Origin of the sequence: Kitasatospora sp. NPDC085895, assembly GCF_040702125.1 — a bacterium.
In the GTDB taxonomy this organism is placed as follows: domain Bacteria; phylum Actinomycetota; class Actinomycetes; order Streptomycetales; family Streptomycetaceae; genus Kitasatospora; species Kitasatospora arboriphila.
The window spans coordinates 1-56,570 of sequence record NZ_JBFBJY010000009.1 but is presented as its reverse complement, the minus strand read 5'-3'; the positions used below and the strand labels follow the sequence as shown (position 1 = coordinate 56,570).

53 protein-coding genes and 3 pseudogenes (1 of these 56 running past the window's edge) are annotated in these 56,570 nt (G+C 73.3%); 35 read left to right on the top strand and 21 right to left on the bottom strand.

What is annotated here, in order from left to right:
- The 9 genes and pseudogenes from AB0442_RS08245 to AB0442_RS08205 form a co-directional block, all read left to right on the top strand.
- Positions 1–467: the 3' end of a molybdopterin-dependent oxidoreductase gene (locus AB0442_RS08245; RefSeq protein ID WP_366161547.1), read on the top strand. The gene continues 1,201 nt to the left of window position 1, outside the view; the window shows 467 of its 1,668 coding nt (coding positions 1,202–1,668); its start codon lies beyond the left edge, outside the window; it ends in the stop codon at positions 465–467.
- Positions 468–498: 31 nt separating this feature from the next.
- The gene (locus tag AB0442_RS08240) at positions 499–1,149 is read left to right on the top strand and encodes a fasciclin domain-containing protein (protein WP_366161545.1); all 651 of its coding nucleotides are present in this window, start codon (positions 499–501) and stop codon (positions 1,147–1,149) included.
- A gap of 199 nt (positions 1,150–1,348) precedes the next feature.
- Positions 1,349–1,480, top strand: coding sequence for a hypothetical protein (locus AB0442_RS08235; protein ID WP_366161543.1), 132 nt, complete (start codon positions 1,349–1,351; stop codon positions 1,478–1,480).
- 173 nt (positions 1,481–1,653) lie between these two features.
- Positions 1,654–2,025 (top strand): avidin/streptavidin family protein, encoded by a 372-nt coding sequence (locus tag AB0442_RS08230; protein ID WP_366161542.1) that lies wholly within the window; start codon positions 1,654–1,656, stop codon positions 2,023–2,025.
- 561 nt (positions 2,026–2,586) lie between these two features.
- Entirely contained in the window at positions 2,587–2,745 is a 159-nt protein-coding gene (locus AB0442_RS08225; RefSeq protein ID WP_366161673.1) for a hypothetical protein, read from the top strand.
- 209 nt (positions 2,746–2,954) lie between these two features.
- Positions 2,955–3,351 (top strand): annotated as a pseudogene (locus tag AB0442_RS08220) (PP2C family protein-serine/threonine phosphatase); the annotation flags it as partial.
- A gap of 181 nt (positions 3,352–3,532) precedes the next feature.
- Complete coding sequence (locus AB0442_RS08215; protein ID WP_366161540.1) at positions 3,533–3,982, top strand: ATP-binding protein; 450 nt, start codon at positions 3,533–3,535, stop codon at positions 3,980–3,982.
- 319 nt (positions 3,983–4,301) lie between these two features.
- Positions 4,302–4,883, top strand: a complete 582-nt coding sequence (locus AB0442_RS08210) for a GNAT family N-acetyltransferase (protein ID WP_366161538.1) — start codon at positions 4,302–4,304, stop codon at positions 4,881–4,883.
- Positions 4,884–4,901: 18 nt separating this feature from the next.
- A complete protein-coding gene (locus AB0442_RS08205; RefSeq protein ID WP_366161537.1) occupies positions 4,902–5,441 on the top strand; it encodes a carbon-nitrogen hydrolase family protein in 540 nt (179 codons plus the stop codon).
- A gap of 344 nt (positions 5,442–5,785) precedes the next feature.
- On the opposite strand, the gene AB0442_RS08200 is transcribed toward AB0442_RS08205, so the two are convergent.
- Complete coding sequence (locus tag AB0442_RS08200) at positions 5,786–7,390, bottom strand: M48 family metallopeptidase (protein WP_366161535.1); 1,605 nt, start codon at positions 7,388–7,390, stop codon at positions 5,786–5,788.
- A 562-nt stretch (positions 7,391–7,952) separates the two neighbouring features.
- Complete coding sequence (locus AB0442_RS08195) at positions 7,953–8,891, bottom strand: DNA-3-methyladenine glycosylase 2 family protein (protein WP_366161533.1); 939 nt, start codon at positions 8,889–8,891, stop codon at positions 7,953–7,955.
- A 220-nt stretch (positions 8,892–9,111) separates the two neighbouring features.
- Here AB0442_RS08195 and AB0442_RS08190 point away from each other — a divergent pair, with 220 nt between their 5' ends.
- The 6 genes from AB0442_RS08190 (at position 9,112) to AB0442_RS08165 (ending at position 16,601) form a co-directional block, all read left to right on the top strand.
- Positions 9,112–9,804, top strand: a complete 693-nt coding sequence (locus AB0442_RS08190; RefSeq protein ID WP_366161531.1) for a hypothetical protein — start codon at positions 9,112–9,114, stop codon at positions 9,802–9,804.
- A complete protein-coding gene (locus tag AB0442_RS08185) occupies positions 9,804–11,363 on the top strand; it encodes a DNA polymerase Y family protein (protein WP_366161530.1) in 1,560 nt (519 codons plus the stop codon). The genes AB0442_RS08190 and AB0442_RS08185 overlap by 1 nt, the downstream gene beginning before the upstream one ends.
- Before the next feature lie 49 nt (positions 11,364–11,412).
- Complete coding sequence (locus AB0442_RS08180) at positions 11,413–14,148, top strand: error-prone DNA polymerase (protein ID WP_366161529.1); 2,736 nt, start codon at positions 11,413–11,415, stop codon at positions 14,146–14,148.
- Between the two features lie 53 nt (positions 14,149–14,201).
- The gene (locus AB0442_RS08175) at positions 14,202–14,663 is read left to right on the top strand and encodes an OB-fold nucleic acid binding domain-containing protein (RefSeq protein ID WP_366161528.1); all 462 of its coding nucleotides are present in this window, start codon (positions 14,202–14,204) and stop codon (positions 14,661–14,663) included.
- 112 nt (positions 14,664–14,775) lie between these two features.
- Entirely contained in the window at positions 14,776–15,441 is a 666-nt protein-coding gene (gene lexA, locus AB0442_RS08170) for a transcriptional repressor LexA (RefSeq protein WP_366161527.1), read from the top strand.
- A 683-nt stretch (positions 15,442–16,124) separates the two neighbouring features.
- Complete coding sequence (locus tag AB0442_RS08165) at positions 16,125–16,601, top strand: hypothetical protein (protein WP_366161526.1); 477 nt, start codon at positions 16,125–16,127, stop codon at positions 16,599–16,601.
- Between the two features lie 61 nt (positions 16,602–16,662).
- Here AB0442_RS08165 and AB0442_RS08160 read toward each other — a convergent pair whose 3' ends face one another.
- The 4 genes from AB0442_RS08160 to AB0442_RS08145 form a co-directional block, all read right to left on the bottom strand.
- Positions 16,663–17,424 (bottom strand): SDR family NAD(P)-dependent oxidoreductase, encoded by a 762-nt coding sequence (locus AB0442_RS08160; RefSeq protein WP_344624931.1) that lies wholly within the window; start codon positions 17,422–17,424, stop codon positions 16,663–16,665.
- 262 nt (positions 17,425–17,686) lie between these two features.
- Positions 17,687–18,013: a hypothetical protein gene (locus AB0442_RS08155; RefSeq protein WP_366161525.1), complete on the bottom strand. Its 327-nt coding sequence runs from the start codon at positions 18,011–18,013 to the stop codon at positions 17,687–17,689.
- A gap of 322 nt (positions 18,014–18,335) precedes the next feature.
- Positions 18,336–18,578 (bottom strand): hypothetical protein, encoded by a 243-nt coding sequence (locus AB0442_RS08150; protein ID WP_366161523.1) that lies wholly within the window; start codon positions 18,576–18,578, stop codon positions 18,336–18,338.
- 324 nt (positions 18,579–18,902) lie between these two features.
- Positions 18,903–19,499, bottom strand: coding sequence for a hypothetical protein (locus tag AB0442_RS08145; RefSeq protein ID WP_366161521.1), 597 nt, complete (start codon positions 19,497–19,499; stop codon positions 18,903–18,905).
- A gap of 218 nt (positions 19,500–19,717) precedes the next feature.
- On the opposite strand from AB0442_RS08145, the gene AB0442_RS08140 reads away from it, so the two are divergent.
- Positions 19,718–19,879: a hypothetical protein gene (locus tag AB0442_RS08140; RefSeq protein WP_366161520.1), complete on the top strand. Its 162-nt coding sequence runs from the start codon at positions 19,718–19,720 to the stop codon at positions 19,877–19,879.
- A 1,319-nt stretch (positions 19,880–21,198) separates the two neighbouring features.
- Here the strand turns inward: AB0442_RS08140 and AB0442_RS08135 are convergent.
- Positions 21,199–21,810, bottom strand: coding sequence for a CGNR zinc finger domain-containing protein (locus tag AB0442_RS08135; protein ID WP_363539135.1), 612 nt, complete (start codon positions 21,808–21,810; stop codon positions 21,199–21,201).
- A gap of 103 nt (positions 21,811–21,913) precedes the next feature.
- Between AB0442_RS08135 and AB0442_RS08130 the strand changes: the two genes are divergently transcribed.
- Complete coding sequence (locus tag AB0442_RS08130) at positions 21,914–22,762, top strand: SDR family NAD(P)-dependent oxidoreductase (protein WP_366161518.1); 849 nt, start codon at positions 21,914–21,916, stop codon at positions 22,760–22,762.
- A 151-nt stretch (positions 22,763–22,913) separates the two neighbouring features.
- Here AB0442_RS08130 and AB0442_RS08125 read toward each other — a convergent pair whose 3' ends face one another.
- The 4 genes and pseudogenes from AB0442_RS08125 to AB0442_RS08110 form a co-directional block, all read right to left on the bottom strand.
- Complete coding sequence (locus AB0442_RS08125) at positions 22,914–24,968, bottom strand: hypothetical protein (RefSeq protein WP_366161516.1); 2,055 nt, start codon at positions 24,966–24,968, stop codon at positions 22,914–22,916.
- A gap of 25 nt (positions 24,969–24,993) precedes the next feature.
- Positions 24,994–25,452, bottom strand: a pseudogene (locus AB0442_RS08120) (DUF4190 domain-containing protein); the annotation flags it as partial.
- Between the two features lie 588 nt (positions 25,453–26,040).
- The gene (locus tag AB0442_RS08115; protein ID WP_366161515.1) at positions 26,041–26,505 is read right to left on the bottom strand and encodes a hypothetical protein; all 465 of its coding nucleotides are present in this window, start codon (positions 26,503–26,505) and stop codon (positions 26,041–26,043) included.
- A gap of 202 nt (positions 26,506–26,707) precedes the next feature.
- Positions 26,708–27,070, bottom strand: a complete 363-nt coding sequence (locus AB0442_RS08110) for a hypothetical protein (RefSeq protein WP_366161513.1) — start codon at positions 27,068–27,070, stop codon at positions 26,708–26,710.
- Between the two features lie 159 nt (positions 27,071–27,229).
- Between AB0442_RS08110 and AB0442_RS08105 the strand changes: the two genes are divergently transcribed.
- The 5 genes from AB0442_RS08105 to AB0442_RS08085 all read left to right on the top strand — a co-directional run bounded on the left by AB0442_RS08105 (position 27,230) and on the right by AB0442_RS08085 (position 31,712).
- Positions 27,230–28,768 carry a hypothetical protein gene (locus AB0442_RS08105; protein WP_366161512.1) on the top strand — a complete coding sequence of 513 codons (1,539 nt, stop codon included), beginning with the start codon at positions 27,230–27,232 and terminating at the stop codon, positions 28,766–28,768.
- A gap of 239 nt (positions 28,769–29,007) precedes the next feature.
- Positions 29,008–29,268 carry a hypothetical protein gene (locus tag AB0442_RS08100; RefSeq protein ID WP_366161510.1) on the top strand — a complete coding sequence of 87 codons (261 nt, stop codon included), beginning with the start codon at positions 29,008–29,010 and terminating at the stop codon, positions 29,266–29,268.
- Positions 29,269–29,573: 305 nt separating this feature from the next.
- Positions 29,574–30,245 (top strand): hypothetical protein, encoded by a 672-nt coding sequence (locus AB0442_RS08095; protein WP_366161509.1) that lies wholly within the window; start codon positions 29,574–29,576, stop codon positions 30,243–30,245.
- Positions 30,246–30,834: 589 nt separating this feature from the next.
- Positions 30,835–31,164, top strand: a complete 330-nt coding sequence (locus AB0442_RS08090) for a hypothetical protein (protein WP_366161508.1) — start codon at positions 30,835–30,837, stop codon at positions 31,162–31,164.
- Between the two features lie 410 nt (positions 31,165–31,574).
- The gene (locus tag AB0442_RS08085) at positions 31,575–31,712 is read left to right on the top strand and encodes a hypothetical protein (protein ID WP_366161506.1); all 138 of its coding nucleotides are present in this window, start codon (positions 31,575–31,577) and stop codon (positions 31,710–31,712) included.
- A gap of 156 nt (positions 31,713–31,868) precedes the next feature.
- Here AB0442_RS08085 and AB0442_RS08080 read toward each other — a convergent pair whose 3' ends face one another.
- The 3 genes from AB0442_RS08080 to AB0442_RS08070 all read right to left on the bottom strand — a co-directional run bounded on the left by AB0442_RS08080 (position 31,869) and on the right by AB0442_RS08070 (position 35,018).
- On the bottom strand, positions 31,869–32,462 hold the full coding sequence (locus AB0442_RS08080; RefSeq protein ID WP_366161505.1) for a helix-turn-helix domain-containing protein: 594 nt from the start codon (positions 32,460–32,462) through the stop codon (positions 31,869–31,871).
- A gap of 62 nt (positions 32,463–32,524) precedes the next feature.
- Positions 32,525–33,415 (bottom strand): SDR family NAD(P)-dependent oxidoreductase, encoded by an 891-nt coding sequence (locus AB0442_RS08075; protein WP_366161504.1) that lies wholly within the window; start codon positions 33,413–33,415, stop codon positions 32,525–32,527.
- Between the two features lie 370 nt (positions 33,416–33,785).
- Positions 33,786–35,018 (bottom strand): alpha/beta hydrolase, encoded by a 1,233-nt coding sequence (locus AB0442_RS08070; RefSeq protein WP_366161503.1) that lies wholly within the window; start codon positions 35,016–35,018, stop codon positions 33,786–33,788.
- A 104-nt stretch (positions 35,019–35,122) separates the two neighbouring features.
- Between AB0442_RS08070 and AB0442_RS08065 the strand changes: the two genes are divergently transcribed.
- A complete protein-coding gene (locus AB0442_RS08065) occupies positions 35,123–36,082 on the top strand; it encodes an ArsR family transcriptional regulator (RefSeq protein WP_366161501.1) in 960 nt (319 codons plus the stop codon).
- A gap of 115 nt (positions 36,083–36,197) precedes the next feature.
- Here the strand turns inward: AB0442_RS08065 and AB0442_RS08060 are convergent, their stop codons facing one another.
- A complete protein-coding gene (locus AB0442_RS08060) occupies positions 36,198–37,142 on the bottom strand; it encodes a LysR family transcriptional regulator (protein ID WP_366161500.1) in 945 nt (314 codons plus the stop codon).
- A 115-nt stretch (positions 37,143–37,257) separates the two neighbouring features.
- Here AB0442_RS08060 and AB0442_RS08055 point away from each other — a divergent pair, with 115 nt between their 5' ends.
- The 5 genes from AB0442_RS08055 to AB0442_RS08035 all read left to right on the top strand — a co-directional run bounded on the left by AB0442_RS08055 (position 37,258) and on the right by AB0442_RS08035 (position 42,464).
- Positions 37,258–38,070: an inositol monophosphatase gene (locus tag AB0442_RS08055; protein ID WP_366161498.1), complete on the top strand. Its 813-nt coding sequence runs from the start codon at positions 37,258–37,260 to the stop codon at positions 38,068–38,070.
- A gap of 47 nt (positions 38,071–38,117) precedes the next feature.
- Positions 38,118–38,762 (top strand): NAD(P)-binding domain-containing protein, encoded by a 645-nt coding sequence (locus AB0442_RS08050; RefSeq protein WP_366161497.1) that lies wholly within the window; start codon positions 38,118–38,120, stop codon positions 38,760–38,762.
- A 216-nt stretch (positions 38,763–38,978) separates the two neighbouring features.
- Positions 38,979–40,523, top strand: coding sequence for an FMN-binding glutamate synthase family protein (locus tag AB0442_RS08045; RefSeq protein ID WP_366161495.1), 1,545 nt, complete (start codon positions 38,979–38,981; stop codon positions 40,521–40,523).
- Between the two features lie 361 nt (positions 40,524–40,884).
- Complete coding sequence (locus AB0442_RS08040) at positions 40,885–41,862, top strand: helix-turn-helix domain-containing protein (protein ID WP_366161494.1); 978 nt, start codon at positions 40,885–40,887, stop codon at positions 41,860–41,862.
- A gap of 314 nt (positions 41,863–42,176) precedes the next feature.
- The gene (locus AB0442_RS08035; protein WP_366161660.1) at positions 42,177–42,464 is read left to right on the top strand and encodes an RNA polymerase-binding protein RbpA; all 288 of its coding nucleotides are present in this window, start codon (positions 42,177–42,179) and stop codon (positions 42,462–42,464) included.
- Here the strand turns inward: AB0442_RS08035 and AB0442_RS08030 are convergent.
- A complete protein-coding gene (locus AB0442_RS08030) occupies positions 42,427–42,885 on the bottom strand; it encodes a hypothetical protein (RefSeq protein WP_366161492.1) in 459 nt (152 codons plus the stop codon). The two genes, AB0442_RS08035 and AB0442_RS08030, sit on opposite strands and share 38 nt — an antisense overlap.
- A 448-nt stretch (positions 42,886–43,333) precedes the next feature.
- Between AB0442_RS08030 and gvpJ (AB0442_RS08025) the strand changes: the two genes are divergently transcribed.
- The 5 genes from gvpJ (AB0442_RS08025) to AB0442_RS08005 all read left to right on the top strand — a co-directional run bounded on the left by gvpJ (AB0442_RS08025) (position 43,334) and on the right by AB0442_RS08005 (position 46,983).
- Positions 43,334–43,786 (top strand): gas vesicle protein GvpJ, encoded by a 453-nt coding sequence (gene gvpJ, locus AB0442_RS08025; protein ID WP_366161491.1) that lies wholly within the window; start codon positions 43,334–43,336, stop codon positions 43,784–43,786.
- A 381-nt stretch (positions 43,787–44,167) separates the two neighbouring features.
- Positions 44,168–44,587 (top strand): gas vesicle protein GvpJ, encoded by a 420-nt coding sequence (gene gvpJ, locus AB0442_RS08020; RefSeq protein ID WP_366161490.1) that lies wholly within the window; start codon positions 44,168–44,170, stop codon positions 44,585–44,587.
- Between the two features lie 3 nt (positions 44,588–44,590).
- Positions 44,591–45,331 (top strand): GvpL/GvpF family gas vesicle protein, encoded by a 741-nt coding sequence (locus AB0442_RS08015; RefSeq protein ID WP_366161488.1) that lies wholly within the window; start codon positions 44,591–44,593, stop codon positions 45,329–45,331.
- A 252-nt stretch (positions 45,332–45,583) separates the two neighbouring features.
- Positions 45,584–46,018 carry a CBS domain-containing protein gene (locus tag AB0442_RS08010; RefSeq protein WP_366161486.1) on the top strand — a complete coding sequence of 145 codons (435 nt, stop codon included), beginning with the start codon at positions 45,584–45,586 and terminating at the stop codon, positions 46,016–46,018.
- A gap of 752 nt (positions 46,019–46,770) precedes the next feature.
- The gene (locus AB0442_RS08005) at positions 46,771–46,983 is read left to right on the top strand and encodes a hypothetical protein (protein WP_366161485.1); all 213 of its coding nucleotides are present in this window, start codon (positions 46,771–46,773) and stop codon (positions 46,981–46,983) included.
- A 334-nt stretch (positions 46,984–47,317) separates the two neighbouring features.
- On the opposite strand, the pseudogene AB0442_RS08000 reads toward AB0442_RS08005, so the two are convergent.
- Positions 47,318–47,581 (bottom strand): annotated as a pseudogene (locus tag AB0442_RS08000) (VOC family protein); the annotation flags it as partial.
- A 179-nt stretch (positions 47,582–47,760) separates the two neighbouring features.
- A complete protein-coding gene (locus AB0442_RS07995; protein ID WP_366161484.1) occupies positions 47,761–48,621 on the bottom strand; it encodes an SDR family oxidoreductase in 861 nt (286 codons plus the stop codon).
- 91 nt (positions 48,622–48,712) lie between these two features.
- Here AB0442_RS07995 and AB0442_RS07990 point away from each other — a divergent pair, with 91 nt between their 5' ends.
- Both AB0442_RS07990 and AB0442_RS07985 read left to right on the top strand, forming a co-directional pair.
- Positions 48,713–49,441 (top strand): TetR/AcrR family transcriptional regulator, encoded by a 729-nt coding sequence (locus AB0442_RS07990; RefSeq protein ID WP_366161482.1) that lies wholly within the window; start codon positions 48,713–48,715, stop codon positions 49,439–49,441.
- 426 nt (positions 49,442–49,867) lie between these two features.
- Positions 49,868–50,608, top strand: a complete 741-nt coding sequence (locus AB0442_RS07985; RefSeq protein ID WP_366161481.1) for an alpha/beta hydrolase — start codon at positions 49,868–49,870, stop codon at positions 50,606–50,608.
- Positions 50,609–51,438: 830 nt separating this feature from the next.
- On the opposite strand, the gene AB0442_RS07980 is transcribed toward AB0442_RS07985, so the two are convergent.
- From AB0442_RS07980 to AB0442_RS07970, 3 genes are all read right to left on the bottom strand, one after another.
- Positions 51,439–52,560, bottom strand: a complete 1,122-nt coding sequence (locus AB0442_RS07980; protein ID WP_366161479.1) for a hypothetical protein — start codon at positions 52,558–52,560, stop codon at positions 51,439–51,441.
- A 1,414-nt stretch (positions 52,561–53,974) separates the two neighbouring features.
- Positions 53,975–55,021: a Ku protein gene (locus AB0442_RS07975; RefSeq protein ID WP_366161478.1), complete on the bottom strand. Its 1,047-nt coding sequence runs from the start codon at positions 55,019–55,021 to the stop codon at positions 53,975–53,977.
- 1,007 nt (positions 55,022–56,028) lie between these two features.
- A complete protein-coding gene (locus AB0442_RS07970) occupies positions 56,029–56,424 on the bottom strand; it encodes a hypothetical protein (protein ID WP_366161477.1) in 396 nt (131 codons plus the stop codon).
- Positions 56,425–56,570: the final 146 nt, after the last annotated feature.

The window sequence follows — 56,570 nt, the reverse complement described above, 5'->3', positions numbered from 1 at the left end:
GCCGGTCCTTGGTGCCGGGCCTCTACGGCTACACCTCCGCCACCAAGTGGCTCGTCGAGCTGGAGGTCACCCGCTTCGCCGCCTTCGACCCGTACTGGGTGCGCCGCGGCTGGGACCGCACCGGCGAGGTCAAGACCGCCTCCCGGATCGAGGTTCCCGCGCCGTTCGCCCGGGTGCCGCGCGGCGACGTGCAGCTGGCCGGCACCGCGTGGGCGACCCACCGCGGCATCGCCGCCGTCGAGGTCCGCGTCGACGGCGGGCCGTGGCAGCAGGCCGGCCTCGCCGCCGACGCCGGGCCGGACCTGTGGCGCCAGTGGTCGCATAGCTGGCACACGGCCGCACCCGGCACCCACCGCATCGAGGTCCGCGCCACCGACACACTCGGCCGCACCCAGCCCGAAACCCGCACGCCCCCCTTTCCGTCCGGTTCGACGGGCTGGCACAGCACCGTCGTCACCGTCACCTGACACACCACCACGACCACCTCAGGAGCACACCATGTCCCGTCTCTCCCGACCCAAGTCGTTCGCCGTCCTGCTGGCCGCGGGCTCGCTCGCCCTCGGCGCGAGCGCGTGCAGCAGCGGCGGCGGATCCACCGCCGCCCCGGCCGCGTCGACGGCCGCCTCAGCCCCGTCCAGCTCCGCCTCCCCGGGCACGGGCGGAGCCTCGCCGACGTCCCAGCCGTTCGGCGCGGCCTGCTCCGCCGTCCCCGCCGACGGCGCCGGCAGCTTCGCCGGCATGGCCCAGGACCCGGTCGCCACCGCCGCCTCGAACAACCCGGTGCTGTCCACCCTCGTCACCGCCGTCACCCAGGCGGGCCTGGTCGACACGCTCAACTCGGCGAAGGACATCACGGTGTTCGCCCCCACCAACGACGCCTTCGCCAAGATCCCGAAAGCCGACCTGGACGCCCTCCTGGCCGACAAAGCCAAGCTCACCAAGGTCCTCACCTACCACGTCGTCCCCGAACGGCTCGCCCCCGCCACCCTGCCCGGCGACCACGAGACCCTCGAAGGCGGCACGGTGACCGTCACCGGCTCAGGCGAGGACTACACCGTCAACGGCAACTCCAAGGTGCTGTGCGGGAACGTGCAGACCGCCAACGCCACCGTCTACATCGTCGACACGGTCCTCATGCCCCCGTCCTGAGAACGCTCTGCGCGGCCCGGGGACCCACCCCGCCCCGTGCCCGGCCGGAACCGGCGCCGGGCCGGCCACCGGCACGGCAAGTCGCCGCCGGCGGACGCAGCCGTAGCCTCGGGAACGGAGACGCCGCTGCTGTTCCCTCTCCTCCGGCCCGGCCGCCCTGCCCCCTACGATGACGCGGCCGAGGAACGCGGTCAGCTCGTTGGCTGCGCGCGCCGGCGGCGACACGTTCGAGGACGGCTTCGGCGCCCGCCCCCTCATCGCCCTGCGCCGTATCCTGCCCGACCGGGCTTTCGACGCCCTCGTCTCCCGCGCGGTGGGCATGCCCCGCTGAGCACCCTCGGAAGGCTCCCCGTGCACGAAGTGCTGCTCGATCTCCTGAAGTGTTCGAATGGCCACGCCCCCGGGGTGCCTCCCAAACTCGCGAACATCTGCTGTCAGAACTCCCCCTCTTGAACGAAGCCAGGCGGGCGGGGGAGCAGTCCGGCGCGCGGTGCGCCGGCGCGGGTGAAGGGGCCGGATCGTGGGCGTTGCTGTCGAGGGGGAGTGGTTCAACGAGTTCGGGTCCCGGCTGCAGCTGGCCGCGGCTTCGGGCGGGGTGCTGACGGGTGTCTTCGAGCCGGGTGCCGGAGCGGTGGCCCGGCGGGAGCTGGTGGGGCGGTTCGACGTGTGCCCGACGGTGCCGGTCATCGCGTTGGGGGGGCGGTGGTTTGGCGGGACGAGCACGGCAGTGCCGCGTCGGTGACGAGTTGGAGCGGCCAGTACTTCCCCGGCGAGGAGCGGATCGTGGCCGGCTGGCTGTTCACCACGGTGACCGAGCCGGGGGATGCGTGGAAGGCCACGGCCGTCGGCCGGGACACCTTCCGGCGCGCACCGTAGGTATCACACTGCGGCCGCGCACCGGGCGGCCGCAGCGGCGGCCGGCGGGTCCGGTCGGCGTCCTCGTCCCACTCGCCCAGGGCGCGGCGCAGCGCGTCCGCCGCGTTCGCCTGCAGCAGTTGCTCCAGCGCCGCGCCCAGGTGCCGGGACAACTGGCGGGCCCGGCGGACGAGCCGGCGCGCGGCGCTGCGGGCGCGTCTTGCGGGGGAGTCGGGGCTCTGGCCGGATGAGATGGTCATACCAGGAAAAACCGTGCCACCGCGGTGGCGGACACGGCCGGGCTGGTGAGGCTTCCGTGGCGGGTTCCGGGCGTGTCGATGGCCGTCACCCGTGCGCCTGCAGGTCGGCGGCTGTGGTGCCGGGTCGGAAGCCGGGATGCACAGGGCCCGGGGGCAACCGGTCCGGGCCCGCGGCTCAGGCCGCGCGGGACAGCGATCCGCCCGCCCCCGGCTGGGGGTGGGCACCACACGGGGCAGCCGTCCCAAAGCCGGAGCGTCGGGCGGCTGCGACTGCGCCGTGTGAATCCGCGTCAGGACGTCACGGGTTCCGTCCGGGCGGCGCATGGCCGGCGGGGTTCTGGTTCTGGGTGTCCTGCGTCAGTCCGCCGCCGGTGCAGCTGGGCTGCTGGCCAGCCGGTTGCTGGCCGCCGGCACCGTCCAGTACGGCCCGATCAACCCGGCCGGCCCGGCCGAGCTGTTCGTCAACGGCAAGGCCCTCTGAACCACCCGCACCCCCGCGCTAGCCCCCGGCCCGACTCCGCGGCCGGAGCCGCCGCCCTCGCACGTGCAGCTACGCCGCGACGTCGGCCCGCTGCTGCCGCGCCCGGAGCCCACCGGCCGCGGGCACGCGGTCGGTGTTCATCCGGCACAGGGCTGGAAGGACGCACCGATGACCCGGGGGGCGGTACAGGTGCGCAAGCGGACCGGACCGGCAGCCGGTCCCAACTCGTCAACGCCGGCCACCCCGCCCGCTGCGGCTGCGCGACGGTGCGGTCGGCGAGGTGAGGCTGAACGCCGACATGCCCGTCGGCCTCGACATCCTGGGGCCGCCGTACCGGGTGCAGAAGCTGGACCTGCGCCCGGGCGACCGCCTGCTGCTGCACACCGACGGCGTGCAGGAACGCGCCGGAAAGCCGTCGACCTGCCCGCACTGATCCTGGAGACGGCCGGCGAGCACCGCCGGGAGGTCGTGCCCGCCCTGACCGCCGCCGTCACCGAAGCCGGCGACGGCCCCCGCCACCTGGCGGACGACGCGACCGTGCTGCGCCTGGACCGGTACGGCCCCCGCCCCGCCGGCCGCGCCGCCAGTGCCGGGGCGGACACCTGACCCGGCCGCTCCCGCCGACTCGGGCGCAGCCCGGAGACTCTTGGGGCCCGCCGAGCGACGCCGTCCGGGCACCGGTTCCACGGCGATTGCCGGATCGACTGTTCCACCTTCCCGTGCCGGGGTAAGCGCACGCCGGAAGCAGAACCGTGCGGACCCCGATCCGTGGACGGCGGTGATTCGGATGACGGCACCCACCTCCTCCCTCGGCCGCCGGCCGGGGGAGACCGCAGGCGGCGGCGAGCGGATGTTCGGTCTGCGTCTGGAACACGATCCGCGCGCGGCGGCGACCGCCCGCCACGCGGCCCGCCCGGTGCTCAGCGCATGGGGACTGGACGACGACCAGCTCTACGACACCCTGCTGGTCCTCTCCGAGCTCGTCACCAACGCCGTCACCCACGGTCGGCCCCCCGCGGTCCTGCACCTGCACGCCGCCCAGGACAGCCCGGGTCAGGTCCAGGTCCACGTCAGCGACGGAGGACCGCAGGGCGCCCCGGCCGGCTGGGCCGCCGACCGGCCCGCCGACGAACGCGGCCGCGGCGCCTCGATCGTCGCCGCGCTCGCCGACAGCACCGGAATCACCGACCGCACCGGAACGCTGATCGACCATTGGGCCGACATCCCCGCCGCCTGAACCACCGCCGCCTGAACCACCGTCGGCCGACCCGTCGGCGGACTGCCCCGGCGAGGTGCGGGGGCTGCAGGCCGATCCGTCGCCATCTCCCCAGTGGGCCGCCGTCCCCAGCGGGTTCTTCACGAGCCTCCCTCCTCGCGTGCGGGGCCGCAGCGCATCGCACACGTCGCGAAGCGGTCCGGCCGTTACCCGCTCTGCCCGGCATCCTGGCCACGCCGGCATCCTGGCCACGCCGGCATCCTGGCCACGCCGGCATCCTGGCCACGCCGGCACCGGGACCCATGGCGCTGCAGGCCGGTGATCTCGAATAATCCGGGGCATGCCCTCTCTCGTCCCGCCCACCGTTCCGATCGGCTTCCTCTCGGCGCGGCCCCAACCCGCCTTGGACGCCGGGGGCGGCGCGCACCTGCGGCCGTGGGTTCCCGGCGACGCCCGGGCGGTGATGGGTGCCTATCAGGATGCCGAGATCGAGCGCTGGCACGTGCGCCGGGCGGATTCGGTCGCCGAGGCAGAGGAGTGGATCGAGGGATGGCGCGGCGGATGGGCAGCCGAGACGGAGGCGAGCTGGGCAGTGGTCGACTCCGCGAGTGACGTCCTGCTGGGCCGCGCCGCCCTCAAGGCACTCGACCTCGCGGACGGCACCGCACAGGTCGCCTACTGGACCGTTCCGGCCGCACGGGGGCGCGGCGTCGCTCCACGCGCCGTCGAAGCCATGGCTGCCTGGGCGTTCGACACGGTCGGCTTCCAGCGACTCGACCTCGAACACGCGGTGGGCAACACGGCGTCGTGCCGGGTGGCCGACAAGGCCGGTTTCCCGCTGGAGAGCGTCCGCCGCAGCGCCTGGCTCCAGACGGACGGACGGCACGACGCGCACGTGCACGCACGCCTCCGGTCGAACTGATCCCCCAGGAGGAGAACCGTGAGGAACCCGCTGGCAGTAGCTGTGGTGCAGCCCGTCTGGGCGGGACCCGACGTCCTCGCCAACGCCGAGCGACACGCGCAGGCCATCGAGGAGTCCGAGGCGCGACTCCTGGTCTTTCCCGAACTCTCGCTCACGGGATACGACCTGGAGGCCCAGCCGCTCGCCGTGGACGACAGCCGCCTGCGGCCGATCACGGAGGCCTGCCGCTCGACCGGCGCCGTGGCACTGGTCGGTGCACCGGTGCGTGACCCGGACGGCCGGGAGTACATCGCCACCCCGGCCGTCACCGGCGAGGACACGACGCCGGCCTACCGGAAGATGCACCTGCACGGGCCCGAGTCCGACCGCTTCACCCCCGGCGCGGAACCGGTGGTGCTCACCGTCGACGGATGGAGGCTGGGGCTGGCCTCTGCTACGACGCCGCCGTTCCCCAGCACGCCGCGGACACGGCAGCGCTCGGCATCGACGCCTATGTCGCCGGCACCGTCTACGGCCCCGGGCCCGCCTCTTCGGCCGCCGCGACTCCCACATGCGTGAGCGCGCCCTCGCCCACGGCACCTGGGTCGTCCTCGCCACGGCCGCCGGTACCAGCGGTTCCTTCCCGCAGACCTCCGGCGGCTCGGGCATCTGGACCCCGGACCTCTGCGGCAGCCCCGCCGACACTGACGAGGATCGACCCGGCCGGCGCTGCCCACGCCGAAGCGGCGCTGCTCGCCGCCTTCGGCCTGGACGGGGGGCCGGGCGGTGAGACCGGCCCCGGCCGAGCGGGTCGTGCCGGGACGGGGTCTACGGGGTACGCCTGGCGGGGAGAGCCCGTCAGATCGGGGTGACCGGAGGTACGCCGCAGCGTGCGCCCGTTTCCGGACGGGTGGTCAGGACGGTCAGGCAGGCACGGCGCCGGCCTCGGTGAGCAGCGAGCGGAGGGCGGCGGTGTCCGGGGTGTCGGCGAGGACGGCGTCGAGGGCGTCGTCCATGTGCTCCTCCCAGATGTCGGGCAGCGCGAGTCCCGGTCGTCCCGACCAGGCGACGTCCGGGGTGGCCTGGCCCGCGGCGACGAGGTGCAGCATGACCATGCCGGCGAGGGCGTCGAAGAGCCTGGGCCGGACGAAGTTGCGGGCGGACGCCCCGGTCAGCCGACCCGCCTGCGCCGGCTTGGGCATCCGGTCTGCGATCGCCGTCCACAGCAGGCCCCGGTCGACGGCGTCCAGCACCTCGTACAGGTCCGGGAGTTCCTCGTGCATCGTACCGTCGGCGTCCCGCTGCCGGGGTACCGCGCCTTCCGCGCCGCTCTCCGCCGAGCGGAGCGCCCGCGCCACCGCGAGCCGCAGCGGCCGGGACCAGCCCAGGGCATCCGCGACGGCACGGGCCTTGACGAGATCGTCCCAGCTCAGCCGCCGGAGCCGGGCGGCCTCCGGCGGCAGCGTGCACCTCTCCAGCGCGGTGAACACCCCGTCCGGGTCGCGCAACAGAGAGAGCGCGGCCCGCTCGTCGGCCGGCCCGCCGGTCCGCTCGTCGGCCGGGAGTGCCACGATCAGCGCGAGACGTTCGGCGTTCAGAGGGTGGGAGTCGTATCGGTGGGGCCGGGGCGGGCGCTGTCCGGCGCCGAGCGCGGTGAGCTGATCCCCGGTCCGGGCGGCGAGCAAGCGCCGGAAGCCGCCGTGGAGCTCGCCTGCCGGCGGCAGTGCGCCCAGCGGCTCGCCCATGGCGGCGTAGGTCTTCTGGTAGTGGTTGTGCGCGGCGCCGAGCACCGGAACGGCGCGCAGGGCGCCGGCCATGGCGTCGCGACCGGCGTGCCGGGCAGCCACCTGATCGGCGGCCAGCTCCTGCCGTCGCGCCACGGACTGCGAGGCGTTGAGGAACATCTTGGCGTAGCCGACGTACAGGGACCCGACCGCGTGGTGCAGCCAGGTGCCGCCGTTGCCGAACACCTCCACAGTGTGCAACACCGCTGTCCGTCCGCGCATCGTCACGCCGCCGAGCCGGGTGTCCAGGTTGCCGTAGTGCCCGAACTCGTGGGCGAGGACGGCACGTAGTTGCGCGACGGTCAACCCGGCGAGCAGCGGAGCGCCCAGCAGCATGCGGCGCCGTCCGGGCAGCAGCCCCAGCAGACGGCTGTGCTCGGAGACCCCGGCCTCGACCTCGGCCGTCAGGTAGAGCTCGTCCGGCGGCCGTTCGCCCGTCGCCTCGGCGGCGGACCGGACCTGTTCCCACAGCTCGGGCTGGTCCTGCGGAGCGACAGCCACCGCGTCGAGCACCGGGCCCGGGCGCCCGGCCCGGACCGAGACGACCATGCCCCGCAGAATGCCCAGCGCGATCACAACGGTGGCGGTCAGGGCCATGCCCTCCATCCAGGCCGCCCGCTCGGTGAACAGCTTCGTCAGCAGCAGCCAGTCGAGGACGGCCATCGCCGCCAGAAGCGTCACACCTATCAGGTGGAAGCCCGCCAACAGGACGATCGCACGGACGGCACGCAGCCGAAACGACATCAGAAGATCCCCCGCACAGGGCCGGGCCGGTTCGGATCGGTCCCGGCGACAACGCTGCCGGAGCATATCCTTCCGGTTCGCCGCTCCCGCACAGGGCCACCCCTGTGACCATGCAGAGCCCCGCTCAGGTCAGTCGTTGGCGATGTCGAGGACTGCGGGTGACGCACAGCGCGGTCTGGCGCTCATCCGACGGCGTAGTTCCCCCACCGCTCGGGCGGGGTGTGCCGGCCGACAGGGGCGGCGGGGACGAAGGGCATACGGCAGGCCTGCCACGCAGGAAAGACAGAATCTGCGGGCGCGTCAACGCGTCGGATGCGGTGCCGCGTTGCCGCGCAGGGCGGGGGCTGTTTGCGGCCTGACAGTCAGCCCCGATCGAGGCAAGACCTCTCACTCCAAAGGGGCCGTTCGCTTCGCGGCAATGGACGCTCCCTCCGGTTCGAGGGCCACCAGCGAGAGCCTCGTCCTGAGCGAGCCGAGCCCGGCACCTTGGAATTCAGCGACCACAACGGGACGCCGCTGTTCACTGTTGCCGACAGCCGGGCGGCGAAGGTGCGCTGGTCGCCTACCGGCGGCGGTGGTCGTTGGGTGCCAGGCGCGGCCCGAACCGTGGTGCGCGGACGCCGAGGGTGCGGATGAGGCGGCAGACGCGGTGGCGGTGGCCGGCGTAGGGGGCGAGGAGTTCGAGCATCTCCTCGTCGGTGCCGCGGGCCTTCCCGGCGAGGGCCCAGACGACGGTGTCGGGCAGGTGGAGGTCGCCCACGGAGACCGCGTCCGGGTCGCCGTTGCAGCGCTGCAGGGTCTCGGCGGCGGTCCACGGCCCGATGCCGGGCACGTGCATCAGCCGGGCCGCCGCCTCGGTGCCGGGCATGGCGGAGGCCTCCTCCAGGCGGGGCGCGAGCCGTACCGCGCGGAGGATCGTCCCGGTGCGCTTCGCGTCGACCCCGGCGCGGTGCCAGGACCATGAGGGCACGAGTGCCCATTCCCGTGCCGACGGCGGGACCACGAGCCCGAGTTCGGCGCAGGGCCCGGGCGCCGGAGTTCCGTGACGGCGCAGCAGGTACCGCCAGGCGCGGTGCGCCTCGGTCACGGTGACCTTCTGCTCCAGGACGGACGGCACGAGCGAGTCCATCACCAGCCCGCTCGCGCCCAGGCGCAGCCCGGGGTTGCGGCGTTGGACGTCCCGCAGCTTCCCCGGCGGCAGCACCAGTCCGTCCGGTCGGTCGTTCGCGCCGAGCATCGCCGGGAGTTGCTCCAGCAGCCAGTCCGCGCCCGGCCCCCACGCGGTCGCGGCGACGGCGCCCTCGGCCGGTCGGGCCGCGATCCGCAGCGTCCCCGGGCCGGCCGGGGTGCGCGACGCCCGCCACACGGTGCCCGCCTGCACGAGGATCGTCGGATCGCCGGCTCCGCGGCGCAGCGGCACGACCACCGCGGGCAGGTCGAGCGGGTACGGCGGGCACCAGGTGCGCGATCGTGCTGCGCCGTCCACCGCTCTCACCGCCATGCCCGTGTCGTTCGACGCCGCCGTGGTCCGGCGGCACCGGGGCACCGTACGCGACCAGTCTGACAGTGTCCGCCGAGCCGTCGAGGTTCCGGTGCCGCCGGCGATCGGCCTGCCGGGCCGCGGTGGCCCGGGTCGGCTGTGTCCTGCTCGTCGCGCGACGATTCGGCGACACGCTGAATTCGAACTAGCGTTCTACGAAAATTTGTTCGATCCTATGCCTGTGGAGACGACGCTCAGCGCCCCGGCGGCCCGGCTCCAGCCGTCCCGGCCGGGACCGCTGGTGCCCGTCCTGCCCGCCCTCCACGACCTCCTGCCCGAACGGGGCCTGCGCCCCGGCACCGTCGTCTCCGTCGGCGGGGACACCTCGCTGATGCTCGCCCTCGCAGCCGCCGCCACCACCGCCGGCACCTGGTGCGCAGCCGTCGGCCTGCAGTGCCTCGGCCTGGTCGCCGCCGCCGAGCTCGGCGTCGCCCTCGACCGCCTCCTGCTCGCCGAGAACCCGGGGGAGCGCTGGCCCGAGGTCGCCGCCGCCCTCGCCGACGCGGTCGGCATCATGCTGCTGCGCCCGACCGGCACCGTCGCCGGCCCGCTCGCCGCACGGCTGCCGGCGGTGGCGCGGCGCACCGGCTGCGCGCTGGTGGTGGCCGGCCCGTGGCCGGGCGCCCAGGTGCGCCTGGACGTGGTCGACCGGTCGTGGGTCGGGGTGGGACAGGGCCGCGGCCGGCTCCGCGCGCGGCGGATCACCGTCGCCTCCGGTGGGCGGGGCGCCGCCGCCGTCGGACGGCAGGCGCAGCTGTGGCTGCCGGACGCGGACGGTGCGATCCGCCGCGCCGGACCCGCCCACCGCGCGGCCGGGGTACCGGCTCAGGCCCGGCACGCGGCGGCCGAGCGCGGCCCGCTGGCGGTGGTGTGATGGCCGCGGACCCCGAGAGCGCGGACGCGGCGCGGGCGCCGCGCGTGCTGGTGGTGTGGTGCCCGGACTGGCCGGTGACCACCGTCCTCGGCACCGACCTGGACCCGGACCGGGCGGCGGCCGTGGTCGAACACGGCCGGCTGCTGGCCGCCACCGACGCGGCCCGGGCGGCCGGCGCCCGCCGCGGCCAGAAGGTCCGCACCGCGCAGTCCACCGTCGCCGGCCTCGAACTCCACGACCGCGACCTCGACGCGGAGGCCCGCCTGTTCGAGCAGGTCGCCCACACCGTCGCCGGCCTCGCCCCGCACCTGGAAGTGCTGCGCCCCGGGATCTGCGCGATCCCCGCGCGCGGTCCGGCCCGCTTCCACGGCGGCGAGGACCGCCTGGTGGAGAAGGTCATCGACGCGGTGGAGGCGGCCGGCTTCGAGTGCCGGGTCGGCATCGCCGACGGCCTGCCCGCGGCCCGGCTCGCCGCCCGATCCCACCGGGTGGTGCCGCCGGGGGAGAGCGCCCGCTTCCTGGCGGGGTTCCCGGTCGGCGAGCTCGCGGACGGGAAGCTCGCCGACCTGCTGGTGCGGCTCGGCCTACCGACGATCGGTCAGTTCGCCGCCCTGCCCACCGGATCGGTCGCCGACCGGTTCGGCCCGGCCGGCGTCGCCGCGCACCGCGCCGCCCGCGGACTGGAGGCCCGCCCGGTCGTCGCCCGCCCACCGGGCCTCGACCTGACCGCCGAGGAACGCTTCGAGGAACCCCACCTGCTCGCGGAACCCCTGGTCTTCGCCGCCCGCGTCCTCGCCGAACGCCTCCACACCGGCCTCGCCGCCGCCGGCCTGGCCTGCCGGCGGTTCGAAGTGGAGGTCCGTTGCGCGGACGGCACCGTCGCCTCCCGCGCCTGGCGCCACGAAGGCGCCCTCTCGACCGGTGCGGTCGCCGAACGCGTCCGCTGGCAGCTCCAGGCCTGGCAGCACCGAGCCCTGTTCTCCGCGGTGGCCGGCGGCGCGGTCGCACTGCGCCTGGTGCCGGACGGCCTGGTCGCCGACCCGGGCCGGCAGCTGTCCCTGCTGGACGGCGACCGGGAGGCCACCGACCGCGTCGAACGGGCCGTCGCCCGCGTCCAGGCGATCCTCGGCCACACCGGCCTCGTCACCGTCGAGCTCGCCGGCGGCCGCGCCCCCGCCGATCGGGTGGTGCGCACCCCGTGGGGCGACGCGCACCAGGAGCGGCGCGCCGACGGGCCGTGGCCCGGGCGCCTGCCCGCCCCGTCGCCCGCCTACGTGCCGCCCGCTCCCGTGCCGGTGCGGCTGCTGGACGCCGACGGACAGGAAGTCCAGGTGACCGCCCGCGCGGAGGCCCTCGCGCCGCCCGCCCGCCTGGTCCTCGGCGGCCGGACGGCCGAGGTGACCGGCTGGGCCGGGCCGTGGCCGGCGACCGAACGCTGGTGGGACACCGCCGACGCCCGCCGCACCGCCCGCCTGCAGGTCACGCTCGCCGACGGCCGTGCCTTACTGCTCGCCGTCGAGGGCGGCCGCTGGCGCGTCGAAGGCGCCTACGACGGCTGAGCAACCGGCGGCCCCGGATCCGATGCCCCCGAGCACCACCTGGAAAGACATGGGATTCACCAACCACCCCACCACGCCGTGGCGCGAACCGGAGCGCCGCATGGCCGGCGGCCGCGCCGTCCCCGGCGGGGGAGGGGTCATCCCCTTCCCCGGCCCAGCCGCGTCCACGCCGCCCCGGACGGAGCCGAGGAGACCCGGCCCCGGCTGGGCCGAGCTCCACGTCCACACCTCCTACTCCTTCCTCGACGGCGCCTCCGACCCGGCCGACCTGGTCGCCGAGGCCGTCCGCCACGGCACCGAGGCCCTCGCCGTCACCGACCACGACGGCCTCTACGCCGCAGCCGTCCTCGCCGACGAGGCCCGCAAGGCCGGCATCGCCACCGTGTTCGGCGCCGAACTCACCCTCGGCGCCACCGGCGAACCCACCGGAACCCCCGACCAGGACGGCGAGCACCTCCTCGTCCTCGCCCGAGGCCCCGAGGGCTACCGACGGCTGTCCGGGACGATCGGCGACGCCCACCTCGCCGGCGCCGGAAAGCACCGACCCGTCTACGACACCGTCCGCCTCCCCGACGCCGCCGACGGACACTGGGCGATCCTCACCGGCTGCCGCAAGGGCGCCGTCCGCCGCGCCCTCGAGACCGAAGGACCCGCCGCCGCGGAGCGGGAACTGCGCGCACTCGCCGACCGGCACGGCCACGCCAACGTGTTCGTGGAACTGACGGACCACCGGGTGCCCGGCGACGACGACCGCAACGACGCCCTCGCCGACCTCGCCCACCGCACCGGCCTCACGCTGATCGCGTCCACCGCCGCCCACCACGCCGCCCCCGCCCAGACCCGCCTCGCCCAGACCCTCGCCGCCCTGCGCCAGCGCCGCACCCTCGCCGACGCCGAGCCCCACCTCGCCGCCGCCGGCACCGCCCACCTGCGCTCACCCGCCGAGATGGCCGCCCGCCTCACCCCCTGGCCCGGCGTCCAGCAGAACACCGTCGACCTCGCCCACGCCTGCGCCTTCGACTTCCGCGCCCTCGACCCCGAACTCCCCGGCTTCCCCGTCCCCGACGGCCACACCGAAGCCGGCTGGCTGCGCCGGCTCACCCTGGAGGCGGCCCGGCGCCGCTTCGACCCCTCGAACGCCAGGGCGCGCCGGCAGGTCGACCACGAGCTGACGGTGATCGAGCAGCTCGGCATGGCCGGCTACTTCCTGATCGTCCACGACATCGTCGACTTCTGCCGCCGCGCCGACATCTGGTGCCAGGGCCGCGGCTCCGCCGCCAACTCCGCCGTCTGCTACGCCCTCGGCATCACGAGCGTCGACCCGGTCCACTACGGCCTGCTGTTCGAACGCTTCCTCAGCCCCGAACGCGACGGCCCGCCCGACATCGACCTCGACGTCGAGCACCGCCGCCGCGAGGAGGCGATCCAGTACGTGTACGACACCTACGGCCGCGACCACGCCGCCCAGGTCGCCAACGTCATCACCTACCAGCCCCGCCTCGCCGTCCGCGACGCCGCCCGTGCCCTCGGCCACGCCACCGGCGACCTCGACCGTTTCGCCCGCGAGACCGGCTGGCACGAGATGCCGCCCGCCGACGCGGGCGTTCCCGACGACGTCCGCGAACTCGCCGGGCAACTGCGCGGCCTGCCGCGCCACCTCGGCATCCACTCCGGCGGCATGGTGCTCACCCGCCGCCCGGTCGCCGAGACCTGCCCCACCGAGTGGGCCCGGATGCCCGGCCGCTCCGTCCTGCAGTGGGACAAGGACAGCGTCGCCGCCGCCGGCCTCGTCAAGATCGACCTGCTCGGCCTCGGCATGCTCTCCGCCCTCCACGACACCTGCGACCTCGTCGCCCGGCACCACGGCGTGCGGTTCGACCTCGCCACGATCCCGCCGGACGACCCCGCGGTGTACGACATGCTCTGCCGCGCCGACACCGTCGGCGTCTTCCAGGTCGAGTCCCGCGCCCAGGCGTCCGCCCTCCCGCGGATGCGACCACGGACGTTCTACGACCTCGTCGTCCAGGTCGCCCTCATCCGGCCCGGCCCCATCCAGGGGGGCTCCGTCCACCCCTACATCCGCCGCCGCACCGGCCACGAGGAGGCCGCCGTCCCGCACCCGCTCATGGAACGCGCACTCGCCAAGACCCTCGGCGTGCCGCTCTTCCAGGAGCAGATGATGCAACTCGCCATCGACTGCGCCGGCTTCAGCCCCTCCGAGGCCGACAGGCTCCGCCGGGCCATGGGCGCCAAACGCTCCCACGAACGCGTCGCCGAACTCCGCGAACGCCTGCTCGCCGGCATGGCAGGGCGCGGCATCCCGCCCGAGGTCGCCGAGGACGTCTACGCCACGATCGACGCCTTCTCCTCCTACGGCTTCCCCGAGTCCCACGCCGCCGGCTTCGCCCTCCTCGTCTACGCGAGCGCCTGGCTCAAGCACCACCACCCGGCCGCGTTCACCTGCGCCCTGCTCGCCAACCAGCCGATGGGCTTCCACTCCCCGCTCACCCTGATCGCCGACGCCCGCCGCCACGGCGTCGACGTCCGCCCCGCCGACATCAACCTCTCCCAGGCCGGCCCCACCCTGGAGGCCGGAACCGAGCCCGACGGGCCGGCCGTCCGCCTCGGACTGGAGACCGTCCGCGGCCTCGGCACCGACCACGCCCGGGCGATCTCCGCCGGCCGCCCCTACACCGACCTCGAAGACCTCGCCCTGCGCACCGCCTGCCCGCCCCCGCGCTGGAGGCGCTCGCCACCGCCGGCGCGTTCAAGAGCCTCGGCCTGACCCGCCGCCAGGCCCTCTGGTCCGCCGGGCTGCTCGCCCGCACCGAACCGGACATGCTGCCCGGCACCGCCCCGGCGCTCACCGCCCCGGACCTGCCCGAGATGACGGCCGTCGAGGAGACCATCGCCGACCTGTGGGCGACCGGCGTCTCCGCCACCGGCCACCCCGTCCAGCACGCCCGCCCCCGCCTCGACCGGTGCGGCGCCCTGACCGCCGCCGCCCTCAGGACCGCCCCCGTGAACAGGCCGGTCGTCGTCGGCGGCCTGGTCACCCACCGCCAGCGCCCGCCGACGGCCGGCGGCGTCCTGTTCATCTCCCTCGAGGACGAGACCGGCCTGATCGACGTGGTCTGCCCGCCCCACGTCTGGCAGCGCCGGCGCCGCACCGCCCTGCAGAACGCCGGCCTCCTCGTCCACGGCACCGTCGAGCGCCGCGGCGGCGCCACCAACCTCCGGGCCACCCGCCTCGCCCCGCTCACCCTCGCCCCCGGCACCACCGGCCGGGACTTCCGCTGACCACCCGCCGGTGCACAGGTGCGGGTCCGCCGCCGCCGGCCGACCGGGCGCTGTCAGTGGCGCGGGCTACCGTCGGAGTCACGGCCACGACCAGCAGGAGGGGACAGCAGCCATGGCAGACAGCCCCAGCACGCTCGTGCACGGCCGGCGCCGCGCGGTGGGCCGCGACGGCCTGACGGACCGGCAACGGGCCATCCTCGCGGTGATCGCCGACCACACCGCCGCCCGCGGCTACCCGCCCACCCTGCGCGAGATCGGGCGGGCCGTGGGCCTGTCCAGCAGCTCCTCGGTCGCCCACCAGATCAACCGCCTCCAGGACCTCGGCCACGTCGAGGCCGACCCCCAGCGCACCCGCACCTACCGCCTCACCGCCACCCGCCCCACCGTCCCCGGCGGCCCGGAGCGCGGCTCGGTGGCCGTTCCCCTGGTCAGCCCGGGGCGCGCCGGAGGCCCGCTCGCCGCCGTGCACGACGAGGACGTGCTGCACCTGCCCCGCCGGATCGTCGGCGACGGCGAACTGATCGCACTCACCGTCCGCGGCGCCGCCACGACCGACGGCACGATGCGCGACGGCGACCTCGTCATGGTCCGACGCCAGGGCGTCGCGGACGACGACGACCTCGTCGCCGCGATGATCGACGGCGAGGCCACCGTCAGCCGCTACCGCCGGGACGGCGAACGCACCTGGCTCCTCCCGCACCTCGCCACCCACCGGCCCCTCCCCGCAGACCGCGCCACCGTCCTCGGCAAGGTCGTCGCCGTCCTGCGCACCGTGTAGCACCACCGGGACGACCGGCGGCCCGGCTGCACGCCCGGCTGCGGACTGGTCCGTGCAGCGCAGCCCCGTCGCACGCCAGGGCGACCGAACACCCCGAGCGGCGCAGTCCGGCCGCGCACCCGCAGGCCGTTGCGCGAACCTGGTCCGACAAGGGCTGGCCGCGAACCCCGAGCGCGGCCAGCCCTGACCACCGGCCGGCGCCCAATCGCCGGCCCGCCCGGCACGACGTGCGTCCCGGACGATCCGCAATGGTGCCCGCGCCCACCCGGACGGCCGCCTCGCGCACGGGCCCGCTCCTGGCGGGGCAGCTGAGCGCTTGACCGGCCGAGCGCCCGTCCGGGCGGAGGTCGGGACTGATCTGCGGTGTCGGTCACCTGCCGGCCCGATGACAGCAGGGGGTCGGAGGACTCCGACACCCTTCCGGGGACAGGCGGCCACAGCTCATCGGCCGATCCCGACCCCGAGGAGCCACCATGCACACCCCCGTCACGATCATCGGCGCCGGTCTCGGCACGGCACTCGCCGCGCACCCCGACAGCACGGCCCGGCCCATGCGCCGGATGATCACCGGACAGGGGCAATCAACCCCGCGAGCCCCGAGCGGTGCTCCCACTCCCGCCCTCGTCCGGCTGTCCGACTCCACTGACAGGAGATGTCAGGGGAGTGCTCCTAGTCTGCGGCCCATGGACAACAGCACCGGCTTCGGCTTCTTCACCGGCACCTACGACGTCGTCAACCGTTGGCGCAAGGACTTCCTCGATCCGACCGAGGGCGACGACCGCTGGGAGGAGTTCCCCGGCATCACCCGCGCCACCGCACACTTCGACGGGCGGGCCAGCTTCGACGAGATCGAGTTCCCGACCAAGGGCTTCACGGGCCTGACCCTGCGCCTGTACGACCCGGCCGCCGACGCCTGGTCCCTGTACTGGGCGAACGAGCGCACCGGCGTCCTCTGCCCGCCCGTCGTCGGCTCCTTCCAGCCGGACGGCACCGGTCTCTTCCACGGCGACGACGAGTACCGGGGCCGCACGGTGCACGTCCGCTTCGTCTGGTCGGAGATCACCGGGACCACCGCCCACTGGGAGCAGGCCTTCTCCGTGGACGAGGGCCGGACCTGGATCACCAACTGGCACATGCACATGACCCGCCGCGAGGACTGACCGCCCCGCTCGCCCGGCCGGGGACCCGGGCCGAGCGGCCGCCGCCGGCGCCCGGCCCCGATCAGGGCTTGGGGGGCTGGGCGGCCAGCCACAGCCGGGCCGCGTTGATCTCCAGGGCGGGCTTCTCCCAGAGGCCGGCGATGGCGTCCGCGAGGTCCTTGACGTCGGTGAAGCCGGCGAACTTCGCGTTCGGGCGTTCGGCGCGCATGGCGTCGTGGACCAGCGCCTTCACCACCAGGATCGTGGCCGCGGCCTGCGGACCGTCGTCCCCTCCGGCCTTGCGGAAGTCGTCGGCGAGGGCGAGCGTCCACGCCTCGGCGGCCGCCTTCGCGGCCGCGTAGGCGGCGTTCCCGGCGGTGGGCCGGCTGGCACCCTCCGCGCTGATCAGCACGAACCGGCCTCGCCCGCTGCGCAGGAGGGCGTCGTGGAAGGCGAGCGAGGTGTGCTGGACGGTGCGCACCAGCAGGTCCTCCAGGACGGTCCAGTCCCCGAGGTTCGTCTCGGCGAACGTCGCCGAGCCGCGCCAGCCGCCGACGAGGTGGACCAGGCCGTCGATGCGCCCCGAATCCTTCTCGATGCGGTGCGCCCAGGCGCGGGTCGCGTCCGGGTCGAGCAGGTCGACCGTGTCACCGGTCACGGTGGCGCCGCCGTGCGCGGAGCGGGCGGCGTCCACCGCGTCCGCGAGCCGTGCGGCGTCCGCGTCGGCCGCGACGACCGTGGCACCCGCCGCGGCGAGCCGCAGCAGCGCCGCCCGCCCCGCGGGGCCGGCCGCGCCCGCCACGGCGACGACCGCGCCGTCCAACCCGTTCCGGTCCGTGCTCACGTCCACAGGTCTCCCGTCCGAGTGCCGCCGACGATGCCCGGCACCTGCACCGTGCGTCACTCTCGGTGCTGCAATGGCTGCTTCTGGTGCTTCGGATCATAGGGTCCGGGGTCGGCCCGGCCGTGCTGCGAGGGCCTGACCCGCCGTCGGTCCGGGGCGCGGTCCGCCGTACGGCGGTGCGGGCCGGCCGCGCCGGGGCAGGCCCGCAGCCGTGGTCAGGCCGGCCGGTCCGTCGGAGGGCGGGCCCGGTCGACTGTCCCGGTCAGCTGAAGATCACCGAGCGGAGCTTCAGGCGGTCGCCGAGCTTCTTGCCGGGGTTCATGACGAAGTACGTGTCGCCCGAGCAGTCGAAGTCGAGGAAGACGGTGGCCGTGGAGTCGGTGAGGTTCTCGGGGGCGAAGGCCGGATGGTCCTCGGTCGCCCCGAACAGGTTGACGCACTGGCCGCTCTCCGGATCGGCGATCCCGGCCGGGATGCCCGGGCCGACCTTGTAGAGGAAGTCGCCGGTGGCCGCGGAGGCCGAGCTCGGCACCGCCAGGGTGATGAGCAGGGCACCGGCCGCAGCGAGCAGGGAGTTGCGAAGACGCATGGTGCTTCCTTCTGTCATGGACGCCGGGACATCCGGCACGCCCTCGATTCCCGGATTCGCGTCTCACTCCGGGTCACATGCCCCGTAAGGGCGGAAAGACCACCCGCCCGGCGCACTCCGGTCCCGGCGGCCCAAAGGAGGTTCGTGTCCGATGTTGGCCCGGGAATGCCACTGGGGGCATGCCTCGTCTGCGCACCCCCGTGCGATCGGTCACCGAGAGGGACGGCTTCCCCGGAAGCGGCAGGCGTGCCTGCGATCACCGGCACCACATCGACAACGGGGCCCTCACCCGATGAGCTGCGGGTGAGGGCCCACCCGTCGGTCACTGCCGGGTGCCCCGAGGATGCAGAGCAGGGAGCAGGCCACCGCCGAGGAGGGCGCGGTGGTGGTGGGGGCGGTGCCGGGCGGCGGGTTCGCGGGGGACGAAGCTCGCGGAGGCGGTGTTCTTCAACGGCAGTGCCAGCAGCAGGGAGTCGCAGTGGACCGCGCGGCTGGTTCCGGCCGCCAGGGCGAAGGTGCCGGCGGCCTGCCGGCAGCCGGGCGTGACCGAGTCGTTGACGGTCACCGACGTGGCGTCGACCGGGCCGTCGTTGGTGACGGTGATCCGCCAGTGCGCGTGGCCGAGCAGGCGCAGCAGGCCGACGGGGCTGGTCTTGGCCCAGGGGCCCGGGCCGCCGGGTTCGCAGTCGTGCGGGTTTCCGGAGCCGCAGATCTCCTTCTCGACGCTGACCCGGGGCCGGCAGCCGGCGCCCGGGGCGACGGCGGTGGTGACGGTGTTGGAGGCGAGGACGCCGGTCGCGTCGGTGCCGGTCGCCGTGTTGGTGACGGACGTGGTCGCGCAGTCGGGCGTGACCGTGGTGCGGAAGCAGATCTGTGGTGCGTCGCCCCGCTACTCGACGACCAGCGCGGGGTGGTTGTCGGTGGTGAAGCCCCCGGTGGAGGTGAGCGCCAGCTGGGCCGTGACGGTGATCGCCGGGTGCGCGGTCGCCGAGATGCCGGACAGGTCGACGGTGCCGTCCGGGGCGAGGGCCGGGGCGGCGACGGGCGTGCGGTCGGGGTCCGTGACGAGGACCCGGGACGCCGCCGGGTCGACGTGCGAGAGGTCGATGTCGGTCAGCCGTGCCCGGGTGTAGCCCTGGACGTGGCCGGTGGCGCCGTCGCAGTAGAAGTCGGCGGGCCTGAGGGTGACGGCCGCGCCGCTGTGGACGCACGGGGTGGCACCGGACGCCGGGTCCAGGGAGAACAGGACGCCCGCGTCGCCGAGGCCGATCAGACAGCGGGTGGTGACGTCGTACGCGTAGCCGTAGTCGCGGGTGGCTCCGCCGTTGACGCCGGGGTGGGGCGCGGGCATCGGGAACCCCGCGCAGGGCGCGGCGGTCGTCCAGTCGTGGCAGACCGTCGCCCCGGCCACGGTGCCGCCCCAGACGGGGAAGTAGCTGCGGGTCCCGGTGTCCGTGGTGACCGTCTCGGGGTTGAAGGTCAGCACGTTGCCGGCCAGCGTCGAGAGGGTGGCGGGCGCGGAGTGCTCGGAGCCGTCGAGGCCGTAACAGGTGGTCAGGACGTGGGCGCCGCCGACGGTGCTGGTGCAGACGCCGGCCGGGTGGCCGGCGGTGTCGTAGGAGGTGTACGTCGTACGTGTAGTACCCGGCGTCGGGGCCGGCGGGGTGCGGGGACTCCCAGCCCGAGCAGACCGCCCTGGTGGCCGTGTCGAAGCAGCCCAACGCGGGCGGGCCGGGGACGGTGGAGCCGCTGCTCTGCGGTGAGGACGAGGCGAAGACCTTGTCACCCGCCACCGTCAGCGCGCCGAGGTGGAGGGCGCCCTGGGTGCTCGGCAGGTCGTGGTTGGTGGCGACGACCTGCGCGTAGGGCTGCCCGGCGCACGGGGTGCGGTCGGCCAGCGAGAGGCACAGCACCTCGCCGGTGGTCGAGACGCCGTAGACGCCGTCGCCGGCCCGGACCAGGCCGGCCAGGCTGTTGGCCCGGCTGGGCGTACCGCCGGTGCCCTCCAGGGCGACGAAGCCGCAGTTGGCCCGGGCATCGAGGTCGAGGCAGCCGACGCCGACCGCGGTGGCGGTGACGGCGGGGTAGAGCACCTGGCCCGGGTGCTGCGGGTCGAGGACGTACTGCGGGGTCAGCGGGCTGCCGATGTCGCCGGTGGCGCCGCTGCCGAGAGGTCCGGCCGTGGTGTTCAGCGGACGCGGCCAGGGGCCGCCGGTGCAGGGCTGTCCGGTGGACAGGCTGCTGCAGACCGCCTGCGGGGCGGTGCGGGCGGCGTGGTGGTAGATGTTCCACGACCGGACCTCGCCGGACGCCGTCCGGCGCAGGATCGGCGTGAACCCGTCGCCGCCGGTGGACTGTGCCGTCGGCCGGACGGGCGCCAGCAGCGGTGCGACGAGGCTCGTCCCGGTGCCCCGGACCGTCCCGTTCTCGGCGCGGACGGTTGTGGTCGCCGTGCCGGGATCGGTCGTGGTGAAGCCGCTGCCGTCGGTGGACCACGACGGCGTCCAGCCGGGCGGGACGTGCAAGGAGCCGGGACGTAGGTCTGGGCCGTGCCCGCCCCGGTGATCGGGTCGGTGACGGTGGCCGCGGAGGCGGCGGCCGTCGCGGCGTTGTCGTACCGGACGGTCCAGTTGACGGTGTCCCCGTGGTCGGCGGCGGCCGCACCGGGGTGGGTGACGTTCTGGGCGCTCTTCACCAGCGCGGACGCGGTGGCGGTGTCGTTCTCGGCCGCTCCGGCGGTACCGGGAGCGGTGGCTCCCAGGCCGAACAGGAGGAGGGCCGAGGTGAGAGCGGTGGCCGTGACGGCTCGCAGCGGACGGATCGGATGGGGCGGACGCGGGCTTTTCAGCACTGGTTTCTCCACCTCGGATCAGCGGACGACCTGACGGACGATCAGGTCGGGCCGTTGATCAGATTAAGCGGGTGGAAGATCTGCGCAGGGGTCACTTTTTCGCAGTGGTCGCATCGTGAACGAATCCGACTGAACGACGAGTCGGGCTATCGCTCGCGCCACCGGAGAACTCGGATGATTCGTTGACGATCGAGTCGAACGCATATCCGGTTGTGCGCCCGCCGGTTCGACGACGATTCGATGAACGGTCTTCCCGGCCCGGGTGCTGGGAGGGGAGGCGCGCTCGGGAGCCGCGTCGTGCCGATCACCGCCCTTCCTCGCCGGAGGGGCGGTCTCACGCCTCGGAGGGCGCAGCGCCACCGTTCCGCTGTCGCCGGCGGTGTTTGCGCATGGACACCTGGGAGCCGCAGCCCGTACTGCAGTAGAGCCCACCGCCATTGCGGGTGCGGTCGAGGAAGCCGAAGTGGCACGGGGGGTTCCGGCACGCCTTGATGCGCCCCCAGTCGCTGCTCTGCGCAAGCGTCGTCACCGCGGCCAGTACGGTTCCGAACACGCGCGGTACCCCCGTCTGCGGTGAGGCGAGCTCGGCACCGCCGGCCGTGACCACCGTCGCCAGCGGGTAGAGCGGGCCCACGCGTCGCAGGTGCCGTTCGGCGCGCAGCAGTTGCTCACCCTGGCCGTCCTCGTCGCCCGAGTGTGCGAGGAGCACGGTCACCAGGGCGTCGCGCAGCTCGCGCGCGACCGCGGCGTCGGCGTCGGTCACCACGGTTTCGCCGCCGTACTCCTGGCGCTCCGCCAGCCACGCCGCGAACGAGTCCCCGTCCGCGAACAGCTCCCGGCGACCTGATCCGTCCGCGCGCGTGTTCACGAACGCGAGCACGGTCTCCACCGTCGGCGTGAGGGTGCGCGGGCTTGGCGCGGGGGATCCGGCTGCCGCAGTGGTCATGCCCCCACACTACACCAGCGTGATCGGTGCTAATCCGCCTAGTGGGCAACCTGGTGGTCGATCCAGTTTGACGCGTTGCGAGCTAACGCCTTACGGTCGCAACATGAATGGGACATCCAACCACCAGGACCACCTCCGCACCTGGCTGATCACCGGCGCGACGTCCGGCATCGGCCGTGAACTGACGCTCCAGGCACTGCAGAACGGCGAAACCGTCTCGGCCCTCGCCCGCGACACCTCCCCCCTGGACGAACTGGCGCAGGCGCACGGTGAGCGCCTGCTCCTCCTCCGGGCGGACGTACGTGACGAGCGAGCCGTCCGGGACGCCGTGGACAGCACGCTCGCGCGGTTCGGCCGCATCGACGTCGTGGCCAACAACGCGGGATACGGACTGTTCGGAGCCGTCGAGGAGGCCTCCGACACCCAGGTCCGCGCCGTGTTCGACACCAATGTCTTCGGCGTGCTCAACGTGCTCCGCGCGACGCTGCCGGTGCTCCGGGCCCAGCGGTCCGGGCACGTCCTCCAAGGCTCCTCGGTCTACGGGCAGTCCGCCCACCCCGGCGTGGGTCTGCTCGCCGCCACCAAGCACGCGGTCGAGGGGCTGTCGGACGCGCTCGCGGCCGAGGTCGCACCGCTCGGCATCAAGGTCACGCTCATCCAGCCCGGCCTGACCGCGACCCCCTTCCTCGCCAACCTCGACGTCGCAGCCGGCCTGGCCGACTACGACCCGACCGTCCGCGAGGTCCAGAAGGGCATCGGAGAGCTGCCGGCGTCCGCGTTCTCCGACGCGGCGCGGATCGCCGCGGGCATCCGGACCGCGGTCGACAGCCCCAACCCGCCGCTGCGCCTGGCGCTCGGCGCCTCCAGTGCGACGGGCATGCGCCCCGCTCTGGAGGCACGGATCGCGGACCTGGACAGCTGGCAGCGGGTGACGGACGCCGTCGACGGGTAGCCCGTCCCGTCGGCAGGCAGCCGGTCGAGAACCTGTCGAGGGGCGCGGGGGTCACGCCCGGCGACCGCCCGGCCCCGGCCCGCCCGGCCCCGGCCCGGCCGGGAACCGGTCGTGCGACGTGCCGCAGCCGGGGCCGGGGCCGGGCCGGACCTCACAGCGGGACGACGACCAGGCCCGCGACGTACCGGGCCAGCCGGGCCGGGCCGTGCCCGGCGAGCGCCCGGTCGACGTAGCCGGGCACCGCGGGCCGCAGACCGGCGCTGACATGGCGGAGGAGGGCGCCGTGGTCGAACTGCGGCAGCCGCCCGGGGGAGTCGAGCAGGGTGGTGCCGTCGGCGGACCGGGCCGCACACGGACGGGAGCGGCTCAAGGAGTCGAGAACGCTCCGGGCCACCGCGCCCGCGCCGGACTGAGGTTCGGTCAGCAGGGGGCGCAGCCGGCGGTGCACACCCTGCCGGGCGAGGTCCGCATCCGTTGCCACCGGTGGACGCGGCTCGGCGCCGGGGGCGAGGAGCGGGGCGAACGGCACGGCCGACTCCAGCAACCCGGGACCGTCGAGGCCGCCGAACCGGAGACCGGCGGTCTCGGCCTCCGCCGCCCGGAGCCGGAGCTCGGCGCGGACGGCGAAGGCGGGCAGCAGGGCGGCGGCCTCGGTGCAGGGCCGGCGGTCGTCCGCGACGGGATCGGCCGTGGCGCCCTCCTCGGCGTCGGCGCGGGCGTCCGCGGCCTCGTCGCACCCGGGGTGGAGCAGCAGCGCGGCGGGCACGTCGAAGTGCTCTGCGGTGTACAGCAATCGGGTCAGCTGCGAGTCGGCGTCCGCCCGGCGGTCCGAGCCGATCCGCCAGACACCCGCGTGGTGGGTGAGAGTCCGCGACTGGATCAGACAGCCGAACCCCCGCCCGTCCGGTTCCACCCACCACCAGAGCAGATCGGCGCCGGTGGCCCTCCCGCGGTGGCTGTTGAACGAGACGTACCGCGCCTCGGGCGGCAGTTCCCGCAGCAGTCTCCGGCCGATCTCCTCCTCCGCCGTGAAGCTGCCGCGGAAGAGTTCCGCCGCCGGTGTCCGGCGGCGACGGCTGCGGGCGACGGCACGGCCGTCGATCGGCATACGGGCTCGGCCGGCCAGTCCCATCGGGCTGCACCCCCTCCGGTGCCCGGGCCGACGGCTGGGCGGCACCGTCGTCGTGGTCGAGGACCCATGATGGCTCATCGCCGCCTCCGGGCGGCGTCCCGGTGGCGTGTGCTCAGATCCGCACGGCCGCACGGCCGCACGGCCGCACGGCGACCGGCGACCGGTGCCCGGCGCCAGCACCGGCGCCGGGCCGTCCGTCCGGGTATCGCCGGAGCCGTCCGAGCGGTTCACCCGGCTGTCGTCGGTGCCCAGCCGCAGGGCCGCCCGCACCGCCTTCGGCCGGTCGTAGCCCAGGTACTCGGTGGCGGCGAGCTCGTTCTGCAGCGTCTTCGTGTCCTTCGCGTCCTTGGCCGCGGCCAGGTGCGGCAGGGCCTTGTGCAGCTCCTCGGCCAGGGCCGCGACCGGCCGGGACGCGGCGCCGCCCCAGGCGTGGGCGCTCAGCTCGCCGATCTCCAGGCGCACCCCGCCGGCGAGGGTGTCGGCCCAGGCCCGGAAGGCGGCCGGGTCGTCGGCGGACTCGGCCCGCGGCTGCATCGCGAAGGCCTGGTCCACACGGTGCTCGGCACCGAGGTAGGCCATCTGGTCGGCGTCGAACCGCGCGAGGTCCTGCTGGAGCGATCCGGCCGGACGATCGGTGGTGTCGGTGAGGAAGCAGGTCGAGCGGCGGCCGGTGCCCTGCAGCGCCCAGGCGTGCTCCTCGGGGTGGAAGAAGTGCACCTCGACGGCGACCGGGAGTTTCCAGCCGTCGGGGGCGAAGCCGAGCAGGGCGTCGTTGCAGCCCTTCGTCGCGTCGGCGATCACCCCGGCCCTGCCCGGGTAGGACTTCTCGTCGGAGGGCGCCCTGCCGAAGACCTCGCCGTAGTGCGGCTCGGCACAGTCGACCAGCCGGACGTCGGTGACGCCGTCGGTGCCCGCCCCCGCGGGCTTGACGAAGCACTGGCCCGCGACGAGTTCGAAGACGTTCCAGGTGCCGGAGTGGGGGCTGCCGGAGCCGGTGCCGGTGCCGGAGTCGGAACCCGGGTCCGACGACGGCAGGTCCGGGGCCGTCGTGATCAGCGCGACGACCATCACCACCGCCAGGACGACCGCCCAGCGCGATGCCGGCGATCGCCAGCCCGCGTCCGCGCTCGTTGCGCCGGCGCACCTCGCGCAGCGCGGCGACGCCGAAGGCGATCGCACCGATCCACAGCAGGCAGGCGCCGCCGACGATGCCGAGGACGAAGGAGGTGACGGCGAAGCCGTTCCAGCGGGTCGGCGGACCGGGCGGCGGCTGCCAGCCGAGCGGGCCGGGCACCGCGTACGGCGCACCGGTGCCCCAGCCCTGGGCGCCGTAGGAGGCGAAGCCGCCGCCGGGCGGCACCGCACCGGGCTGTGGGTACGGCCCGGGCTGTGGGTACGGCCCGGGCGCACCCCACGGGTCGCCGGTCGGCGGCGGACCGTATCCGTAGGACGGGACCGGCGGCGGCGCGTCCGCGGACGGCGGGGCGAAGGCTCGGGCGAAGGCGTCGTTCTCGGCGGCCGAACCGCCCGGCGAGGGGACGTCCTGGTCGGACGGCATGAGGTGGGCTCCCTGGGTGTGGTGCGCGCCGGACGGGATCGTTCGACGGCGGCGCGAATACAGCGGAGCACCCGGACGCCCGTCCGACGGGCAACCCGACGCCGCCCCGGCGTACCCCGGCCGACGAACTCGCCGACCTGGCAGAGGATCCCCTTCAGCCCTGGCGGTGCCGGTCGGCCGCGATGGCCCGGCCGCGGAGCACCAGGAAGACGACGACGAGCCCCGCACCAGGGCGAAGTCGCAGGTGATGCCTCGCTCCAGCAGGTAGGAGCGGCCCTCGAAGCCCTCACCTTCGTCGACGGCGACCCGCTCAGCGACCTCCGGGCGACCCGTGCGGTACGCGCCGTGCGGTGCGGCGGCATCCGGCACGTCCCCGCACGAGAGAGCCTTGCCGACGCCGGGCGGACGTGATCGGCGTACGGCGACGGCGTCCGACGAGCCGAGCCGCCGCCCGGGACCTCGGCCGACCTCGCCCCCGGGCCACCGGATGTCGGACGTGCTGCCCGGCCTTCCCTGCCCACGGACTGGTCCGCCGCGGCATGTCGACCCAGGGCATCGCGAACAGGCCGCGCTCCGTCCTGTCAGCCGTCAGCCGTCAGCCGGGACACCCACGTTGTCGTCGCCGAACGGGACACCGACCTGCCATCTGGTGCCGCTGAACGGCGGGTCCGTGTTGGGCGCGAGGCCCACCGTGCCGTCCCCGGTACGGCCGTCCAGGAACCGGTTGCCCTCGACGGTGCCGAGGCACTTGAAGGTGGTCGAGCCGTCGCCCAGCCGGGTGGCGAGCCACCTGGTGCCGCTGAACGGCGGGTTCGTGTTGGGCGCGAGGCCCACCGTGCCGTCCGCGGTGCGGCCGTCCAGGAACCGGTTGCCCGGGACGTCGCCCTGGCAGACCAGCGTGACGACACCCTCCGGGCCGCCGTGCATCTCCCAGCGGGTCCCGCTGAACGGTTCACCGGAATGCGGCGCGAGACCGACCGTCCCGTTCCCCGTCCGCCCGTCCAGAAGACGTGGACCCGAGACGGATCCGAGGCAGGTCAGTACGACGTTCACGGCCGGCTCCTTCCTCCGCCACCACGTGGTGGCTGTGGACAGCAAGGAGCACACGGCAGGAGAGGCAGCATGCCCCTACGTCCAATCTGCGCCTGCCAGTTGGAACCGTCAAACACGTTGACGGACAGTAGTCACCGGCCGTTCCCGGGCGTCGTCGTCGGCAGGCGGAGGCGGCCTCCGGCCGAGGTGGTGTCGCAGCTCGCTACGCGGCGGTGCGGCCGTTTCGCGCCGTGGCGCGGTTGCCGGCGACCATCCGCCCGAGGTGGACGGCGTTGACGAGGCCGGCCGTGACGGCGGTGGCGAAGTGGAGCGGGGGGCCGATCCATTCGACCGGGGTGTCCCAGAAGACCGCGGGCAGGGGCATGGAGAGGAGGCCGAAGGGTGCGGTGGCGAGGGAGAGCCACAGACCGGCGAACGAGGGGTCGTGGATGACGTACGTGGCGTGGACGTCGAGACCGACCGCGGCTGCGACCAGGACCAGGTAGGCCCGCGAGAGCATGTTGTCGAACGCGGGGGCCAGCAGAGCGGGGATGCGGCGAGGTCGGGGGGCGGCGGCGCTGGTCATGGCTTGTTCCCTCGGCGGGTCGGTCGCTGTTGCACCAAGAGTGGATCACCGTCGAGGGCCCGGTCCTGAGTAGGAATACTCATCACGCCCGCCACGCATGCGCAGCGGGTGACGTCCGGTCAGCCCGGCCCGGACGTGACGGGGTGGCAGGATGACGTGGTGTCCGACTCCCTTCACGAACCGTGGCTGCGCGGCATCGCCTTCAACCCGACGGCGCCCTCCGAGGTGCTGGTACGCCTGCTGGATCGAGCGGCCGGTGGGATCGGCCCGCTGATGTGCGAGGGCCGTGACCTGCCCGACGCCGTCGTCGACGCGGCCCTGGGCCATCCGGACGGAGTCGTGCGCCGCGCGCTCGCCCGCAACCGGCACGTCGACCCGGCGCGGCTCGCCCCCTTGGCAACGGACCCGTCGACGATCGTCCGCGGGTGGCTCGCCGGCGGCCCCCGCCACCGTCCCCGATGGGTCCGACCGCTTCCGGACGACGTCCTCGTCACCCTCCTGACCACCCAGGACGGGGACGGAGACGGCATGCTCAGCAAGAACGACATCATCGGGGAGCTCGGCTCGTCCCGGCAGATCCCGCCGTCCTTCGAGCGCTCCATGGCCGGCCGCGAGCACCCCGAACTCCGGATACGGGCCACCTGGAGGTGGCAGTCACTCACCCCGGCAGAGCGCGAGGCCCTGCTCGACGACCCCGACCCCGCCGTCCGGGAGGCCGCGCAGGACCACAGCTGGGAGCTGGACCCGGAACGGGTGGAGGCCAGGCTGCCGTCCACCGGCTCGCTCAGCAAGGCATCCGTGTTCGGCACGTGCGCCCTGTCCCCCGCGCTCGTCGAGCAGTGCTTCGCGGACGGCACGGTGCGCCCCCTGACCTGGAACCCCCACACCCCGGCCGACGCCGTGACCCGGCTCGCCCGCCACCCCGAGGCGAGGATCCGCGCCTTGGTCGCCGCCCGGCCCGACCTGGGACCCGACCTGGTCACGGATCTGCGGGAGGATCCGGACGAGAACGTGCGGAGGCGCGCACGCCTCCACCCCGTCCCCCGCACCTGGGCCGAGTACTGGGCGATCGAGCGGGTCATCGGGCAGATCATCGGGCACGGTCCGGACTGCACCTGCCCGATCACCGAGCCGGCCCCCGAGCCGTCCCCCGACTGGTACGCCGCCTGCGCGGCCTCCGAGGAACCGGAGCTCCGCCGGGTTGCGGCGAGCTGGCCGCTCCTGCCCGCAGAACTCGCCGAGGCACTCGCACAGGACGACGACGAGGAAGTACGGATCCGGCTGGCCTGCCACCACCCCCTGGCCCCGCCCCACCTCCTCCTGGACGTCTTCGTCACCCGCCCGGCCCACCGTGAGCACCTGCTGACCCTGCCCGCCTTCCCCCGCACCGGCCGCACCCACCTCATCGGCCACCCGGACCCCGAGGTACGCGCCCTGGCCGCAGCCGATCCCGCCCTGCCCGCACCCCCGGTGGACGACCCCGACGAGGCGGTGCGCCGGGCCGCCGCCGCCAACCCGGGCCTGACCCCCCAGGCCCTGGAGCCGCTCCTCGCCGACCCCCGCACCGCGGAGGGCGCCGCGGCCAACCCGTCCCTCCCCGTCCCCCGCATGCACGCACTCCTCGACCGCTGCCTGTACGGCGGCGGCGCCGCCCCGCCGACGGCGGCCGGAGACCGAGGTGAGACGCCCGGCCAGTGATCACGGGCCGGGCACCATCCGCCGGCCGTCGACCGACACCGTCACCGCTTCTTCGTTTCATGGTGGTTCCAGCGGTCGTTGACGGTTGGTGCGCGCCTGACCGGCCGGCCGCGCATGGACATGACTCTTCATCAGCTCCGCCTTGGATCGTCCATGCGCTCCGCAGCCGCAGCCACCTGCTGCGCCCACCCGGGCGGTGCCCGGCCCGTGATCACTGGCCGGACTACTTCCCCTACCCGGTGTTCCCTGAAGCCGGCGGGCTGATCGTCTGGGGAACGAACACGAACGGCGACCTGTGCTTCTGGGAGACCGCCGCCCCGGACCCGGAGAAGTGGACCGTCGTCGTCCGGCTGCGGGGCAGCAGCCCGAAGCGGGTCCGGATCCGAACCGGCGTCGGGATGGTGGAATTCCTGGTCGACGTCGTCGCCGGGCGGCACGCGTACTCCGCGACCCTTCTCGTGACGGACGATCCGGTGTGGCTGCCGAACAGCGCCGCCTGACGGGGTAACGCCGGACCTCGCATCGCCCGCCCGGCCGAGTTCGTCGTGCCCCGGGCAGCCGTCCCCACAGCCCAGGAGCTGAAGCCCCGTCACGGCAAGCGCTGTTGCAGCGCTCGTACTCCGACGGGAGGACCGGCTGGTTCCACACGACTGGCGGGCAGTCAGGAAGTGTGCGAACGGTTAAAGTTCGCAAGGTCGGTCCAGTCCGTCTTCTCGTCGCATCCCCGCGGATGGGAGAACTCGTGTCCGGGACGCCTCGCGCCATGCTCCGCACCTTCGTCGGCGGGCTGCTCCGCCGGCTGGGCGTGGTGCTCCTGGTGCCGGTCCTTGCAGGTTGCGGGGGCGGTGGTGACACCGGCCCGGGGCCGGGCGCCGCGGCCGGCGCGACGCAGACGACGACCGACCCCGGCGCGACGCCGCTCGCGGAGGGCTCGGGGCAGCAGCCCCAGGACCAGCGGGCCGAGGGCGGCGGCAACCAGGGCAGCTTCAAGACGGCGGGCCAGGTCTCGGCCCACGCCAGCGGGCAGTGGCCCATCGTGCAGATCGGTCTGTCGAGTTCGACGAATGCGAGCTTCACGGCGACCATCAGCAATGTCCGGGACTGCGCCACCGGCACGTTCACCTCCTCGGAAACGAAGCAGGTCGAGGTGGTGGACGGGAACAGCGCGGTGCCCGTCGGCTTCACGCTGAGCGGCAACCCTCCGCCCAACAGCAACCCGACCCTCTGCATGAGCGTCACCATCGACGGCGAGACGCACACCGTCACCGCCACGACCACGGTCGACGTCCCCAGCAAACCTGCGGGTGGCGGCAACCCCGACAACCCCGACGAGAACCCGGGCGAGAACCCGGACACCCCCGGCGGTAACACCCCGGACAATCCGAATCCGGGCGGTGAGAACCCCGGAGACGAGAACCCCGGAAACCAGTCGTCCGGCGAGCCCGCACCCGCCCCCCGGCCTGCGAGTCCCCGCTGACCGCTGACGGCGGGCAGGATCCCGGCGACGGCGAAAGCCCCGCAGGCACCGAGGCGCCATCACCACCACCGCCGGGCCGGTCGTGGAGCAGCTGGATCGGCCTGCTCGCCTCCTGGATCGCGCCGACCACCTTCATCACGGCCCTGCTCTTCTTCTTCGGCTACGCCTACACCGACTCGCTGTACCACTACTTCGGTGTGGACGCCGCGACCCTCAACTTCTCCACGCAGGACCTGCTGCTGCGCAGTTCGCCCGCGCTGTACCTGCCTGCCGGCGTGCTGCTGGGTGTCGGCCTGCTGGCCGCCCTGGGCTATCACCTGGCGACATGGACGATGCGCCGCGGTGCGGACGGCGGCCGGATCGTGCGCCGGGCCCGCCTGACGGTGGTGGTGGCCGTTCCGCTGTTGGTGCTGGGCTTCCTCGCCGGGTTCGAGGTGATCGACGCCGGCCCGATGGGTACCCCGCTGTTGCTCGGCGGAGCCCTGCTCGTGGTGGTGCTGGCCCGGCTCCTGGCCGTCCGGGTGGGGGGGGAGCGCCGTATCCGCTGGCCGGGGAGCGGGCGGCGCTCGGCATCAGTGCGGCGCTCATCGTGCTCTGCTCGTTCTGGGCCGCCGGCGGCTTCGCCCACCAGAAGGGAACGGCCGACGCGCGGTGGCTGGCCGGCAACCTCGCCCTGCGTCCCGCGGTGGTGCTCGACACCACGGAACGGCTGTATCTCCAGTGGCCCGGTGTGGAGGAGCGGACGCTGCCGGACGCCGGGGCGAGCCAGCGCTACCGCTACCGTTACCGCGGCATGCGGCTGCTCGCGCAGGCCGACGACCGGATGTTCCTGATCCCGCGGGACTGGACCTGGGAGGACGGCAACGTACTGATCCTCCCGGTGGACGCGGGCGTGCGGATCGCCTTCCATCCGGGCTGATCCGCGTCCGGCTCGGGCGTGCAGCGCCCCGGGCGACCGGCGCCCGTCGACGTCCAGCAGCTCCACGTCGACATCAGCGGCCGCCGCCTCACCGGCCGCCGCCTCACCGGCGGCGACGGCCACCAGCACCCCCGACCGATCCCGGGCCGTCCGCACCCGCGGGCGGCCTGTCACGACCACGCCCTCTTCAGCAGCCCGAGCGGCCGAGACGGTGAACCGTGACGTCGCCGCTGTAGGTGCCGGTGGCGAGGTGATCGTCCATGAACAGGCCGGAACCATCGTGTCCGTGGACGAAGTCGAGGCCCGGTGGCCGTGACACGGTTGAGCGGCCGGCTCTCGATCGAGCGCGTCGACGTGGGTTCCAAGAGCGAACGGGACGCCCTCGTGCTGCACCACGGGAACACGACTACGTGGTGCGCAGGTCCGGGGAGAGCCCCTTCGAGGCGACCGGCCTGAACCACCTGGCCGGCCACCTCGTGGAAGCGCAGGGTGAAGTCGACCGGCAGTACTTCTTCGTGGCCGAATGGTCCGTGCTGGACGACGACTGACGCGGTGACCGACCCGAGGCGGTCGACTGCCCGCCCCGCTGCCCACTCCGCTCGCGCCGGCGGCCGCCCCCGGCACGGGGGCGGCTGCCGGTGTGGTCGGGAGTGGCGGCCGGCCGACGGCGTTCGCCACCCTGTCGCGGTGGTGCGGACGGTGTTCTAGGTGTTCGGTGGTGTGGTGTCCGGTGGCGTGGTTCGCAGGCCGCCCAGGAACGCCGCGAGGTAGCGGTGGGCGGTGTCGATGCGGTCGGCGGGCGTGCCGCCGTGGACGTCGACGGCGTGGGCGATACCGCACATGAGCGGGACGAGGTCGGTGGCGTCGAGGTCGGGGCGGACGGTTCCGGCGTCGCGGGCCCGGTCGAGGAGTCGGGTGCCGGCCGACCGGAGCGAGTGCTTGAGTTCCGTGGTGCGCGGGAGTGCGTCGGTGACCGCGGCGGTGACGGGGGCCAGGGAGGCGTCCGTGACCTGTGCCTCGACGGTGCGGAGCAGGAAGCCCTCGAGTGCGCGTCGGGGGTCGGTGTCGGCCATGGCCTGCTCGCCGTGCGCGGCCAGGTCCTCCAGGCAGGGGGCGGCCACCGTTTCCAACAGCGCCTCGGGAGTGGGGAAGTGCCGGTAGACGGTGCCGACCCCCACTCCGGTGCGGCGGGCGACGTCGTTGAGCTGCAGGGGCTCGCCCCGGTCGACCAGGGTGCGGGCGACGGAGACGATCCGGTCCCAGTTGCGGGCCGCGTCCTTGCGCAGGGGCGTCGTCATGGGGACATGCTAATCGGATGGCCCATCCGGAACGGTCTCCGCCGCCCGCGCCGTGCCGGCGGTCAGGCGGCCGACAGGGGCGCGTGCCGTTCGCTGAGTCGGCGCACGGCTTCGACGACGCGGGGGTCGGTCGCGGCGCGGAGCGGTGCCGCGGGTCGGGCGTCGGCGCCGATGACGACACCGGTCCGGCCGGTCAGGGTCTCATCGGTGGCGGCGGTGATCGAGGGCCTGGCGGCCGTGGACGCCGGGCCGGAGGTGGAACGTTCGAACTTGCGGCGCACCAGCGGCCACAGCAGCCGCAGGCCGGGTGAGACGATCCCGGGGTCGGTCATGGTGCCCTTCGTCATGTCGGTCGCGGCGCCTCCGGGGTCGGCCGCGAAGACCGACACGCCGGTGCCGTCCAGTCGTGCGGCCAGGTCGAGCGTGTGGGCGAGGTTGGCGAGCTTGGCCCGGCCGTACCAGTGGAAGCCGTAGTAGCCGCCGGGCGGCTCGACGGCGTCGAACGTGCGCTTGGCGAGTCCGACCGCGCCCGAGGTGACGTTCACGATCCTGCTCGGGGCGCCGGCGGTCAGCGTGGGCAGCAACAACTCCGTCAGCAGGTACGGCGAGAGGTGGTTGACGACGAACGACGCCTCGATGCCGCCCAGAACAACGCGCCGGGGGAACATCGCCCCGACGTTGTTGACCAGCACGGTCAGCGGGTCTCCGGAGGCGGCGTGGTCGGAGGCGATCCGGTCGGCGAGCACGCGTACGTCGTCGAGCGAGCCGAGGTCGGCCGCAAGGAACCGGCCGGGACGCGCCGGGTTCGCCGCGTTGATCCGCTCGACCGCCCGGGCGCCCCGATCGGGGTTGCGGCCGACCACGGTGACCGCGTACCCGGCGGTCGCCAGTCCCACGGCCGTCTCCAGCCCGATGCCGGCCGTCCCGGCCGTGACCACGGCTGTCTTCCGCATGTGTGCCTCCACTCGAAATTCGGATAGGTCATCCGCTTAGTGCTGGACGCTAGCACATGCGGATGAACTATCCGCTTGCTGTGCGGTTTTCCCGACCGCACGTTCGCGTTCGACGGGTTCGGGCCGCTCCGGCAGTTCACCCGGTGCACTCGAACCGGCCGAACCACGCGGTCCAGGCCCGCGCACTGCAGGCCCACCTTCGCTGACGCAGTGCCAACGCCCGCCACCCCGACGTCCTTCCGGCCCGCCGCAAGGGGCGTGCCCCGCGTCCGCGGGGGGAGAGGTGTCCGCCGGAGAGGGCCGGCCGGCCCTCGCCGCGTGATCGAGCGACCTGGCGAAGCCGTGCGGTCATCGGCCGTTTGCCCTCGGATCAGCGGCCGGCCAGGTGCCGTGCGAAGAACCTGCGGATCGTGCGGCGGACCGTGGGGACCGATGCGGTCGGATTGACGGTGCCGATCAGCGCGTTCCTCTCCGCCGCCGTGATCAAGCCGGCTGCCTGGAGCCGGGGGAGCATCGCGGCGTAGTCGGTGAAGATCCAGTGGTTGGCGTCGGCGACACGTGCGCTGCGGACCCGTCGGCCGGAGAGCGCGGCCAGGGCCCGCCAGGAGCGGTCCAGTTCCTGCCGGCGGTCGAACCCCTCGCTGCCGAGCAGGAGCAGTGGCCGGTCCATCCCGTGTGCCGTGACCGGGAACGGTTCGGCGGCGGCACCGGGCGCGGAGGGCGGGTGGTCCAGGTGGCCCTCCAGGTTGATCCCGGCACGCACCCGTCGGTCCTCGTACATCACCTCGGTCACGGCGCTGCCGCCGGCGGAGTGTCCGTACACGCCGAGGCGGCGCAGGTCCAGCGTCTCGGCGAGCCCGCGCGGCAGCGGCAGGTCGGACGCGTGCCCGAGCCGGTCGAGGACGTGGTGCAGGTCGGCGATCCGTGCGTCGATCATCGTGCGGGCCACGGCCGGCCGGTCCCGCGGGTCGCCGCGGAAGACGGTCGTCCGCACGGTGTCCTCCCGGTACGGCCGGGCATCCGGGAACTCGACCGCTGCGGCGTCGCCGGGGTGGTCGACCGAGAGGACGACGGCGCCGTGACTGGCCAGGTCTTCGGCCAGGGACGTCCCCAGGCCGCGTGGGTCGCCGCCGCCCGGGCTGTGCACCAGCACCGGCCGTCGGCCCGGTAGCGGTGACGCTCCCTCGAACGAGTGGGACCGGGTCGCGCCCCAGTTCACGCCCGCGGCAGGCAGGTGGAGCGGCGTGAGCGGCGCGATCCGTCCGAACCAGGTCGCGGCCTGCGGCGGCATCTGGGGAGCCGGGGCGAGGCCGGTGACGTCGCGGGCCGGGTAGTGGACCGTCAGCATGAGCTCCCTCACGGGGATCGTGGGGTCCCACGGGTCGCGCCGGGAGTCGTCGACGAGGTGCACGGGCCAGCACCCCACGGGGTGGCGGCCCGTGGGCGCGGGCAGGGTGAGTACGGCACCGCCCGGGACCGGTCCCCCGGCGGCGGCCCGGGAGTCGGCGTGGGCGCGGCCGCCGGCGCCGAGCAACAGGGCGGCGGAGCCGAGCAGTACGGACCTGGTGACGGCGCGTCGGCTGATCGAGGAGTCGTGAGTCATGCCGTGCAGGCTGTCCCGCCCGTCCCGGCGCCCGCGATCGTTTAGGTTGGAGGCTCAAGGATGGCGTCCCGGAACGCTGTCGGGGCCGATACGCAGGGGGAGGCGTGCTCCGGATCCACTTCACGCCGGACGACTTCGCGCGGGTCAGTCTCGCGCCCCGGCCGGCGCCGCTCCAGGAGCTCAACGTGGCGCTGACGATGATGTGCCGCCGGGACGGCGAGCTCCTCCACGGCTCATGGCGACGCCGGGCGTTGCGCGTCCTGCCGAACGCTGCCCTCCCGCTCGCGGACCTCGTCCCGGCCGGGCGGGCGCCGAGCTTTCTGGACGTGCTGGCGGACTCCCTCCCCGACGCCCTGGAACAGGTCCGCTCGGCCCCGGCCGAGCTGGTCGGTGCCGAACTGGAACGGGTCTACGCACCTGTGCGCACGCCCGTCCCGGCGTGGATCCACGAACTGCACCGGGGATCCCCCGGGGCACGGCGCTCGGTCCGCCGTGCCCAGCACGCGGCGTTCACGGCGCTGCTCGGCCCGGTCTGGGCGCAGGTGCAGGACCTGCACCACGCCGAGTTCGTGCGTCGGGCCGTGCAACTCGCCGAAGGCGGCGTCGGCTCGGTGCTGGCCGGGCTGCTGCCCGGAGCCCGCCTGCACGCAGGCGTGTGGGAGCTCCCGGGCAGGCCGCGGGAGGTCCACCTCGGCGGGCGCGGGCTGCTCCTCCTGCCCAGCTTCCACTGGACCGGCGGGCCGCTGTTGTCCGACCTTCCCGACCGCCCGGTCGCCGTCACCTACCCGGCGGGTGCCGGCTTTCCGCCGCAGCCCGATGGTTCCGCCGGTGGAGAGGCGCTGGCCAAGGTGATCGGGAACACGCGCGTCGAGCTGCTGCACCTGCTGGCCGAGGAACGCACCACGACCGGGCTCGCCCGACAGCTCCGCGTCAGCGCCGCCACGGTCTCGGCTCACACCGGAGCTCTTCGCGGCGCCGGACTGATTTCCACTTCGCGTGCCGGCAAGGCGGTCCTGCACCGGCGCACCACGCTCGGCAGCCTGTTGCTACGGCAGGATGCCTAGGTCGGCCGCCGGCCACGACCGGATCTCCCGGTTCGGGCGCCACCAGCGCCGACCCGGCGAACGTGTGCGGTCACGGCACTCGTGGACGAGGGGCGCAAGGCCCTCGGCGTGGCCGTCACCGCCCGGTCGGGTCGGTGAGGGGCTGTTGAGAGGCGGTCGGCGGTGCGAACAGCGCCTGGACGGTTTCGGTGGCCAGGTCCCGCAGCCAGGTGTGGGCGCGGTCGTCGTCGTAGCGCTGGTGCCACAGCAGGTACAGCGGGACTTCGGGCAGCGGGAGTGGCAGTGGCAGGGTGGCGAGGCCGAGTTGGTCCCGGGCTGCGCGGGTGACCGCGTTCGGGACGGTGACGACCAGATCGGTGTCGTGGGCGAGTTGCAGTGCGAAGGCGGCGGTGGGCCCGGCTGCCACGACGCGTCGCTCCAGACCGCGGGTGGTCAGGGCGTCGTCGATCGGGTCGCGCAGGCTTCCGCGTCGCGACACGGTGAGGTGTTCGGCGGCCGCGTAGCGCTCGATGCTCAGCGGGTCCTCGGTGAGGGGGTGACCCGGTCGGACGGCGACGACCAGCCGGTCGCTGCCGACGAGGCGGTGGCGGATGTCGGGGAGCGCCGGAGGAGCGGAGCTCGATTCGAGGTCGACCTCGCCCCGGCGCAGTTCGGCGTCGTCCGTGCCGGGTTCGGCGGACAGGCGGAGCCGCACGCCGGGGGCCCGGCGGTGGACGGCGGTGATCAGGGCGGTGCCGCAGGCGGCGGTCAGGGCGTCGTGCCAGCGCACGGTGAACACCCGGTCCAGGGATGCCAGTTCGAGTTCCTGCTGCGCGGACAGGAGGTGGTGGGCCTGCTGCACGAGGGCGTGGACCTGGGCGCGCATGGCCAGCGCGCGGGTGGTGGGGACCATGCTGCGGCCGGTGCGGACCAGGATCTGGTCGCCGGTGGCCTTGCGGATGCGGCCCAGGGAGCGGCTCATCGCCGGCGCGGTGACGTGGAGGCGCTCGGCGGCGCCGGCCACGCTGCCCTCCTCCAGCAGTGCGTCCAGGGCCGTGAGCAGGTTCAGATCCAGTTGCATGGGAGTCAATCTACAACTGAATAGCATGCACTTGTTGTTAATGATCGGGTCGCCTACCTTCGAAGTGCAGGCGCAAGGCAAGCCGCCCGCACACATCGAATCCAGGGAGCCCACCATGAGCACAGCCATGCCTTTCGCCGCCGACGCGACGCTCCTGCCCGAGGTGACCGCCGCGGTGAAGGCCGCCGGCGTCACCCTGCGCGACCGCCACACCCCGCACGCCCGGGGCGTGAGCCTGGAGGAGGTCGTCGCCGAGATCCACGCCAACGACGACGCGGTGCTGGACGTGCTGCGGGAGCCGCTGCTGCGGGTCCGGCCGGGGTCGCAGTGGGCCGAGGACGAACTGGCCGGCGGCGCGCTCCCCTCGGGGGAGTGGTGGGTCGTCGACCCCGCCGAGGGCAACATCAACCACGTTCACGGCATGGAGGACTGGGCCGTGACCGCCACCCTGGTCCGTGACAACCGGCCGGTGCTCACCGTCGTCCACCTGCCGCTGACCGGCGACACCTACACCGCCGTCGCCGGTGGCGGCGCCCACCTCAACGACCGGCCCCTGAAGGTGTCCGCCAAGACCGATCTGGGTGCCGCGCTCGTCGGCACCGGCCAGGCCAGGCCCGGCGAGGACGAGCGCACCTTCCGGCGGATCGGCGACTCGGTCACCGCCATGCTCGTCAACGGCCTGGTCGTGCGCGTGTCCGTTCCCGCCACGATGCAGCTCATCCACGTCGCCGCCGGACGCACGGACGCCTTCTGGCAGTTCTCCGACGTCCGCTCCGGTCTGGTCGCCGGTGCGCTGTTGGTCTCCGAGGCCGGAGGCACCGTCACCGACCTGGCGGGCGAGCCCTGGAACACGGGCAGCCGCGACTTCCTGGCCGCCGCCCCCGGCATCCACACCGCCGCCCTCGAGGTCCTGACGCCGATCGCCTGACCGGCACCCCCTGTCCACCCACCTCACACCGCAAGGAACGTCACCACATGACCAGCATCGGCATCCTGGGCGCCGGCCGCGTCGGCGCCAACCTCGCCGGCAGGCTCTCCGCAGCCGGGCACCGCGTCACCCTCGGTGTCCGGAACCCGGAAGGGACCGCAGCGCTCGCCGCCGACACCGCCCCGCTGATCGCCTTCGCCGACCAGCGCACCACCGCCCGAACCGCGGACATCGTGATCAACGCGACGCCCGGCGACACCTCGCTTGACCGCCTGGCCGGCCTGCGCACCGAGCTCTCCGGAAAGCTCCTCGTCGACGTCTCCAACGCCACCCGCGACGCCGACGACGGCCTGCCCGGCGACCTGTGCTACCCCGGCAGCAGCCTCGCCGAGAAGCTCCAGGCCGCCCTCCCCGACACCCGGGTGGTCAAGACCCTCAACACCATGCTGTTCACGGTCATGACCGCTCCCGAAACCCTGGCCACCCCACCGACCGCCTACCTCTCGGGCGACGACCCGAACGCGAAGAGGACCGTCACCGGCCTGCTCGGCGACCTGGGCTGGCAGCCCGCATGGATCGAGGACCTCGGCGGCATCACCACGGCCCGCGCCACCGAGGCCATGATCCTCGTGGTTCCCCACATCCTGCGCCGACACGGCTTCAAGCCCTTCGCCGTCTCCCTCGCCCGCTGATCCGCCGGTGACGCCCGAACCCGGCGACATCGCCCCCGCAGACTCCACGCGGGGCGACTCCCGAAGTCCTCGACACACGGCTCCCGTTCTCGTGTGCGGAGCGATGGCGGGTCGTCGGGCGGGCCCGGCCCCTGACTGCATGCCGATGCGCGCGGCCCCCTAGCATCAGCACCATCGCACCGCGACGGAGCTGTGCACGGCGAGGGGGGAACGTCCATGAATGCCCGGAAGATCGGCGCGGCCGCTGCGACGGCGGTGGCGGCCTTGGCTGTCCGTGACCTCGTGCAGAAGAGGCACGCGCTGCAGCGGAACTTCCCGGTCGTCGGGCACGCCCGGTACCTGCTGGAGCGGATCGGGCCGGAGCTGCGGCAGTACATCGTGGCCTCCAACGGGGAGGAGCGCCCGTTCAGCCGTGACCAGCGGACCTGGATCTACGCCTCGGCGAAGGAGGAGAACAACTACTTCGGGTTCGGCACCGAGGTGGACGTGGAGCACGTCCAGGGGCACGCGTACGTCAAGCAGCGCACCTTCGCCGGCCCGCTGCCCGACCTGCACGACCCGCAGGCCCCGCTGCCCTCGGCGAAGGTGCTCGGCGGACCGCGCGGGCGGGCGAAGGCGTTCCGGCCGGCGAGCGTGGTGAACATATCCGCGATGAGCTTCGGGTCGCTGTCGGGCCCGGCGATCACGGCGCTCAACCAGGGCGCGGCGCTGGCCGGCGCGATGCACAACACGGGCGAGGGCGGCCTGTCGCCGTACCACCGCAACGGCGGTGACCTGGTCCTCCAGCTCGGCACCTCGTACTTCGGCTGCCGCGACGCGGACGGCGGCTTCAACCTCGACAAGCTCAAGGACGTGGTCGCCGGCGCGCCGGTGAAGGCGATCGAGATCAAGCTCTCGCAGGGCGCCAAGCCCGGTCTGGGCGGCATGCTGCCGGGGGCGAAGGTGACCCCGGAGATCGCCGCCATCCGCGGCATCCCGGCCGGGCAGGACTGTGCCTCTCCGTCGCGGCACAGCGCGTTCGGCGACGTGGACTCGATGCTGGACTTCGTCGAGCTGCTCGCGGCCGAGACCGGGCTGCCCGTCGGGGTGAAGAGCGCGGTGGGGGACACGGGCTTCTGGCAGGAGCTGGCCGCGCTGATGGCGCGCGGCGACCGCGGAGTGGACTTCGTGACCGTGGACGGCGGCGAGGGCGGGACGGGGGCGGCTCCGCGGATGTTCGCGGACTCGGTGTCGCTGCCGTTCCGGATGGGCTTCTCCAGGGTGTACGGCACCTTCGCCGAGCTGGGGCTGACCGACGAGCTGACCTTCATCGGCTCGGGCAAGCTCGGCCTGCCGGAGAACGCCACGGTCGCCTTCGCGCTGGGTGTCGACATGATCAACGTGGCCCGTGAGGCCATGCTGTCGATCGGCTGCATCCAGGCGCAGAAGTGCCACACCGACAAGTGCCCGACGGGCATCGCGACCCAGAACCCGTGGCTGGCCCGTGGCCTCGACCCGGCTTCGAAGTCGACCCGGGCCGCGCTGTACCTGCGCACCCTGCGCCGGGAGCTGATGAAGGTCTCGGCGGCGGTCGGCGTCGCGCACCCGGCGCTGATCACGGCCGACGACGTCGAGATCATGAACGGCGACTACGAGGCCCGCACGCTGGCCGGCGTCTACGGCTACAAGGACGGCTGGGGATCGCTCGGTCCGGAGCTCGCCGAGGAGATCACGGCGCTTCTCACCGTCGGGCCGAACCCGGCCCGGAAGCCCGCTGTCTGACGCGCCGACCGGTACGGTCAACGCCCGGTGTGCGGCCCGCGCCCTCGCTCGTGCGGGCCGCACACCGGCGATCGATCCGGACCTGTCGAGGGGCGCCCGCCGCCCTTCCTGCGATCCGGTTCGGCAGATCCCCCGCACGTTCCCGCCCCACCCGGCGCCGGGTGTCCGTCGGTACCGCAAGCCTTCAGCGGAAGCCGTCGCGGGCGGCACCGGCCTGCCGGCCCCGGGCGACGCCGGACGCCGACCAGCCCGCGGCAACCGTCGGCTTCGCCCGGCGGGAAGCGACGGCGTAGCGTCGAAGACGATCCGTCCCGGGCCACCCGGCCCCGCGGGCACCCGGCGTGTCGGGAGGTGGGTTCCCGTGAGCGAGCAGGTCCCGGTGGCACGGTTCCGGTTCACCAGCGGCGATCCGGACGAGGCGCACGCGTTCCTGCAGCAGCAGTACAGCGAGTACCGGTTGCAGTCCGGCGGCGTGCGGCAGGGCTCCACGCTGGCGGTCCGCGGCACCGCGGCAGGCGGCCTGAGCGTGGACCACCTGGACAACACGATGTGGGCGCGGGTGAAGGCGAAGTCCTTCCACCGCCCCACGTTCGTGCAGCTGCGCGGGGGACGGCTCCACGGGGCCACCCACGACAACGGCCGGGACGGGGAGTACCGGTGGCTGCCGGGAAACTGGGGCACCTACCCCGTCGGAGACCCGATGGACATCGCCTGGGACGACGTCGACCTGCTCGTCGTGTCACTGCCCGCCGACGCCCTCACCCGGGCCGGCGCTGTCCTCGACGGCGACGCACCGGTGCGGCTCACCGGCTGGGCACCCGTCTCCGCGCAGCGGTACCGGCTGTGGAACACCACCGCGGACTACGTCCGCCGGCAGATGGAGGCGGCCGACAACCCCCTGGCGGAGCCGCTGCTGCGCCAGGCCATGGTCGAGCTGCTGGCCGCCACCGCCCTTGTGACCTTCCCGAACACCACCATGGCCCACGCCTACGAGCCCGGTCCCGGCCGCATGGGCGAGAGCTCGCTGCGCAGGGCGCTGGCGTTCATCGAAGCCAACGCCGGCCGACCGGTGACCATCGCCGACATCGCGGAGGCGGCCGGCACCACACCGCGGGCGGTCCAGTACGCCTTCCACCGGCACCTGGACACCACCCCCACCGGGTACCTGCGCCGGGTCCGCCTGGAACGCGCCCACCGGGAACTCGTCGCCGCCGATCCCGCCACCGGGACCACCGTGAAGCAGATCGCGGCCCGCTGGGGCTTCGCCAACCCCGGCAACTTCGCGGCCCTCCACCACCACGCCTACGGCGACACCCCCAGCCACACCCTCCGGACCTGAGACCCGCTGCCCCGCTGGTCCTCTCCCACGCGCACCCTGGTGGCCGTTGCCTCTCCCCGCTCGGCCACCACGGCCCCGACACCTCCTCAGCGGGCGGCGTGCAGATCAGTTCGGCAGCCAAGGGCGGGACGCCCGGTCGATGCAGGAACCGCGGGGCTCGGCGCCAACGCAGGGGGCTGTCGCACGGGTTCGCCGAGATGGCCGTACGCTGGGCGTCTCCATGCACATCCGAGGCGTGGACATCATGGCCGAGGAGCGCGATCGTGGCACAGGGACGTGGCGGCATCAGGGGTGCACGGATCGGTTCGGGGCCCATGGGGGAGTCCGAGCGCGGCGATCTCGCCCCTCGTACAACGGTGTCCTTCTGGTGTGGCAACGGTCACCGGACCCAGATCAGCTTCGCGATCGAGGCGGCGATCCCGCAGGAGTGGGACTGCCGCAGCTGCGGTCTGCCCGCCGGCCCCGACCCCGAGGACGTGCCCGTCGCCCCGGGCCACGCCCCCTACAAGACGCACCTGGGCTACGTCCGGCAACGCCGCACCCAGGAAGACGGCGAGATCCTGCTCAACGAGGCACTGGCCAAGCTGCGCGGAACCATCTGAGCTCCCGGAACGGCGCCGCGACCGGCCGCGGCGCTGTCTTCCCGGCCCACCCCGGGGGCGGAGCAGGACACGTCGCCGTAGCGCCGGCCCAGTTGCAGGAGGTGTCGCGGAGGTTGCCTGCGGCGAGGACCCGGACGATCGGGCGGCCGTCGTCGACCGTGTGGACGATCCGGTGGTCCCCGACCCGTAGGCGTCGGCGCACACCGTGGCCCCGCAGGGCCTTGATGTCGAAGGCGACGGTGTCCCCGTCGTCCAGTGCCTGCTGCAGCTCGGTGAGGCGGCGCAGGATGCGCAGGGCGTCCGACGCCGACCCGTCCAGGCCCTCGGCCTCCGCCTCGTCCGCCAGCCGGTTCAGCCGGATCTCCTCGACGTCCTCGGCCGGCCTGCTCGGGCGCCGGTACTCCCGGACGTCGATCACCACGGCTTCATCCCGGCACAGGCTCAGGCATGCAACACACGCAACGGATGTACATCGGTTGCAGGACGAGCCGGCGAAGCACACACAGCCCCATCGGCGGCCCGCTGTTTGACGGGACCGGACCGGGTATACGCGCGTGGCAGAGCGCCGAACACCCTCGTGGCGGTGACCGCGCCCCGAAGATGCCGAGGCGCACGACCGTCTTCACGGGCACGGCACGGCACGTGCCGTGCGCACCGCACTCCACAGGCCGGCCGGAGCCCGCCGGGACGGTGCGCGCTCCGTCCCGGGCCTGCGGCCGGTGGGGACGAGCCCGTGCCCGGGCGGAGCCGGCAGGCGGGCCACGCGCCGGGTGCCGCTCGACCACGAGGCAGGGACCGGCCGGCGACGGCGACACCGCCTTCCGGCGCGACGGCACCGGTGGAGGCGTCCGACGATAAGGAGACCCAGCATGACCGTGGTACCGCAAAGCAGCGGAGGCGTTCCAGCGACCGGGGGCGCGAGTACCGGCACGCTGTACGACGTCGTGGAACTGATCCTGGACCGTGGCCTGGTCATCGACGTGTTCGTGCGGGTCTCCCTGGTCGGGATCGAGATCCTGAAGATCGACGCACGGGTCGTGGTGGCCAGCGTGGACACCTACCTGCGGTTCGCGGAGGCCTGCAACCGCCTCGACCTGGAATCCGGCCGCAAGGCCCCGACCAAACTCACCGACATGATCAGCAACGGCACCGACAAGGCCGTGGAAGGCGTGGCCCAGAAGAAGAGCAAAGGGGCCATCGCCAGCGCCGTGGAGTCGATCACCGACACCATCGGCGGACGCGACGAGGAGGAGCGCGAAACCGAGCCCGCACCCACCCGGCGGCGCTCGTCGCGGCCCGCACCCCGGCACCGCGACGAGTGAACGAGCAGCGCGCAGCACCGCACGACCCGCGGCGACGGCGAGGCGACCGGACGCCCGGGCCCGTCTCCGAGGAACGCCGCCGCGCACCGTGCCGGAGCCGGCCGGGCCACCGCCGGTCGGGTCGCAGCAGCCGAGGGCCCCGACGAATGCCCGTACCACCGCCCGAACGCGCCCAGGCCCCGCTGTTCGGCCGGGCCGGGTGGACGCGCGGTACGAGGAGACCACCCCTCACCGCAGCGACGGCGGGAACTGGTCTGGGCGGCCGCCGGGCCGCGCCCGGGAGCCCGGCCCGGGCGGGAGCCCACCCGGCCGTCCTCGCAACGCAGCGCTGCTGCGGACCGCGTGCGCGCCGCCGGGACGCCCGATGAGAGGAGAAGCGTCATGACCGTGGTGCCGCAGAGCGGTGGGGGCCCGCCCGCGACGGGAGGCGCGAGTACCGGCACGCTGTACGACGTCGTGGAACTGATCCTGGACCGTGGCCTGGTCATCGACGTGTTCGTGCGGGTCTCCCTGATGGGGATCGAGATCCTGAAGATCGACGTACGGGTCGTGGTGGCCAGCGTGGACACTTACCTGCGGTTCGCGGAGGCCTGCAACCGCCTCGACCTGGAATCCGGCCGCAAGGCCCCCTCCCGGCTGACCGACCTGCCCGGCGAAATGAGCCAGGGCGCCGCCCACGGGAAGACCAAGGGCGCGCTCACCGGCGCGGTCGAGGCCGTGACCGACACGATCCGCCAGTACACCCATGACCGCGACGAAGAACCCGCCGCCAGGCCGCGCCGAACCCGGTCGAAGGAATGAGACATGGCCCTCTACGTCTACGCGATCACCGCACACAGCCACCCCGCACGCCTGCAGGGCGTCACAGGCGTCGGTGACCCGCCCGAGGAACTCTCCACCATCACCGCCGCCGACCTGACCGCGATCGTCAGCACCGTCCCCGACGGCCTGCGAGCCCGACGCCGAGACGTCCTCGCCCACCAGGAAGTCCTGCGCCACCTGATGGCGGACGGCCCCGTCCTGCCGCTCCAGTTCGGCGCCACCGCCACCGACGAACAACAGGTCCGGGACGCCCTCCAGGAGCACACCGACACCTACCACCAACGCCTCGAAGCCCTGGCGGGCTGCACCGAGTACCTCCTCAAGGGCCAGTACGACGAGGAGGCCCTGCTCCGGCAGATCCTCACCGACTCCACCGAAGCCCGGCAGCTGAACGAGGAGAGCCGACGCACCGGCGACCCCAACGTCAAGATCCGCCTGGGCGAACTCGCCACCCGCGAAATCCAGGCCCGCCACAACACCGCCGCCGCCGAAGCCGTCGCGGCACTGCGCCCCTTCGCACGGGAGGTCCACGAGAACGAGGCCCGCGGCGACGACTTCGTCAGCGCCTCCTTCCTGGTCGAGGACGACCGCAGCGAGGAATTCACCGCGGCCGGGCAGGAACTCGCCGAGCAGCTGGGCGAGGACTGCCACCTCAGGCTGCACGGACCACTGCCGCCCTACACCTTCGTCCAGGAACCCGCGCCGGCGGACAGCACCGGCTGACCACCGCCGTGCCGACCCGTCGGCCCCGGGGCCGAGCCACGAGCGCACCGTCCGCGCCTTCTCGCGGCATGCGGCCCCTGCTCCCTGCTGGCGTAGACGTTCGAGGCGGTGAGCGGTGCAGGCCGGATCCGGTGGGCGGCGTAGGCTGAAGGCAGTGTTCGGGGCTTGTCGATCCCGGCTGCCACGCCGGCCTCGTCCCGGACACGCAGGTACCGGCGACGGGCGCGGCGCCGGGGCAGGATTCGTGACGCCATGACTGCCCGGAACCGCCCGACCGTCCCGGCTGCCGCCGCCGGGCGCGGGCTGACGGTCGCGGACGCGATGGAGCCGTGCGGGCCGCGCATCACCCCGGGCACCGGCATCGAACAGGCCGGGCGCCTCCTCGCCGACACCGGTGCCACCTGCCTGCTGGTGTGCACGGACGACGGCCGCTGCCAGGGCGTGGTCACCCCGTCCTCGATCACCCCGTTCCTCGCCTGCGCCTGGTACAGCGACCACTCCCAGGTCCAGGACGCGATGCGCCGGTGCGACCCGTTCGCCTGGCCGACCCTGGCGCTACCCCGCGCCGCGGTGACCATGCGGGTCAGAGGCCTCGACCCGTGGCCCGTCGTCGACGAGGACGGACATCTCCTCGGCATCCTCACCCGCACCCGCGTCACCGTCCTCCTCGCCGCCCCCGACGCCTGAACGGACGCCGTGAGCCCCGGGCCCCGCTGCCGAACGCTGCCAGACGGTCCACCGGCTCCGGACGGGATCGGACTCCGGATTCCGCAGGCCGTCTGCGGCACGAGGTGCTTGTGCGTCGCCCGGTCACGGCACCGGACTCGGCATCCGCACCGACGAGGCAGGTCTGGCGGAGCGTCAGTACCGGGTCGTCGAGGGCATCGGGATTCGGTCCAGCGCCGGGGGTCACCCGTCGTCCATGCGCGAGATCGGCCAGGCCGTCGCATCCCTGCTCGGCAGGTGGCGCGGGTCAGGTCAGTGACAGTGGTGGAGCGCCGACCGGTGCTGCGCCGGCCTTTCCCGGGGCGGCGGCCGGCCGGTGCCGGGCGTGCGGGTGAGGCCGGCCGTCGCAGGCGGTCTTGACGCCTGCTGCCCGGGGCGGTGCCATGGCCCTGGGCGCGAAGGAGGGGCCGTGGCACCCGATGGGGACAGTGATACCGAGGACCGTTCCGGTGAAGGCGGTGGCGACCGGTCGGGCGGCCCACCGCAGCCGCACCGTCCCGGACCCGCGGACGGTTTCTGGGTGGGGGTGCTCGTTGTGATCGTCGTGGTTCTCCTCCTGACCGTCCTCGTGTCCCACATGGATTGGAGCCCCGGAAGCCCGGCCTACAACATGCCGCCCTACAAGTGACTTTCCACAGGCCGGAGTCCACGCACAAGGGGCTTGACGCCGGCCGTGCCCCACGGCCATGGACCTGCGGGGGAGGGAGAGCAAGGTGCTCGATGAGGACGACGCCGCCGAAGGCCGCAGCGACGGCGAAGACGGTGACCGGACCGGCCGCCCCTCGCGCCCGTACCGTCCCGGGCCCGAGGACACCTTCTGGCTGGTCCTGCTCGTGCTGATCGTGGTGGTCTGCGGCCTGATCGGCCTCCTGTCCAACGGAGACCCCGGGCCCGGAGGTCAGGACGGGTACACCGGCTGGCACTGAGAATCCGCGATTCGCGTTCTCACGTACGGGCAGATCGGCTGCGGCTGGATTTCCTGGCGCCCGGCTTCTGATACCACCCAGCCATGACGGGTTGGAACGCTACGTCGTCGTCGACGGCGTACCGTTCGGCGCGGCTGTGGGGATCACGTTCGCGTTCGACGAGTGCCCGGGTTTCCCGGTGGCCCGGGGCCTTGGAGACGGACGCGGGGCTGACGTGCAGGCGTCGCACGGGTTCCGTGGAGGCGAGGCCGCCGCTGTCCGTGGTGAACAACGCGGCGAGCACCCTGGCCGCCATCCGTGGGAGCCCGGTCCAGGCATCGGTGAGGCGCCTTCGTCAGGCTTCGGTGTCGACGCGCGCCAGGATGCCCTTGAGCAGCCCGGTGGCCTGGCCCACCTCGATGAGGTAGCCGTCCGGATCGCGCACGTAGCAGCGGAGTTCGGCTCGGCGGTCGATGGACGGGGCGAGGAACTCGGCCCCCTTGGCGCTCGCCCTGGCGTAGAAGTCGTGGATGTCCGCCACCCGTACGTTGAGGAAGCTGGAGACCGTGTCGGGGTCCTCCGGCGTGCGCAGGACGACCTCGGGTTCGTCGTCGGTGGGCGGCGGGGCTCTGGGCCCGGCGGGGCAGGCGCCGTAGCAGGTCATTGCTCGGCGGCGGCGCGAACGAGCAAGCCCCTGACGCCCGGGGGGAAAATTCCGGGCGTCAGGGACGCGGGCTTCCAACGAAGATGACGGTGCGTTCTCCTGGTGTGTCTCTGCGGGTGCGCGCCCCGCCGGGTCTATGCGGCCCAGGCGTGCTCCAGCAGGGTGCGGAAGGTGGCGGGCTCTCGGCCGATCAGTTCGGCCAGTGTCGGGTCGGTGGCGGTGAACTCGCCGTTCCGCGCCGCTGCGAAGATGCTCAGCATCAGGTCGGCGATCGGGGCCGGGGTGCCGTGCGCCAGGGCCTGCTCGCGGAAGGCGTCGTCGGGAACGACGGTGCGGGTGAAGGGCCGTCCGGTGGCCCGGGTCGCGATCTCGGCGACGGCGTCGAAGTCGAGCGCCGCCGCGCCGGTGAGCGGCGGGGTGGGCCCCTCGAAGCGGCCCTCGTCGGCGAGGATCGCCGCGGTCGCCTCGGCGAGGTCGTCGTGGCCGGTCCAGGCGACGGGACCGTCGGCGGGGAGGGCGATGTCGCCGGTGTGGCGGGCGGACTCCAGGAACAGCAAGGCACTGGCCGTGTAGAAGCCGTTGCGCAGTGCGGTCCAGGGCAGGCCGGTGGCGCGCAGCAGGTCCTCCGTCCGGGCGTGGTCGCGGCATGCCTGGAAGCGGGAGTGGTGGGCGGCGCCCATCTGGCTGGTGTAGAGGATGCGGCCGACGCCGGCCTTCACGGCGGCGTCGATGGCGGCGCGGTGGCCGGTGACGCACTCCTCGCCCGTGCGGTCGAGGGAGACGAGGAGCAGTTGTTCGGCGCCCTCGAAGGAGTGCACGAGCGAGGTGGGGTCGTCGAAGTCGCCCTGCCGGACGCGGACGCCGCGGTCGGCGAGGTCCTGGGCCCTGCGGGGGTCGCGGACGCTGACGCCGAGGTGGTCGGCGGGGACGCGCTCCAGGAGGCGCTCGACGGTGCGGCGGCCGAGCTTTCCGGTGGCTCCGGTCACGACGATCATGGATGTTCTCCCCCATGCTGTTTCCGATGGAATCATGTTGATGTTAACACCGGAACTAACGATGGAAGCAAGCCTTCGATATCATCGATTCATGCCTATGCACGACACCGCCGACAGTCCTCGCCACCGCATCGTCGTGGCGGCCGTCGAGCTCCTGGAGAACGGCGGCCCGGACGCGGTGAGCACCCGCGCGGTCGCCGCCGCGGCCGGGATGCAAGCGCCGGCGATCTACCGTCTCTTCGGCGACAAGGAGGGGCTGCTGGAGGCGGTCGCCGAGCACGGCTACGCACAGTTCCTGGAGAGCAAGCGCGCGCAGCTCGACCCCGCCCCGCAGGACCCGGTGGAGGAACTGCGCCGTGGTTGGGACCTGGTGGTGGAGTTCGGGGTCTCGCGCCCGGAGCTGTTCGCGGTGATGAACCGGGCCACCGGCCGGGGGTCGGACGCAGCACACCGCGCGGGCCTGGAGATCCTCCACGGGCGGGTGCGCCGGCTGGCGGCCGGGGGGTGGCTGCGGGTCGACGAGGAACTGGCCGCCCAGATCATCCAGGCCACCGGCCGAGGCGCGGTCATCACCTGGCACTCCACCCCTGCGGAACGCCGCAATCCGGCACTGCTGACCATCCTGCGCGAGTCCATGGTCGCCGCCGTCACCCGCGCCGAACCGACGGTTCCCGCCGCGGAGGCCGGCCCCGCCCCGGCGGCCCGCGCGCTGCGCGCCGCCCTCCCCGACGACGCGGACGTCCTGAGCGACGCCGAGCAGCGCCTGTTGCGCGAGTGGCTCACCCGCCTGGCGGCAGACGGTGGCGTGCCGCAGGCCTGACCCCCCGTCAGGCTTCCTCGTGCGGGTTGAACCTCCCGAGGAGAGGTCGTTCGACGAGGCGGTGGCCACCGGGACAACGGCCGGCTCGCGTGCGCGCAGACCGTGACCCCGGTCGAAGAACCCGGACCTGGCCGTCGTAGGAGCGTCCGCCGGCAGGGCCTGTTCGGCGCAACCGGCAGGCCGACTTCTCCGTCTGACCGTCGCCCGCTCGATGCTGCCCGTCTCGGCAGTACCGAGCGGGCGGGGGCGCGCAAAAACCGTTTGGCGGACGAGGCGACCACTGCTAGGTTTCCGGAGGCCGTGCGAGAGAACGAGGAGGTGGTACCCGTGAACGCAGTATCGACATGGGTGCTCTCCTCCGGGGTCACGGTCGGACGACAGGTCGTCCGGGAGCGCCGTTTCTGAGCCCTCCCGAAAGGCACGACCGTGCACTTCACCTCTGAGCAGCACCTCGACGACGGAGTCGTCGAACGCGAATTCACCCTCGGCGAGATCCCCGGCATCCTGTGGACGCCCGCATCCGCGTCCACATCCGCACCGGTACCGCTGATCCTGCTCGGCCACCCGCCCCTCGGGCTGCGCACCATGTACCCCCGGCTGGTGGACCGGGCCCGGCACTCCGCGGCGGAGGGCTTCGCCACGGCCACCATCGAGCTCCCCGGCAGCGGCGACCGGCCCCGTTGGCCCGCCGTCGAACGTGCCCGCGCCGACCTGCGCCGGGCGATGCAGGCCGGCGAGTCGGTCAGCGACGGGATCGTCGACGCCCTCATCCTCCCGCTGGTCGACAGGGCGGTCCCGGAATGGCAGGCCGCCCTGGACGCCATCCTCGCGCTGCCCGAGATCGGTGGTCCGGTCGCCTACTCGGGGGGAGTGATCTCCATCGGCATCCGGCTGGCGGTGGTCGAGCCGCGCATTGCGGCCGCCGTGCTGTTCGCCGGGAGTTTCGTGCCTCGCGCCATGTTCGGCGAGGCCCGGCAGGTCACCATCCCGCTGCATGTCATGCTGCAGTGGGACGACGAAGGGAACGACCGGCAGGCAGCCCTGGACCTGTTCGACGCCTTCGGCTCCGAGGAGAAGTCCCTGCACGCCAACATGGGCGGGCACACCGGCGTCCCACAGTTCGCGGGGGACGTCGCAGCCCGGTTCTTCACGCGGCACCTGAAGTGAGGGCGGGCCGTCGGACCGGCGGCAGACGGTAGTTGATGTCGGCCGACACGCCGTTCATCGGGGACGGGCCCCGGTCTTCTGCAACTCGCTGCACCGTGGCCCCTGCTGAACTCTCGGCAGGGGCCCGTGCTGCCTGAAGTCATGGACTGTCCGATTTCTGAAGAGCTTCGGGTGCTGCCCGAACTCCGGTTCTGGCTCAACCCGTACCTTGTCGCGGGCCGCCTGGAGCGGCCGTGCCACCGCCCGCCCGCAGCGGCCGGTACGTTCCCCAAGAGGGTCGTCACCCGAGGAGGCCGGACACGGACGCGCCGGCCGGCCCGGCCCTGAGAGAGCCGAGCGGTGTCGAACGGACCCCGGCCGTCCTGCGGTATGGCGCCCGCCGCGTTCGCGGGAGCTCTCGACGGATCCCGGAGCGGGAGACGTCGGGTGCCGTCCGGGCGGGTGCGGGTGATCAGGTGCAGCGTCGCGGCGGGGCCGTGTCTGCGGGGCGCACTCGGAGCCGAGCAGTCGGCGGGCCTGCCGCAGTGTGCACCGGGGGTGGGCGGATGTCGCGGGCCGATCCTACGAACCGCGGATCCCGGCTGTGGCCGGGGGGTGGTGGCCGCCGCATTGGTGGCGCCCGATGTGCCCGGTTCGTGATCTGCCCCGTGCCTGTGCGGCATGCCAGCGCCAAGAAGCGCCCGGACCGGCCCGGATGCCGACAAGGTGGTGGATCCGGGCCGGGTGCCGCGCGGCTCCTTCGTCGGCTTCTGCTCTGTTCCCGTGGCAGATGCAGCGACTGCGCCGGCGCCAGAGGCTGCTCCGGCAGGACGTCGGAGGCGCGAACGGGGTCATGGGATTCTTGTGTAGGTTTGCGCGCCGGTTCCGTTGTTCAGGTAGGCGGCGATATTGCGTACAGCTGTGGTGAGTTCTTCGATCACCCGTGCGGCCTGTTCCGGATTGCGCAGATCCGGGAGGTACCCGGCGTGATCGGTTGTTCCGGAGACTTGTGCGAGAGGGCTGGATTCGAGGCGCGCTCCGGGCAGGGGGTGAGGAGAGGCGACTCGGGGTTGCGGGTGAAGGGCCGGGAGGGAGGGCGCTGGAAGGATGTCCGCCGGCCCTGCATGTGCTCGGCGCAGGATTTCTGGCGAATCTCCCGTGAGAGAAAAACTGCCGCCCTGGGGAGATCCTTCAGCGAGCCTGAACTGATCCTCCACCGGACGTGCCCTCGGTGGAACGGAATTTTCTTCCCGGGCTTCCTGGAACAACGGGCTGGATGAATAGCGTGGTTTTTGGATGTATGAAGTCTCCCATTCCCTGCGGTAGTCCTCGACGTGGTCGACGCAGTGGGTGCGGGCGTGGAAGACCGCGCTTCCTTCGCCGAGCTCGGGATACCACAGGTTGGCACCGGGGAAGGTGACGCTTCGCATCCGGGGTTTGATGGGCTCGGCGCATCCCATGCAGCATCCTGGTGGGACGATGAGGCGGGCGGAGCCGGTGTGCTCGGTCCGCCGCGGGCCGCCGTTCCATCGGTGTTCCCCGTTGCGGCAAGGGGGGAGTTCGCCGCAGGTCCGGCACACCGCGTAGTGTTCCGGGAGGACGTGCCAGTCATGGCTGGCCGGTGCGCACCAGTGCTTCGGCGTGGACCTGGGGAGGTTTTCATTGCGCAGGACCAGGATCACGGGGCGCTTGTAGAAGCTGGCCCGGTCGGGGGGCATCGTGGTCCTGTGGGCGCCATGGAGATTTTCGGAATGACTCCACAGCTCTACGTGTTCGTACCAAGATTCCTGGTAGGTCCTCGGCCATTGAGAGTACGGGTATTCGTTGATTTCCAGGACTTGCCACGGCTGACGGTCCAGAACAACGGTTTGACCTGTCTGCAGGCGCAGGAAGACCTCGTCCGATTGGTGCTCGGGCCAGTCGATGCGGCCGACGCGGACGGGTTGGTCGGGGAGCCACTCCTGGTTAGGCACGCACGCTCCTCGGTGTCTGGGCAGAGTTTGGCTGTTGCTCGGATGGTTTCAGAGATTCTCGGTCATCTCTGGTACCCGGAGGCTCTGACACGCTCACGAACCGGCTCTCCCCGCCATATGGCGCAGTGGGCCGCAGGGTGTATCGATTCTTTGCGGCCGGTAATGTCCATCGAACGACCCGGAAGATTTTCGTGCATTCGGGCGATGTGATGATCCGCTAGTTTCCTTCGGTTACTTACTAGGGTGCGTACCTTGTGCATGGGCGAGGCGGCTGCCGCCGCAGGTCTCCGCGGTCGGCGGGGCGGATGACGGGATTCCGGTCCGGGCGGCGAGCTCGGTGAGCCCGGCGGCGGTCAGGGGTTGCTCGGGCGTGGTGGGCGTCCTGGGCGGTGGTGGACGGGGGGTGAACCCGGCCTGTGTGAGAAGCCTGGATGGGGCTCGTCTGTCCGGGCCTGCGGCCCGGACCGCCACGGGGGCGCTCGTGGTGGGCCGGGCCCTCCCGGCAGCAGGTACACAGTGATCAGAGCGAGCACCGCGCGCCTGTCCGATCTGCGGAAGCCCCGGATGCCCGACGGCTCGGGGTCCTGTGCAAGCCGACCGGAGCCGCGCGTTCTCCTTCCATCGCGGGCAGCGCTGCCGTGGCGGGTGACCGTGCTCGAGGAAGCCCGGCCACCGGGATGCCGCTCGTTCTGGACTCCGGCTTCCCGCCCTCCAACCTGCTTTTCCGACCCCCCGTCCGGCAGGGTTGCTTCCGGAAAGGCCCGAAGCCAGATGTGGATCATGTTCACCATGGAATCGCCGGGCTCACGTCGGCGGCTCGGCACGCTGCCCGCCGACGGTGCCTCGGCCGGCATCTGCCCCGGATGCCGCTGGCAGGGCGTGCCTCACAGCAGGAGGCATCGTTCTTCGTGTGTGACGATGCCGAAAGCGGTGCCGGGACCGCGCCGGGGAAGCGCCGAAACAGTCCTGCACTTCCCGGATATGCCGATCTACGCCCACCTAAGCCTTTTGTGGCGTGAAGCTGGTCGGAGTGTCCCCGGCCAGCCTGACCCGGAGTGGGATGCACTGGTCGCTGACCTCGGGGTGTGGGGGACTGGAGACGGCCGACCCCCCACGGCGGGCAGTGCTGACGCCGCGGCGATGGGTGAGCAGGACCATTGAAGCCGCGACACTCACGGCGGGGCCGGCTGCTGTGGGCCGTTGCAGTGGTCTTCGCCGCGGCCGTGGCGTAGCGCGTTGGCGGTACGGTGGGCAGAGCGCAGGCCGAGGACCTTGCTCCCCTTCTTCTGCACACTTCCCGGCTGTCTGCGGTCGTCCCGGGCACCCCGTTGCTGAAGTTTCTTGAGCTGCGCCTGCGGCCGGCAAGAAGGGCGCCGGCGATCCAGCCGCCGCAGGCGGAGGGTTCCGGAAAGCGTCAGCTATTGGCCGCCCTTAGCAGTGCGGCGATGAGCTGTTTGCGATTCATGGTGGACCGATGTGGGATGTCCAGCTCCCGGGCACGTCTGTACAGCTCATTTCTTGGCAGGGCGGAAATTTCCTTCCTTGCCTTTTCTTGCTGTCGGCCAGGCTTTCTGGGGAAATTCCTGTCGGTTTCCCCCCTGGGGGTGGGGCCGCCCTCATCCGGTTGCGGATGGTCCTCGCCATGCCCGTCTTCCGCGTCCTCGCCGAAGGACGCCAGGCTCTGGCGCAGCGCGTCCATCTCGCGGGTCGCCAGTTTTTCCTCGACGATCCGGCGGATCTGCTCGTGGCGTGCATCGGTATACTTCTGCGGGTTCCAGGTGGTGGTGAGAAGGTCGATCAGCCGCTCGGCCATCCGGAGTTCGGCATCGCCGAATTCTCTTCCGCCCGTGGGCAGGTGGTCGACTTCGCGATGCGGATCCCGTATCTCGTCGGCGAAGTAAAGGGTGTGCAGCGTCAGCACTCCACCTTCGCTGTATACGGCGCCGAGGTGCGTCCTGTCGCGTATCGAGAACGGGGCGACTCCCGCGCGCCGCGAATGCTCCATTGCGGAGGCCAGCAACTGGTATGTCTTCGCGTGCTCTTTTCCTCGCGGGCCGAGGTAGTAGGGCGTGCGAAAATGGGCCGGGGGAATCTCGGAGAGGTTTACGAATTCCAGCACTTCGATATTTTTCGATCTCCCGTTCGGGACTTCTTCGAATTCGCTCGGTTCGATCGTCAGATATTCCCCGCCTCCGGCGTCGAATCCCCTTTCGAGATCCTGGAAGCTCACCTCGGCGCCGGTTCGCTCGTTCACCCATTGCACGCGAACCCGGTCGGACGTGCCGCGTTCGATTCGGTGGAAGCTGATGTCGTGTGTTTCCACCACCTTGTACAGGGCTATTGGCAGAGTGATGAGTCCAATAGTCAGAGCGCCGGTCCACACTGGTCCAGTCATGACGGCCTTTCCGTATCCGCCGGTGTCCCGGTGGCGGAGGCACTTGCTCGGCGTCGGATCGATCATAATTCCCGGGCCCCGGCCCGGCGCCTTGGGCGACGGAGTGCGACCACTTGCCGAGGTCCTCGTTCGACGGGCGGGAATTGGCGGACCTTGACGCGCTCCGGAGTCTCCGGCGGCGCCGAGGCCGGCATCGGCGCCGCCGGCCGCGCAGCTTCGGGCGGTTCCGTGCTGAGGGCGGGCGCGTTACCCCGTCCGGGCGGGGGACCGGGCGGCCTGCTCTGAGCATTCGGCGCCACCCGCGGACCCGCGGACCCGCGACGGAGCCGGGGCGTGCGGGGATCCAGCTGGGCGGGGCTGTGCGAGGAAGGCTGAACTTTCGGGCTCCGTTGCGGGCCACCCGGGTGATGTGCGGCGCGTCTTCCGGGGCCGGCTGCTGCGGCGGTTTTTACAGTCTCATTCGCGGCTCCCCGTGGAAACGGGCGGGTTGCCGCGGTTACAGACCCAGCCTCGCCCCCCCTGTGGGCCTGGCGCGGACTGCCCCTTGCGATCCCAGCCCAGCGTGCAAGGGGCTGCGGTCCGGCCCCCGGCGTAGGCACGGCGCGCGGGCCGGGCCGCCCATTGCGGCATCCCGAGCGTCGGCGTCGGGCCATCCGCCTCGGTAAGCCCGCGACGGCAGGTCCATCCGGCCGCCGGGCCTGCGATCGCAGGCTTGCGCTGAGCTTTCCGGCCGGCCACCGCGAAGGCCCTGCGCGCTGCCGGTTCCACCCCGCTGATGGGGCAGCACTACTGGCACCGTGACATCGGCCCCCACCTGGTGGACCAGGAACCCGGCACGCACGACGCCGATCCCGTCCCGCGCCCGGCCGGTTGGTCCCTGCGCACCGGCGACGGACCGGCCAGAGCCGAGGCACTGCTGGACGCTCCCGGCCAGGGCATCGCCCATCTGCACGGCCTCACCCCCCACGGCGGCAGCAACGGCCTTCACGCTTCGCATGAGGATCCAGGCCGCCGTCTGATCGCCCGGTGCCTGCGGCAGGCCGCGCTGTGTGCGGCGACCGGACCGGCGGCTCTCACGGGCGCGCGGCGGGCGCGGGTGGCACGGCGGCGCCGGGGAACCGGTCGGCGACCAGGCGGGCGGCCCAGTCCTGGATGAGCCTTTGCACCGGCGGGTGGGTCAGCCCGGCGGCGCGCGCCAGGGCGGCCGCGGAGTCGGTGTCGTAGGTGTCCTCCGCGAGGAAGGAGAGTGTCTCGGGGTCGACGCCGGTCAGTGCGCGCGGCAGCCTGCGGACCAGGCCGACGGGCAGCACCACCCGGGGTGGGCGCAGGCCGAGGCGTTCGGCGGCCAGGGCGACGAGTTCGGGCAGCGGCGGCGTGGCCGGGTCGAGCACGGTGTGCAGGTGCAGCGGTTCCCTGTCGTGGTGCGGGACCTCGGCGAGGAAGGCGGCGAGGTGGTCCACGGCGACCACCGGAACGACGGTGCGCCGGGTGCCCGCGAGGGCGGGCAGGCGTCGCTCCCAGCCTCACCAATTCACCGTGGTGACCAGGCTTAGTGACGGAGCATGAGATAGGCGTAGGAGGGTGCCTCGACCTGTGATGATTCAGCTTCTCAAGG

Excerpts from the sequence above, each read along its gene's own strand:
- AB0442_RS08240 (WP_366161545.1), top strand. The coding sequence starts at position 499 with ATGTCCCGTCTCTCCCGACCCAAGTCGTTCGCCGTCCTGCTGGCCGCG.
- AB0442_RS08225 (WP_366161673.1), top strand. The coding sequence starts at position 2,587 with ATGGCCGGCGGGGTTCTGGTTCTGGGTGTCCTGCGTCAGTCCGCCGCC.
- AB0442_RS08215 (WP_366161540.1), top strand. The coding sequence starts at position 3,533 with ATGACGGCACCCACCTCCTCCCTCGGCCGCCGGCCGGGGGAGACCGCA.
- AB0442_RS08210 (WP_366161538.1), top strand. The coding sequence starts at position 4,302 with ATGCCCTCTCTCGTCCCGCCCACCGTTCCGATCGGCTTCCTCTCGGCG.
- AB0442_RS08200 (WP_366161535.1), bottom strand. The coding sequence starts at position 7,390 with ATGTCGTTTCGGCTGCGTGCCGTCCGTGCGATCGTCCTGTTGGCGGGC.
- AB0442_RS08195 (WP_366161533.1), bottom strand. The coding sequence starts at position 8,891 with ATGGCGGTGAGAGCGGTGGACGGCGCAGCACGATCGCGCACCTGGTGC.
- AB0442_RS08185 (WP_366161530.1), top strand. The coding sequence starts at position 9,804 with ATGGCCGCGGACCCCGAGAGCGCGGACGCGGCGCGGGCGCCGCGCGTG.
- AB0442_RS08180 (WP_366161529.1), top strand. The coding sequence starts at position 11,413 with ATGGGATTCACCAACCACCCCACCACGCCGTGGCGCGAACCGGAGCGC.
- AB0442_RS08175 (WP_366161528.1), top strand. The coding sequence starts at position 14,202 with ATGCTGCCCGGCACCGCCCCGGCGCTCACCGCCCCGGACCTGCCCGAG.
- lexA (WP_366161527.1), top strand. The coding sequence starts at position 14,776 with ATGGCAGACAGCCCCAGCACGCTCGTGCACGGCCGGCGCCGCGCGGTG.
- AB0442_RS08165 (WP_366161526.1), top strand. The coding sequence starts at position 16,125 with ATGGACAACAGCACCGGCTTCGGCTTCTTCACCGGCACCTACGACGTC.
- AB0442_RS08155 (WP_366161525.1), bottom strand. The coding sequence starts at position 18,013 with ATGCGTCTTCGCAACTCCCTGCTCGCTGCGGCCGGTGCCCTGCTCATC.
- AB0442_RS08135 (WP_363539135.1), bottom strand. The coding sequence starts at position 21,810 with ATGACCACTGCGGCAGCCGGATCCCCCGCGCCAAGCCCGCGCACCCTC.
- AB0442_RS08130 (WP_366161518.1), top strand. The coding sequence starts at position 21,914 with ATGAATGGGACATCCAACCACCAGGACCACCTCCGCACCTGGCTGATC.
- AB0442_RS08110 (WP_366161513.1), bottom strand. The coding sequence starts at position 27,070 with ATGACCAGCGCCGCCGCCCCCCGACCTCGCCGCATCCCCGCTCTGCTG.
- AB0442_RS08080 (WP_366161505.1), bottom strand. The coding sequence starts at position 32,462 with ATGACGACGCCCCTGCGCAAGGACGCGGCCCGCAACTGGGACCGGATC.
- AB0442_RS08075 (WP_366161504.1), bottom strand. The coding sequence starts at position 33,415 with ATGCGGAAGACAGCCGTGGTCACGGCCGGGACGGCCGGCATCGGGCTG.
- AB0442_RS08070 (WP_366161503.1), bottom strand. The coding sequence starts at position 35,018 with ATGACTCACGACTCCTCGATCAGCCGACGCGCCGTCACCAGGTCCGTA.
- AB0442_RS08060 (WP_366161500.1), bottom strand. The coding sequence starts at position 37,142 with ATGCAACTGGATCTGAACCTGCTCACGGCCCTGGACGCACTGCTGGAG.
- AB0442_RS08055 (WP_366161498.1), top strand. The coding sequence starts at position 37,258 with ATGAGCACAGCCATGCCTTTCGCCGCCGACGCGACGCTCCTGCCCGAG.
- AB0442_RS08050 (WP_366161497.1), top strand. The coding sequence starts at position 38,118 with ATGACCAGCATCGGCATCCTGGGCGCCGGCCGCGTCGGCGCCAACCTC.
- AB0442_RS08045 (WP_366161495.1), top strand. The coding sequence starts at position 38,979 with ATGAATGCCCGGAAGATCGGCGCGGCCGCTGCGACGGCGGTGGCGGCC.
- AB0442_RS08035 (WP_366161660.1), top strand. The coding sequence starts at position 42,177 with ATGGGGGAGTCCGAGCGCGGCGATCTCGCCCCTCGTACAACGGTGTCC.
- gvpJ (WP_366161491.1), top strand. The coding sequence starts at position 43,334 with ATGACCGTGGTACCGCAAAGCAGCGGAGGCGTTCCAGCGACCGGGGGC.
- gvpJ (WP_366161490.1), top strand. The coding sequence starts at position 44,168 with ATGACCGTGGTGCCGCAGAGCGGTGGGGGCCCGCCCGCGACGGGAGGC.
- AB0442_RS08015 (WP_366161488.1), top strand. The coding sequence starts at position 44,591 with ATGGCCCTCTACGTCTACGCGATCACCGCACACAGCCACCCCGCACGC.
- AB0442_RS08010 (WP_366161486.1), top strand. The coding sequence starts at position 45,584 with ATGACTGCCCGGAACCGCCCGACCGTCCCGGCTGCCGCCGCCGGGCGC.
- AB0442_RS07995 (WP_366161484.1), bottom strand. The coding sequence starts at position 48,621 with ATGATCGTCGTGACCGGAGCCACCGGAAAGCTCGGCCGCCGCACCGTC.
- AB0442_RS07990 (WP_366161482.1), top strand. The coding sequence starts at position 48,713 with ATGCCTATGCACGACACCGCCGACAGTCCTCGCCACCGCATCGTCGTG.
- AB0442_RS07975 (WP_366161478.1), bottom strand. The coding sequence starts at position 55,021 with ATGATCGATCCGACGCCGAGCAAGTGCCTCCGCCACCGGGACACCGGC.